Source organism: Brevundimonas sp. BAL450, from assembly GCF_015767455.1.
Lineage (GTDB): Bacteria > Pseudomonadota > Alphaproteobacteria > Caulobacterales > Caulobacteraceae > Brevundimonas > Brevundimonas abyssalis.
On sequence record NZ_JADWOW010000056.1, the window covers coordinates 42501 to 96631 of the forward strand.

The window sequence follows — 54131 nt, forward strand, 5'->3', positions numbered from 1 at the left end:
CAAGAATCTGACGGACTCCCGTTTTCTACGACCCGAACTGACGCACCCTGCCCTCATGCTGCCGCTGCAGCACAGGGAGACCCCTCATGACACCAGACACCGGACACCGCATGCGCTCACCCGAAACCTGGGATGCAGCCCGCCAGGCTTATCTCGAGGGCGGCGGCGCCCAGGACATCTGCGACCGCTACGGCCTGACCCTCTCCACCTTCCGCGCCCGCGCCCGGCGCGAGGGCTGGCGGCGCGCCGACATGCCCGACCCCGAGCCCGGGCCCGAGCTGGACGATGTCGACGACGACTCACCGCTCCCCTCTCTTCAGGATATGTCCGCCACGGTCTGGCGGCGGGCGGTTCGAGCACTCAACCTGGGCCGCCCAGGCGAAACCCAGCGGTGGCTGGCCATCCACGCCCGCCTCGAGCAGCAGATTCGCGCCAATGAAGAGGCGCACCTCATCGCCCGCGCCATGGCTGTCGCCGACAGGCGCCGCGAGGCCGTCTAGCCGACCCGGCAATTGCACCAATTGCACCAATTGCACCGTGCATCCGACGACCCGGCGCCGCCTCGAAAAGCTCCGACGAAAGCGATGACGGCAGGTTCCAGGGTCCAGTGACCAGGTTTTAGGGAGATCCAGCGTCCTCGCAGCGGGGCGCACGACCCCGCACGCCCCCTCCCTTCGACCCTGGAACCTGGAACCTGAGCCCTACCCGGCCACGATATAGTTCTTCAGGCTCTCGGCTTCGCGGGTGGCGTCCTCGATCTGGCACTTCACCACATCCCCGATGGAGATCACGCCGCACAGGCGCTCGTCCTTCATGACGGGCAGATGCCGGATTCGCCGGTCGGTCATGCGGCCCATCAGGGCGCTGACGCCCTCCCCGGGCTCGGCGAACACCACCTCGGCCGTCATATGGTCGCGAACCGGCTGCCCCAGGGCGGCGGCGCCTTCCCGCGCCAGGGCCCGCACCACGTCCCGCTCGGAAAGGACGCCCGCAACCCGATCGTTCTCGCAGACGATCAGGGCGCCCACCTGCCGCTCAACCAGCTGTGAGGCGGCGCCCGCGAGGGTCTCGTCCGGGCTGATGGTGAAGACGGCGTCGCCCTTGGTTTTCAGTATTTCCGCGACAAGCAACTTCGGCGCTCCTCTTTATTAGAGAGCGGCCGAACCGGGGCCGTCAGGCTCCCCAGGGGCCGCCACGGCGATCAAGGTCGCTCATATGGCCCGGCGAATCAAACGCGGACTGACGAACCGTCGGCGGGCGGCCGAACAGTTTCGCCCAGGGTCCGATCAGAAGGAGCCCGGCGATCAGGCCGATCACATGGGCCTCCCAAGCGATTCGGGCGCCTTCCATGCCGGGCGTCACGCCCGCGCTGCCGATCACCCCGATCAGCACGTTCACGCCGATCCAGGCGGCGGCGGACGTCAGCACCCGTCGGTCGGTCAGCGGCAGGACACGCCCCTGCCCGCCCAGCATCCGCGTCGCCGCCCCGATCAGGCCGAACACCGCTCCCGACGCCCCCACCAGGGGCGCGGTCCCGTCCAGGTGCAGCAGGGCGTAGCCTCCGCCCGCGATCACGCCGCACGCTATATATAGAGAGAAGAACCCGATCAGCCCCTTCAGTCCGCCCATCAGGCGGGCGACCGGCGCGGCGAAGGCCAGGGCGCCCACCCCGTTCATGATGGCGTGCATCCAGCCGCCGTGGACCAGCATGTGCGTAACCAGCCCGGCATAGTCTCCCTCCGCCATGCGCGCGGGAATCAGGCCGTAGCGATAGCTGATCTCCATCTCGTCGGGTCCGCTCTGCAGGGCGTACAGACCCACGATCGAGGTCGCCAGCAACAGCGCCAGCACCGGCGCATTGAACACCGGCTCGCGGCCTGGCGGCGATTCGGGTGTCGGCGGCGTGGCGGGGCGTTCGGAATCCATGGGGATCAAATGCGCGTCCTGCCCCCGGTCATCAAGCGCTTCTTAACGACCCTGCCCCACTTTGGCACGCGGGTTGCTTTCCAGCCCGTTCACTCTGTTCGCGCGGGAGCGTCGAAATGGCAGGCGGCAAGATTATCGCGGTGACGGCCCTGGCCGTGGCCCTGGCGGCGCCGGAACTGGCGGCCGCCCAGTCGGCCGGGTCCTCCGGCGCGGCTCCGTTCCAGGCGGGCTATCAGGGGTCGCGCTACACCACCGCGCGCGCCGCCACCGGCTCGACCCGTGACGCCAACGGCAACCGCCTGATCGTCAACGGCATCATCCAGTCCGGGGCCAGCGCCTATTCGCAGAGCTCGGGCGGCGTGGCCTCCGCCTATTCGGGGGCCGGCAACGGCTCCACCGGCATCGCCGGCGCCACGGCCATCGGCAACAGCCTGAACGTGGTGATCCAGGGCAGCCGGAACACCGTCATCATCAATTCGCGCCAGACCAACACGGGCGACATCACCGCCGGAACCGCGCTGAACGGCACGCTGAACCTGGATGGCGATGATGAGTGAGACCAGACGCCGCTTCCGGCCTCTGATCGCCGCCACGGCGGCGGCCGCCCTCATGGCCGGCTGCGTCAGCACCTCGGCCGGACCTGACGGCCTTTACGCCAGGCCCATCGGCAATGCGCCGGTGACGGCCAACCCGACCCCCTATTCCACGGCCCTGTACTGCCTGGCCGACTACGCCCGCCGCTACGACCTGCCCTCGCCGCGCATCGCGGTGGGCCGGATCAGCGACTACACCGGCACGGTCTCGACGGACGGCGGCCGCCAGATCACCCAGGGCGCGTCCCTGATGGCCTTCTCGGCCCTGGCCAAGTCCGGCGCCCGCATGGTCGAGCGCTACGACACCTCGGTGTCCGAACTGGAGCTGCGCTACGCCAACAACCGCCTGATCGGCGAGGAAGGCGGCGCGGACAATCCCGAGGCCCCGCCCTTCCGCCAGATCCTGGCCGGACAGGTGCCCGGCTCCGACTTCTACATTGTCGGCGGCATCACCGAGGTGAACTACAACATCCGCTCGGCCGGCTTCGACATCGCCGGCGGCGAGGTGGACACCGACACCGGGGGCTCCGGCATTATCAACGGCCGGGTCTTCGTCATGAACGTCGCCCTGGACCTGCGCATGGTCCAGACCACGTCCATGGAGATCGTGGACGTCATCTCCTATCAGAAGCAGATCGTCGGCCGCGAAATCTCGGCGGGCGTGTTCGACTTCCTGAACGGCAACGTCTTCGACATCTCGGCCGGTCAGGGCGGCATGGAGCCGGTCCAGCTGGCCGTGCGCACCCTGGTGGAGCGCGCTGTGCTCGAGATGATGGCCAACCTCTACGGCGCGCCGGGCCCGGAAGTCTGCCTGAACGCCGCCAACGATCCCCTGGGCGGCTCGACCGTCGGCCCGACCGGCGGCTATTACCCCGCTTATCAGAACACGGATGCGAACAATGCCCAGACTCGCGCCGACCCGTCTCGCTGGCACGATCGCCGCGACGACACTGTGCGTCGCGGCCGCTACTGAGGCCGCAGCGCAGGATCCCGGACTGGTCCTGAACGGCCAGATCAACAACGCCGACGTCTTCGCGGGTCAGACCCTGAACGTGGTCGATTCCGAGGATCAGATCACCGCCTCCACCTATGCGGTGGGCAACCGCGCCTCGGCGTCGGGCGATGACGGCGTGGGCTTTCAGGTCCAGTCGGACCAGACCATGACCGGTAACGGCCGCTCGACCATCGAGCTGAACCTGTCGGGCGAGGCCGAGGGGCCCGTCACCCTCACCTCCCAGGTCGAGGGCAACCGGCTGGAGGCCCAGGCCTACGGCGCCGATCTCGATGTTCAGGCCACCCAGACCATGGGCGCCGCCGACCTGATCGCCGACGTCGCCGTCAACGGCGCGCCCGGGCGCATGCTCGGCGGCGGCCGGGTCCAGTCCTCGGCCAGCGGCAATGTCACGGCCATGGCCGGTTCGGCCGGCGTCGTCACCGCCGACATCGACCAGACCAGCGCCGCCTTCACCCAGGCCTACACCTTCGCCAATCCCCAGTATGTCCCGGCCGAGGCCGAGTTCACCGCCGAGGCCATCGGCAACACCGTCGCCTCCACCGTCACCCAGGGCGACCAGGATCTGACCATCCGCCAGCGCCAGACCGGCGCCGCCGTCTGGGCCACCACCAGCGCCAACGCCGGCAACGCCTGGGACCTGGCCGGCCGCGCCCGCGCCACCGCCAACCATGTGGCCGTCGCCAACCAGGGCGGCTCGGTCATCTCCCGCACCGACCAGGGCAACGTCGCGGACGTGCGCGCCAACGCCATCGTCACGGCCTACGACTTCGGCGAGGTCACCAGCCATGCGGGCGCCACCGCAAACTCGGTCCATGTGGGCAACGCCGACATCTATGTGCGCATCGACAACACCCAGGTGAACTCCGGGGGCGTCCAGGCCGACGCCTCGTTCCAGGGCAACGGCGGCTATGACGCCTATGTGGGCGCCGACGCCGCGGGCAACACCATCACCGCCTATTCCTGCTCGGACTGCCCCGGCTATCTGGAGGCGGCCAACACCCAGGTGAACAGCGGCGCCGTCACCGCCACCGCGAACACCCGCGTCGACAGCCATGGCCGGGCCGTGATCACCGGCGTCAACGCCGTCGGCAACTCGGCCACCTTCTACGTCACCCGGCCCGGCGGGGACTGATCGTCATCCCGGCTTGCCCCTGACGGGCATGCCCACTACGGTTGCGCCAGGCCGCCGCAAGGGGCGCGCGGTCGCCTGCTCGCCGGGAATTCGCGCTTTGCGCCGCCCGCTGCGACCGACCGGAGTTTACCATGCGTTCTCGTCTTTCCCGCCTGCTCATGGGCGCGTCCGCCGCCGTGCTGCTGACGTCCACGGGCCTGCCCGCCCATGCTTGGCAGGCTGCGCCGGCGTCGGCCGAGGCCGCACAGTCCGCCGCGCCCGGCTGGCCCCAGGCGACCAGCGACATCCCCGCCGACGCCAATGTGCGCTTCGGCCAGCTGCCCAACGGCATGCGCTACGCCATCATGCGCAACGCCACCCCGCCCCAGCAGGCCGCCCTTCGCCTGAACATCGACGCGGGCTCCCTGGCGGAGAACGAGGATCAGCTGGGCCTGGCCCACTTCCTCGAGCACATGGCCTTCAACGGCTCCACCAACATTCCCGAAGGCGAGATGACCCGGCGGCTGGAGCGGCTGGGCCTGTCCTTCGGCGGCGACACCAACGCCTTCACCAGCTTTGACCAGACCGCCTATCTGCTGAACCTGCCCAACACCTCCGACGAGGTGGTGGACACCAGCCTGATGGTCATGCGCGAAACCGCCAGCGAGCTGCTGTTCGATCCCGAAGCCGTGGACCGTGAGCGCGGCGTCATCGTCGGCGAGGAGCGCACCCGCAACACGCCCCAGCTGCGCGCCACCCGGGCCCTGCTTCAGTTCGTGGCCCCCGGCCAGCGCCTGTCCAACCGCCTGCCCATCGGCGACCTGGACATCATCCGCACCGCGCCCCGCGAGCGTTTCGTCGACTTCTACCGCGCCTACTACCGTCCCGAGCGCGCCACCCTGATCGCGGTCGGCGATTTCGACGTGGACGTGATGGAAGCCAAGATCCGCGACACCTTCGCGGACTGGACCAATGAGTATCCGGCCGGGCCTGATCCGGTCATCGGCGAACTGCAGCCGCGCGAGGCCGAGACCTACATCCATATCGAGCCCGGCGCCCAGTCCAGCGCCCAGCTGATCTGGACCCAGGAGCCCGACCAGCGTCCCGACAGCCTTGAGACGCGCCGCGAAGGCGTCCTGCGCAACCTGGGCCTGGCGGTCCTGAACCGGCGCATGAGCGAACTGTCGCGATCCTCCAACCCGCCCTTCCTCGGCGGCGGCGGCGGTCATCAGGAACTGTTCGGCGCCATGGACATCGGCCTGGTGGTCGCCAATTTCGAGACCGGCGCCTGGCAGCCGGCCATCGAGGCCGCTGAACAGGAGCAGCGCCGTCTGGTGCAGCACGGCGTCAGCGAGGCCGAGCTGCAGCGCGAGGTCACCGAGATCCGCACCGCGCTGGAGAACGCCGCCGCCGGCGCCGCCACGCGCCAGACCCCGGCCCTGGCCGGCGGCCTGCTCAACGCGGTCAACAACGAGGACGTCTTCACAAACCCGGCCACCAATCTGGCCATCTTCAACGCCGTGGTCGAAAGCATGACCGTGGCGGACGTCAACGCCATCCTGCGCGCCACCTTCGACGGCAACGGCCCCCTGGCCCTGATCACCACCCCCCAGCCCATCGAGGGCGGAGCGGCTGTAGTCACCGCGGCCCTGGAAGCGTCCCAGCAGGTTCCGGTGGAGGCCCCCGCCGCCACCGAGGCCATGGAATGGCCCTACACGGACTTCGGAACGGCCGCCGCGCCCTCAGACCAGTCCGTGATCGAGGATATGGGCACCACCCTGGTCACCTTCCCCAACGGCGTCCGCCTGACGGTCAAGCCGACCGACTTCAGCGATGAGCAGATCCTGGTGTCCGTGCGCGCGGGCGGCGGCGATCTGGACCTGCCTTCCGACCGCATGACCCCCCTGTGGGCCATCGATCCGGTGCTCAGCGAAGGCGGCCTCGGCCAGCTGACCCGCACCCAGATCGAACAGGTCCTCGCCGCCGACGTGGTCAGCGTCAGCGCGGGTGCGGGCCAGGACGCCTTCACCCTCTCCGGCGCCACGCGGCCCGAGGACTTCCAGACCCAGATGCAGCTTCTGGCGGCCTATTTCACCGACGCCGCCTGGCGCCCGGAGCCGTTCCAGCGGATGCAGGGCCTGATGGGCCAGTATCTGGACCAGTTGCGCGCCACCCCCGGCGGCGCCTTCGCGCTCGAGGGCTCGGGTCTCGTGGCCAACGGCGACAAGCGCTTCAGCTTCCCCACCGCCGAAGAGATCGCGGGCGGCTCCATCGATGAGATGCGTCAGCTGTTCACCCAGTCCACCGGCGCCGGTCCGGTCGAAATCCTGGTGGTGGGCGATGTGACGGTCGAGGACGCCGTCGCCGCGGTCGGCGCCACCTTCGGCGCCCTGCCCACCCGTTCGGCAGCGCCCGAGCGCCCGGCGTCGGCCCTCAACGTGGCCTTCCCGGCCCCGGTGTCCGAACCGGTCCGCCTGACCCACACGGGCCAGGCCGGACAGGCCCTGGGCTATGTGGCCTGGCCGACCACGGACTCCATCGGCGATCGCCGCGACGCCCGCATCGCCAGCCTGATGGCCGAGGTGCTGCAGCTGCGCGTCACCGACGAACTGCGTGAAAACCAGGGCGTGGCCTATTCGCCGCGCGCCGGGGCCAGCTCCTCGACGGTGTTCCCGGACTACGGCTACGCCTTCATCCAGATCGAGACGCCGCCCGAGGCCCTGGACGGCTTCTTCGAGACGGCCGACCAGATCGCGGCCGGCCTGCGCGACGCTCCGGTCGACGAGGATGAACTGAACCGCGCCCGCCTGTCGGTGGTCGAGTCCATCCGGCGGGCTCGCAACACCAACCCCTACTGGCTGAACGCCCTGGACGGCTTCCACGACGATCCGACCAAGATCGAAGCGGTCCGCAACATCCTGACCGAGCTGGAATCCATCACGCCCGAGGAAATCCAGCAGGCGGCCCAGGCCTACCTCCAGCCTGACCGCGCCTGGCGCGCCACGGTCACGGCCGAGGCGGCGGCCGAATAGAACCTGATCGGTTGAGGTGGGATCGCTTTCGCGATTCCACCGATGCCGGGAATCAGGCTCTCGCTTAAGCTTGCTGACGAAAAACGGCCCCGGTCGGTGACCGGGGCCGTCAAGTCGCACTCAGGAAGGCGTCGATCAGATCGACCGGCCCATCGTGGCCCGCCGCGCATGACGCGGCGCTGAACGGCGGGTTCAGAACACCCGGCCGCCCACGCCCCCGTCCAGGGTGATGGCCGAGTTGATCACTTCACCATAGGACTCCTCGATCACCTCTTCGCGCCAGGCCGTGTAGGTCTCTTCGCGATACAGGGTCAGGATCTTGATGCCCGCGCCGTAGCGGCGCAGCAGCGACCGCTCGTTGCAGTCCCGCTCGGGACGCTGCGGGCGGCATTCGACGATCCCGCGCGAATGCCACAGGGACTCGCCCGCACGGCATTGCAGCGTCTCGCCGCCGTCGAAATTCACCTCGTCCAGATATTCGGCCAGGGTCACCTGCAGGCGCGTGCCCGCCAGGCAGCGGTACAGTTCGCCCTCATAGCTTTCCAGCACGTCGCGGCCGGGGCGCACCTGGGCGGCGGGATGGGGCACGGACCGCGTGTCGATGCACACGGCCTGGATCACCACGCGGCGCATCGAGCGGCGCGTCTCGGTATAGGGCACCCGCACCATCCGGCTCATGGCCATGCCGCCCACGTTCAGGCCCTGGATCGTGGTGGGATAGGGCTGGTCCACCTGGAAATAGGCGCCGCCCCCACCGCCGACCACGATGGTCGAGCCCGCACGCGCCGAGGCGCCAGCGCGGGCCGAGGCGTTGACGTTGGTGTTCACATTGACGTTGACGTTCACATTGCCTCCACCGCCGCAGCACGGCGGCGGCGGCGGCGGACAGGTGGTCGGCCCGCATTGGGCCGCCGCCTCGTCGGCCAGGCCGACCACGAACAGGCCCGCAAGGGCCGGCATCCAGTGTCTGATCCGCAACCGCATGGGTCGGGCTCCCGCATTCAAAACCTTGCCCGGCCCTGCAAGACGCAGGCCGGTTCAGATTGCCATACAGACAGCAAACCCTTGCGTTTCCGTTGCCATGACCCCGGCGCCGGGCGGCCCGACCCTTGCGAAGGCGCCGCCGATGACAGATTCGGTGTTTCATTCCGGCATTCAGCGGCTTGTGGACGCGTGGACGGCCTTGCCCGGCGCGTCGCGCATTCCCGATCGCGCCGCCTTCGACCCCAATGCCCTGGGCCGCCTTCTGCCGCAGGTGTTCCTCGCCGAGCGTCGGGATGAGGGCCTGGTGTTCCGCCTGGCCGGCGGCTGGATCGAGCGCGCTCATGGCCGCCCGCTCAAGGGTGCCTATGTGCTGGAGGTCTGGCGCCGCGAAAGCCGGCTGATGGTCCACCGGGGGCTGGCCCAGGCGTTCCGCGAGGGCCGCCCCATGATCTTCAGCGCCGACATGGAGATGGAGGACGGCGCCCTGCTGCCCGCCGAGATCGTGGCCGCCCCCCTGCGCGGCCCCACCGGCCTGCCCGACCGGCTGCTCGGTCTTTATCAGCCCCTGGGGGCCGATGGCGACGAGGCGAAGGATGTCCAGGGCCTGATCGTGCGCGCCATGACCCCCGCCGCCACGCCGCCCGTGCGCCGCGCCGCCCTGACCCTCGCGGCCGTCGACGGCCGCCGCATCGCCTAATCGAGTTTGGTCAGGCCCCGCGCATACCGCTTCCAGTTCTGCACATAGTGCTCGGCCGACATCCTCAGCATCTCGATCTGGGGCGGCTCCAGGGTGCGGATCACCTTGCCCGGCGCCCCCACAACCAGTGAGTTGTCGGGGATCTCCTTGCCTTCGGTGATGATCGCCCCCGCCCCGATGATGCAGTTGCGGCCGATCCTGGCCCGGTTCAGCACCACGGCGTTGATGCCGATCAGGCTGTTGTCGCCGATGTCGCAGCCGTGGAGCATCACCTTGTGCCCCACCGTCACCCCGCGGCCGATGGTCAGCGGCACGCCCACGTCATTATGCAGCACCGAACCGTCCTGGATGTTGCTGTCCGGCCCGATGGTGATGGGCTCGTTGTCGCCACGCACCACCGCGTTCCACCAGATGCTGGCGCCCGGGTGAAGAATCACGTCTCCTATCACCGTCGCATTCGGCGCGATCCAGTATTCGCCCTCTGGCGGAAGCTGCGGTTGCTTTGCGTCAAGACTGTAAACAGTCATCCGAACTCCTCGTAACTTTTATCTTTTTCAGCGCTTTAAGCGTTTGGAAACCACGTTAGCATCAAACTTGTTCAGCGATTCGAGATCGCGCCAGCGACTTCGGATCCGTAGCCGGATCACGCCCGGTCCGGCCAGACACGAGGACGCTTGCGTGTCGCGTTTCGTTCGGCGGCGGGTTTTCCCGCCGGGAGCCCTGCCCCCGACCGGTTGCGACGGCGCCCTGCGTCTTTTCTCCTCCCCAACGCTCTCGTTCGAGGCGGGTCCCTTCCGGGTCTCGCCTTTTTTCATGCCTCGGAGGCTACCATGACCAAGCGTTCCGCCCTCAAGCGCCAATCCCGTGAAATGGCCAGGGAGGGCGTGTTCGATACACGCCAGTTTTCCGAGGACGCCAAGGTCCGGCGGCTTCCAACCCAGCAGGGCTGGTCGCCCTATCCGTCCAATGACGACCGCGACCAGTCCTACATGAAGACCCTCAAGCCCAAGTCGGACGGTCAGGCCGAACTGATGGAGGCCATCGACACCCACAATCTGGCCCTGGCCCTCGGGCCGGCAGGCACCGGCAAGACCTATCTGGCCGTGGCCAAGGCGGTCGAGGCGCTGGAAGCGGGCAAGGTCGGCCGCATCGTTCTGTCTCGTCCGGCGGTCGAGGCCGGCGAGTCCATCGGCTACCTGCCGGGCGACATGGAGGACAAGCTGGCCCCATATCTGCGGCCCCTCTACGACGCCCTGTCGGACCGCCTCTCCATGAAGCGGGTCAAGGCCCTGATGGCCGAAGGCCTGATCGAGATCGCGCCGGTGGGATACATGCGCGGCCGCACCCTGAACAACGCCTTCATCGTGGTGGACGAGGCCCAGAACTGCACCTACGTCCAGCTCAAGATGTTGCTGACCCGGCTGGGCTGGCACTCCACCATGGTGGTCACCGGCGACCCCCAGCAGTCCGACCTGCTGCCCTCCTTGTCCGGCCTGTCCGACATCGCCGAACGCCTGGAGGCCGTGTCCGGCATCGCCGTGGTCCGCCTGGCCGAACAGGACATCGTCCGCCACCCTCTGGTGGCCAGCATGATCGGGGTGCTCTGACCACGATCCTCCCCCATCGGGGGAGGGGGACCGCGAAGCGGTGGAGGGGGCTGCCCGCTCCACCGACTTCCGGTCAGACCATCGCCGCTGAACCGCCCCCTCCACCATGCTGCGCATGGTCCCCCTCCCCCGATGAGGGAGGATTTTTGCGCGCATCCAGCCAGTCCGCCAGCCTGAACATGAACGGATTGATGGCGATGGAGATCAGGGCCCCGGCCAGGATCAGGTCCTGGGTCTCGCGGCTCATTGCGCCCAGATAGACGCTCAGCGACGCCAGGATGAAGGTGAACTCGCCCACCTGGGCCAGGCTGGCGGCGACCGTGAAGCTGACGTGGCGGTTGACCCGGAACAGGCTGGTGATGGCCAGCGCCGCCATGGACTTGCCCACCAGCACGATCATCAGCACGCCGAACACCGCCAGGGGCTCGCGGATCACGATGGTCGGGTCGAACAGCATCCCCACCGAGACGAAGAACAGCACCGCGAAGGCGTCGCGCAGGGGCAGCGCCCGCTCCGCCGCATTGTGCCCCAGCGGCGTGCCGTTCAGCACCACTCCCGCGACGAACGCCCCCAGGGCGAACGAGGCGCCGAACACCGCATAGGCCAGCCAGGCGATACCCAGGGCGATGGCCAGCACGCCAAGGGTGAACAGCTCACGCGACTTGGTGTGGGCGATGCGCACCAGAACCCAGGGCAGCACCCGCCCGCCGACCACGAACATCAGTCCCACGAAGACAGCCACCTTCAGCAGGGTCCAGCCGATGGACAGACCCAGGGTCGCGGGGTCCGCTGCCTGCCCGCCCGGCAGCACCAGCAGGGGCAGCATGACCAGGGCGATGACGATGACCAGATCCTCGACGATCAGCCAGCCGATGGCCACGCGCCCGACCTCGGTCTTGATCTGCTGGCGCTCCTCCAGCGCCCGCAAGAGCACCACGGTGGAGGCCACCGACAGGGAGAAGCCCAGCAACAGGGCCTCGCCGTCGCCCATGCCCAGCAATCGTCCCAGCGCCCAGCCCAGCAGCGTAGCCGCCGAAATCTGGGCCAGGGCGCCCGGCACGGCGACCTTGCGCACCTTCATCAGGTCGCGGGGCGAGAAATGCAGCCCCACCCCGAACATCAGCAGGATGACCCCGATCTCGGCCAGTTGCGGCGCCAGCTCCATGTCCGCCACATAGCCCGGGGTGAACGGCCCGATCAGAACCCCCGCCAGCAGATAGCCCACCAGCGGCGACAGCCTCAGCCGGTTGGCGATCATGCCGAACACGAACGCCAGCACGAAACCGCCCACAAGGGTGATGATCAGGCTGTCGGCGTGCGGCATCCTCGCTCCGGTTCAGGTGGGTGTCCCACCTAACTGGAGCGAGGCGCGGAAAAGGGCAAGCAAGGCACGATCATCTCCCTTTCGCGGGAGAGGCCCTCACCAGTTTCCGTAGACGGGGATGAACCGGCTGCGCAGGCGGCTGACCTCGCGGTCCGCGTCCGTCACGTCATAGGACAGGGCGTTAGCCTGGTCGTTTGCCGTGTCGCGGTCACGACGCAGGCGGCGGATGCGCTCGCGGATCGTGCGGCGGTTCTCGTCGGTCAGCCCTTCCTCGTTGGCGAGGCGGTATTCCTCGTCGCGGATGTCCTGCTCGTATTCGGCGGCCTGGGCGCGGAGCTCATCGGCGCGCGCGCGCAGGGTGTCGGCGCGCTGCATGGCGTCCCAGATCAGTCTGCCATCGGCATAGGCGTATAGAAAATCCTGCTCCAGATCGGCAGGACAGAATCCGTTGGCATACCCGCCGCCCGACACCGCGACCCGGAAGGCGCGGCCCGGCACGCAATACTGGCGCACGCCCTGCTCATGACCCCGGTAATAGGCGCTCGGGTCCGGCGTCACCCCGTGCCGGGCGCAGGCCTCGGCGTGGTCAGACAGCCGCCCGGCGCCGTAGCCCGCCACGCCGTCTGCGCGGCCCTGGCCGACCCAGTCACCCGCAAGACACTGGTCCTCGCTCATGGTGGCGCAGCTGCCCAAGCCCATCAGGACCGCCCCCGCCGCCAGCGTCAGAACAATGCGCATGATCCTGCTCCCCGTTAACCTCTTCGCCCGGCGGCTAGATGCCTCAAGGAACCCGGTTTGGCCAGAGCTTGACGGTTCCACCGCTGGATTTCCGGTCCAGTTCACCCCACACAGGCTGAATGGATGCTGACGAAGATGTTGAGGAAACCGGCGGGGCCGCCCGGACCGTGCGCCTGACCGAATCCCACGCCGGCCAGCGGCTGGACAAGGCTCTGGCCGACGAGATGCCCGACCTGTCCCGCGCCCGGCTCCAGGCCCTGATCGAACAGGGCCGCGTCACCCTGGACGGCGCGCCCGTATCCCGCGCGGGCAAGGCCGCGCCGGGGCTCTACGACATCCTGATCCCGGCGCTCGCCCCGGCGGATCCGGCTCCGGAGGCCCTGCCCCTGCCAGTGCTGTTCGAGGACGCCCACCTGATCGTGGTGGACAAGCCCGCGGGCATGGCTGCCCATCCGGCGCCCGGCAACGAGACCGGCACCCTGGTCAACGCCCTGCTGCATCACTGCGCGGGCTCGCTGTCAGGCGTCGGCGGGGTGGCCCGGCCCGGCATCGTCCACCGGCTGGACAAGGACACCTCCGGCGTCATGGTCGCCGCCAAGTCCGATGCGGCCCACGCGGGCCTGTCGGCCCTGTTCGCGACCCACGACATCGAGCGCACCTACATCGCCCTGACGCGGGGCGGACCCGACCCGGCGCGGGGCCGCATCGAGACGCAGATCGGCCGCTCCAACGCCGACCGCAAGAAGATGGCGGTGCTGAAATCCGGCGGACGGCTGGCCATCACCGACTACCGGGTCCAGCAGGTGTTCGGCGCACCGAAAAAGCCCGGCGGCGCCCCCATGGCCGCCCGCGTCGCCTGCACCCTGCACACCGGCCGCACGCACCAGATCCGCGTGCACCTGGCGTCGAAAGGGGCGCCGATCCTGGGCGATCCCACTTATGGCTCCGGCAGCCCGGTCCAGCCGGTGAAGGACGCCATCGCCGCCGCCAGCCTGAAGCGCCAGGCCCTGCACGCCGCCGTCCTGGGCTTCGTCCACCCGATCACCGGCGAAGCCCTGCGCTTCGAAACCGATCCCCCGGAAGACATGCGGATGCTGGAGATCCTGCTGGCCGACCTCTAGACTCGCCGCACCCTCACCGCCATCCACGGGCGTCCCGGCAGGCTGACCGTGAGCCTCGCCGGATCGTGGAAGAAGTAGCGGTCCTTGCGCGCCATGGTGAAGACGCCCGGCAGGGTGTCGATGGTCATGGCCCAGGTGTCGATGACGTCCACCTCGAACCGCTCGCCGCCCTCCAGCTCGTCTCGCGGAAGATCGACGGTCCATTCGGTGGGCGCGTCCTCGCCGAAGTAGCGCAGATAGAGCCGGCCCAGCTTGCCGCCCAGATGCTGCTCCCACCACTTGTCGATGGGTTCGTAGCCGGGGGCCGGCGCCGCATCCATCACGCCCTTGAAGAAGGCCAGCCGCGCCGGGCTTTCGCCCACCAGCGTGCCGCCGATGCCGAGCCAGAAGCCCGCGTCGGAATTCGGCGTGGTTTCGCTGTGGCCCACGTAGGTTCCGGCGATCAGCCCCTCCCAGAAGGCGCGGGTCATCTCCTGACCGGTCAGATTGCCCCAGCGGTCCTCCATGGTCCCCTCGTAGCGGACCTCGTCGAACACCACCGGCTTGTACCAAACGTCGCGGTAGATCACCGCCCGCGCGTCATCCACCACGGCCGAGCCGTTCTGGATCGAGGCGTGGGTCACCCATGGGTGCGAGTTGTCATAGATGCGCCGCCAGTTGTGGATCGACCGCAACCGCCCGTGTGGGTCCACATCGCGCACCAGCTGGAACATGCGGTCCCAGTCGGCGTCTGTCTTGTGCTCCAGAATGTCGAACTCGTTGGCCATGGACCACCAGACATTCCGGTAGGCCGACAGCCGCGCGACCACATGGCGGATGACCCGGTCATCCACCTCGGCCGGCATGCGGTCAAAGCCCCAGCGATCCTCGTCATAGGGGTGGAACAGGATCACATCGGCCTGCACGCCCAGCGCCATCAGGGCGGCCACCTGCTGGTCCAGCCGCTGGAAATAGGCCGGATTGAACCGGGTGAAATCCCAGTCCGCCTCGCCCGGCCCGCTTTTCTCGAACGGGAACAGCGGTTCATGCGGAATGGAGCCGTTTGGGAAGACCAGCATGCGGATCTTGTTGAACGGCGAAGCGGCGAGGGTCTCCAACGTCCGCAACCGTTGCGCCTCGCCCTGGTGAGTCCAGCCGTAGCTGGTGGTGCCCAGCGGACGATAGGGCGTGCCGTCCGCATGGGCGAAGTGGAAGGTGTCGGCCACGGCGACCGGCCCATGATTGCCTTGCCCCGGCGCCGTCGCGCGTAAGGCGCCGCTACGGCCGTCCAGGTCCGCCAGGTCGCTCCGGATCGTCCATGTCCAGGAGCCCTCTTCAGGTGGGCTGAACCGCACGCGCCAGACGCCCTCGCCGTCATAGAACCCGGGCGCTTCGATTGTTCGACCGCCGTGGGTGAACACGCCCGTCACGGTGACATCGAACGGGTTGCCCGGCGCCCGCCCGCTCAGGGCCGCCTCGAAGAGGCCCCAGCGTTCCACGCTATCCGGCGCCCCCTGGGCCCGGGCCGGGCCGGCCGTCAGCGCGGCGGCGGCCGCCGCCAGCCCCAATCCCATCACATCCCGCCTGTGAAACCCCTGCATTACGTTTCCCCGTTGCTTATGGAGAAACCATGCCGTGGAAACCGGTTACCGCAAAGTCCGCTTGCCCGGTTTTCCACGCCCGCTAGGCTCCGGTGAATACGACAGGGAAAACTGACATGACGGAACAGGGCGCCTTCACCGACAACACCGAGGCCAAACGGTATGAACTGGCCGTCGACGGCGGGATCATCGTCGCCACCTACAATCTGGTGGACGGCGGCGTGATGATCACCGAAACGATCACCCCAGTTCCACTTGAAGGCAAAGGCCACGCCAGCGCCCTGGCCCGTCACGTCCTGGCGGACATCGAGGCGCGAGGGCTCAAGATCCTGCCCGTCTGCCCCTTCTTCGCCGGCTGGCTGAAACGGCATCCCGAACACGCCGAAACGGTCCACCCCACCTATCGCCAGATCATCGGCATCTGACTCTGTCAGCTTCCGTGTGCAGCATGGCCCTCGCCATGGGGGCACGATTCGGTCCGCCCTCCAGACAGGAGACGGACCATGACGCTGCGCTTGCTTGCAATCCTTGTCGCCGCCGCCCTTGCCGCACCCGGCCAGGCACGACAGCCGGAACCCGGGTCACCGGCCGCCCATGAGGCTCTGGCGCAGGACATCGCCAGCTTCATGGCTGTCACCCGCTGGGACTGGAGCCTGAGATGGGACGCCTTCGGGACCCGCTCACGCAACACGCGCTGGCATCTGGCGCCGCCCAATCCCTGGTCCACGCACGATCTGGAGCACGGGGTCACCCGCCGCACAGGCTGGATCGAGTCCGGCGGCCGTCAGATCGCCGTGGCGGTTTGCGGCGATGATCAGCGCGTCCTGAAGCTGGCGGCCCACGTCGACGGCGGGTACGGCGGCGAAGGCATGCCTGACCTGATCGCCGCTTTCGCACATACGGAGGCCAGGACGACCCCGCTGGCCGCGCGGGACGAAACCCGTTTCTGGCGTCTCGATCGACCGGAACGTGATCCGGCCACCCTGGCCCTGACCGCAGCCTGCACGCCGGAAGGCTCGGCCGCCGCGCGCAGGTGCTGGACCGTGGCCGAAGTCTTCTTCCGCCCGGACTATGATCCCGACTCTCCCGCCGCCGCCCTGCCCGCCGAGCGGTGCCGTTTGCCGGGCCGAGACTAGTCCGTCTTGAAAAAGGACTGACTTCCTGCTATACTGTTTGTGCCGGATGGCGATGCGTAAAGAACACAATTGTTCACGTCTGCGTCGATTCACCCCTGACAAAGGACGAAACCCATTCCTATCTGGCTGGTTGAGGGGCGAAAGGTCCGGTGCACATCCGGTGGTCGGACCGAGCAACGCCTGCTCTTGATGCGTTGGAGGGTAGCCATATGGCTTTGAAATCACTTGCGGTCATGTCGCCTGAACAGGGACTGTCCCGCTATCTGACGGAAATCCGCAAGTTTCCGATGCTGACCAAGGACGAGGAATTCATGCTCGCCAAGCGCTGGTCCGAGCACGAAGATCCCGAAGCGGCGCACCGCCTTGTGACCTCACACCTGCGCCTGGTGGCCAAGATCGCCATGGGCTATCGCGGCTATGGCCTGCCCATCGGCGAAGTGATCTCCGAGGGCAATGTCGGCCTGATGCAGGCGGTCAAGAAATTCGATCCCGACAAGGGCTTCCGCCTGGCCACCTACGCCATGTGGTGGATCCGCGCCTCGATCCAGGAATACATCCTGCGCTCCTGGTCGCTGGTGAAGATGGGCACCACCGCCGCCCAGAAGAAGCTGTTCTTCAACCTGCGCAAGGCCAAGAGCCAGATCTCCGCCTTCGAGGAAGGCGACCTGCGTCCCGAGCACGTCACCAAGATCGCCACCGATCTCGGCGTGCCCGAAGAAGACGTGATCAACATGAACCGGCGCCTGACGGGCGATGCGTCCCTGAACTCGCCCCTGCGCTCCGACAGCGAAAGCGAGTGGCAGGACTGGCTGACCGACGACACCCAGGTGTCCCAGGAAACCCGCCTGGCCGACACCGAGGAGCACTCCCTGCGCATGGGTCTGCTTCAGGAGGCCATGGAGGAGCTGACGGATCGCGAGAAGCACATCCTGACCGAACGCCGACTCAAGGATGACCCCGTCACCCTCGAGGAGCTCGCCGGCCAGTACGGCGTCAGCCGCGAGCGCGTGCGCCAGATCGAGGTGCGCGCCTTCGAAAAGCTGCAGAAAGCCATGCGCGCTGCGGCTACAGAGCGAAATCTGGAAGCCGTCTAGAGCGCAACGCGCAAATAATATCGAGGCGCTGGCTCCAGCGCCTCGATAGCGGCTCGCCTCGAAGGCGGAAACCTAGAACTTGAAGATCGTCTCCAGCCGCACGCGCGGCAGCGAACGGCGATCCGTCTCCACCGGACGGGCCGGATCGGTCTGGGGATCGGACAGGGAGGCGGCGGCGCCGACCCGAAGACGCGGGTTCAGGCGGTAATAGGCGCCCGCCTGCACGTCGCTCCAGTCCGCCTCGCGGCCGACCGGCTGGCTGAGGTTCAGGTCGAGGCCCCAGCGGCCGTCCTCGTTCCAGCGCAGGCCGCGCCGGGGCGCTTCCTGTCCGGAAACCAGATCATTGCGGACGGTGGGGGAAGCCTGAACGGCGGCGCGGGCGGACTCGCGAGTCTGCGCCGAGGCGGTGGACGCCGTCGTCGCCAGGGCTGCAACAGCAGCCATCGCAAGAATGAGTCCCTGGACCCGCATCACTCGTTTCCGCCTTCAACCCAGCCTGGACCGTTGTTCGTCCTTCGCCGACCGGTCGGTGTGACCGATACCGGCAGCATCGATTAGACATGGTCTCACAGCCCGGTCAACGCAATGCGATGGCTTGGACAAGGTTCCGTGACGGGTTCCCCGCGGCCTGTGGCTCGCGCAACACGGGAGTTCCCGCATCAGAATGCGCAGGGCCGCTTGTCAGCGCGGCGGTTCGCCATGCTATAGACGGTTTGGCGGTCCGTGGGGGCGCGGCGCCGGTCGTCCGGTCGTGCGCGCCCGGGCGGGACGGCAATCATTTGACGGAGTTTCCCATGGCCATCACTCGTGGCGCGTCGATCGCCCTGATCGCCTGCAGCGTCGCCCTGGCGAGCTGCGGCAGCCTGAACCCCCTTTCGCGCGGCGACAACGCGGCCTCGGCAGGGACGGAACAGGGCATCGGGGTGAACAGCTTCCTCTGGCGCGCCTCACTGGACACCCTGTCCTTCATGCCGCTGATCACCGCCGACCCGTGGGGCGGTGTGATCAACTATGACTGGCACACCCCGGCCGCATCGCCGAACGAGCGCTTCAAGGCCACGGTGTTCATCCTGGACACGCGCCTGCGCGCCGACGCCCTGAACGTCACCGTGACCCGCGAGATTCGCAACGAGGCAGGCCAGTGGATCGCCCAGCCGGTGAATCCCCAGACCGAAACGGACCTGGAGAACGCCATCCTGACGCGGGCGCGACAGCTGAACCTCGCCTACGCCGGCTGATCGCCGGAGTCAGACTGACCCCATGACGCGATACGATCCCCGGACGGCCGAACCCCGCCAGCGTGCGCGCTGGGAGGCGGCGAAAGCCTTTGTAACCCCGACCGGCGAGACCGGGCGGCCGAAATACTACGTGCTGGAGATGTTCCCCTACCCCAGCGGGAACATCCACATGGGCCACGCCCGTAACTATGTGATGGGCGACGTGGTGGCCCGTCACAAGCGGGCCCAGGGGTTCGACGTGCTGCACCCCATGGGCTGGGACGCCTTCGGCATGCCGGCCGAGAACGCGGCTATGGAGCGCGGCGTGCATCCGGGCGACTGGACGTGGTCCAACATCGCCGCCATGCGCGACCAGCTGAAGCTGCTGGGCCTGTCGCTGGACTGGAGCCGCGAGTTCGCCACCTGCGACCCGGCCTATTACGGCAAGCAGCAGGCGTGGTTCATCGAGCTGCTGAAGCGCGGCCTGGTCTATCGCAAGGAAGGCGTCGTCAACTGGGATCCGGTGGACAACACCGTGCTGGCCAACGAGCAGGTGATCGACGGCCGCGGCTGGCGTTCTGGCGCCGAGGTCGAGAAGAAGAAGCTGACCCAGTGGTTCCTGCGGATCACCGACTACGCCGATGATCTGGTGGAAGGGCTCGCCTCGCTGGACCGCTGGCCCGAGAAGGTCAGGCTGATGCAGGCCAACTGGATCGGCCGCTCCACCGGCGCCCGGGTGACCTGGCCCCTGAAGGGCGATGTCCCGTCCGGCTTCGAGAGCGTCGAGGTGTTCACCACCCGGCCCGACACCCTGTACGGCGCGTCCTTCGTGGGCCTGGCCCCCGATCATCCGCTGTCGGCCGCCATAGCCCAGCGTAGCTCCGAGGCCGCCGCCTTCATCGCCGAGTGCAAGAAGGGCGGCGCCAGCCAGGCCGAGATCGATCAGGCCGAGAAGATCGGCTTCGACACCGGCCTGACCGCCATCCATCCGCTGGATCCCACGCGCACGGTCCCGGTGTGGATCGCCAATTTCATCCTGTCGGAGTACGGCACCGGCGCCATTTTCGCCTGCCCGGCCCACGACCAGCGGGATCTGGATTTCGCCCGCAAATACGATCTGCCGGTCATCCCGGTGGTGCGCCCCGACGGCGCCGGCGAGGACTTCGCCGTGGCGGACGAGGCCTATGTGGGCCCGGGCCGCATCTTCAACTCGGCCGATCTGGACGGGCTGGACGTGGAGGCCGCCAAAAAGGCGGCGGTGGCGCGCATCGAGGCGGCCGGGCTGGGCGAAGGCGCCACGGTCTACCGCCTGCGGGACTGGGGCGTGTCGCGCCAGCGCTACTGGGGCTGTCCCATCCCCATCATTCACTGCGAGGCGTGTGGACCGGTCCCGGTTCCGGCCGACCAGTTGCCGGTCGAGCTGCCGAAGGACGTGACCTTCGACGTGCCGGGCAATCCGCTGGATCGCCACCCCACGTGGAAGCACGTCAAATGCCCCTCGTGCGGCGCGGACGCCCGGCGCGAGACAGACACCCTGGACACCTTCGTGGACAGCTCGTGGTATTTCGCGCGCTTCACCGATCCCACGGCCGACGCGCCCATCGACAAGGCGGCGGCGAATCGCTGGCTGCCGGTGGACCAGTACATCGGCGGGGTCGAGCACGCGATCCTGCACCTGCTGTACGCCCGCTTCATCACCCGGGCCCTGTCGGATGCAGGCCTGATGGAGGTGAAGGAGCCGTTCGCCGGACTGTTCACCCAGGGCATGGTGGTCCACGAGACCTACAAGGCGGCCGACGGCAAGTGGGTCGAACCCACCGACGTGGAGATCGTCGCCGATGGCGACCGACGCACCGCCACCCGCCGCTCCACCGGCGAAACCCTGACCATCGGCGACATCGAGAAGATGTCCAAGTCCAAGAAGAACGTGGTCGCCCCCGAGGAGATTCTGGAGGCCTACGGCGTGGATGCCGGGCGTCTGTTCGTGCTGTCCGACAGCCCGCCCGAGCGCGACGTTCAGTGGACCACCGGCGGCGTCGAGGGCGCCAGCCGCTTCGTGCAGCGGGTCTGGACCGAGTTTGACGGCTTCGACCCCGCGAAGACGGGCGACGCCAGGCTGGACGAGGCCCTGCGCCGCGAGACCCACAAGGCCATCAAGGCGGTCAGCGAGGGGGTCGAGGGCTTCCGCTTCAACGCCGCCATCGCCAAGCTGTACGCCTTCGTGGCCGTCATCCGCGCCCATGCGGAGGCGGGCGGCGAGGCCCGGCGCGAGGCCCTGTCGGCGCTCGCACGGCTGATCGCGCCCTTCACCCCGCACCTGGCCGAGGAATGCTGGGCCCGTCTGGGTCAGGACGGCATGGTTCTGGACGCGCCCTGGCCGGACTACGATCCGGCGCTGGTTACGGACGACGAACTGACCCTGCCCATCCAGATCAACGGCAAGCGTCGCGGCGAAGTGGTCATGCCCCGCGGCGCGCCCGAGGATCAGGTGCGCGAGGCGGCTCTGGCGAACCCGGCGGTTCAGGCCTACCTTGTCTCGGTCAGCCAGTCCGTCCGAAAGGTCATCGTTGTGCCCGACCGCATCATCAATCTGGTGGCCGGATGATTCGTCTGGCCCGCATCGGCGCCGCCGTCGGCGCCCTGATGATGCTGGCCGCCTGCGGCTTCACGCCCCTGTATGCCGAGCCCGGCGTATCGCCGACCTTGTCGCGCATCTCGGTCTCGGTTCCCGACACCCGGGCGGGCTACGAACTGCGTCAGGCGCTGGAGGACGAACTGGCCTGGGATCGCGGCCAGACGCCCCTGTGGCGGCTGCAGACCGACGTGGAGCAGCGCCGCGGCGCCCTGGGCCGCCGGGTGGACGACACGGTCTCGCGTTATGAACTGGTTATGGTCGTGCGTTACCAGCTGACCCCTGTCTCCGGCGGAGAAGTCATCACCGACGCGGTGACGGCAACCGTCACCTACGCCGCCGCCGATCAGGCCTACGCCGCCATCGCCGCCCAGCGCGACGGCGAACAACGCGCCGTGGCCGAGGCCGCGCGCCTGATCCGGCTGGATCTGTCACGCGCCCTGGCCGAACTGAACCGGCCTTAGGAGGCCGCTCCACCGTCCGAGGAGGAAGAGCTCCATGTCTCTGAACCGACGCACCCTGCTGGCCGCCGCCGTTCTGCTGGCGCCCGGCGCCGCCCTGGCCCGAACACGGACCATCACCGTCTACAAGACGCCGACGTGCGGTTGTTGCGACGGCTGGGTTGAACACCTTCGGCGCGCGGGCTTTGAAACCACCGTCGAGACCCTGGATGACCTGTCCCCCGTCCGCCGCCGTCACGGCCTGCCGGACCGGCTGATGTCGTGCCATTCGGGTGTGGCGGACGGCTATATTTTCGAGGGTCATATCCCGGCGGCCGACGTCATCCGTCTGCTGGCCGAGCGTCCCCGCGCGGTGGGACTGGCCGTTCCCGGCATGCCCCTGGGCTCTCCGGGCATGGAGGTTCCCGGCCGGCCGGGGCAACCCTATGAAACTCTGCTGGTGCTGAACGGGGGCGCCACGCGGGTCTTTGCTCGTCACAACCAGGGCTGAAGACCTATGGAGCCGGGCACGGCGGGACTGATGCTGGTTCTGCCGCTCACAGGGGCCGGACTGGCGGCGGGCCTCGGCGCGGCTGTTCTGACCGCCCGCCTGGACGAAACCGGACCGGGGCGCGCTTCGCCCATCCTCATGACCGGCCTCGCGGTTCTCGGCGCGGCGGTCGGCGTGTGGTCCCTCCTTGGCCCGGCCCCCATCGTCGTCACCGCCCTGCTGGGCTGGAGCCTGCTGCTGATCGCGGCCGTGGATGCGCGGCATTTCTGGCTGCCGGACTGGCTGACCCTGCCGCTGCTGGCGGGCGGTCTGGCGGCGACGGCGCTGTTCGACCGGCCCGCCCTGATCGACCACCTGATCGGCGCGGCGGCCGGCTTCGCCGTGCTGTGGGGGATTGCGGCGCTGTACCGCCGGACGCGAGGGCGGGAGGGACTGGGCGGCGGCGATTTCCGCCTGCTGGCGGCGGCGGGGGCCTGGACCGGATGGATGGGCCTGCCCAGCGTGCTGCTGTGGGCGTCCGTGGCCGGCCTCAGTCTGGTTCTGGCGCGTCTGGTGCTGAAACAGCCGGTGTCGGCCGAGGACCGCCTGCCCTTCGGCGTCTTCCTGGCGCTGGGGATCTGGATGACCTGGCTCTACGGGCCGCTGGGCCTGTAGGCGGCGAAGCCGTCCAGCGGGATGCGCTCGCCCGAGGCGTCGCGCACCGTCACCGCGCGCAGCCGCGCCGCGTCGTCGCCCGCCAGCATCAGGGCGAGCGGATTGACCGAAACGCTCAGGTCCCCCAGCGGCATGACGCCCGCCCGCGCCCCGATCACCCGGCCGGCCCAGAACGGCCCCTCGACCCGCTCGGCGGACAGGCCCAGATCGTCTGCCCCCGCCGTGCCCAGCACCAGACGCAGCGGCGTCAGCACCGCCAGCATGAGCGCCAGCGACACGGCGAAGACGAGGATCAGGGTCAGCCGGCTCACGGCGCGACCGTCCCCTGCGCCTGCAGGGTGGCGTCAGCGTTTTCCAGCACGCTGAGACTGGCGATGGTCAGCCCGGCCCGCTCCAGAGCGGCGACCCAGCCGAACAGGCGGGCGGTCTCGGCGGACTCCACGGCGAAGCTGACGCCCCCGCCCTCGGCGGTCACCTGAACCGCGACGCCAGCATCGGCCGCGCTATTGGTCAGCAGGGCTTCGATGTCCGCGGGAATCCGCGCGACGGCGCCGGATGGATCGATCCCCGCCGCCGCCGAGGCCAGGGCGTGGGTCTGAACGGCGGTGTCCAGCCGGTCAGCGGCGCCCGCCTTCCAGGCCAGCAGGGGCGCCAGGATCAGGAACCACGCCAGCACCAGCACCAGCACGCCGCCCAGAACGCCCAGCATCACATGCTCGCGGGCGGTGCGACCGTCCCACCAGGCCCGGGCGGCTTTCACATGGTCGTTGAAGGCGGTCATGCGGCGGCTCCGATGATCACGTCGCTGACCATGCGGCCGTCCTCCTCAAGGGTGGTCTCGTCTGTCAGGCCGAGACCCGAGGCGGCGAGGGCGGCGTCCAGCGCCTCCAGATCGCCATAGGCGCCGTAGGAGACGGTGGCCCGCACCTGGCCGTCGTCATAGACCGACAGGGCGTCCAGCTCGGTCCCCTGGACCTGCTCAACGGCGGCGAACAGGGCGGCGGTCACGCCCGAGACGCCGCCGGACGCGGCCGTAGCGTTCAGCCGCCGTTGCGCCTCCGCCGCCGGATCGGCGTCCGGCGCCATGTCGGGGAAAGCCGCGCGCAGCATGGCCGTGCTCTCGCTGTTCAGCGCCCACGCCGCCAGATCGTCCCGCGCCGCCGCCACGCCCAGCAGCAGCAGGGGCGAGAGGACCAGCAGGCCAGCCATCACCGCCGCGCGGCGCCAGGCGCCAGGGCCCTCGGCGGCGGTGCGGGTGCGGCCGATCAGATTGACCGGCGGGTTCAGGGCGGCCTGAACCAGCATGGCCTCCACGTCCTCGGCCCGCTCCACCGGGATCACGAGGCGGTCGCCCGCGATCAGGGGCGCCAGATCCGGCTCCACCGTCACCGACAGGTCGATGCCCCGCAGGGCGGTCATGGGACCGAAGCCCACGGAGGTCAGGTTCTCGCCCTGCTGCGGCGGCGCGACGGTCAGGTGATCCGGCACGATCACGTCCGGGGTCACGCCCAGCGACTCGGCATAGGCGATCCAGGCGTCCACCAGCGCAGCATTGGCCACGGCCACGAGACGCTTTCCGTCCGTCTCGCGCCGCGGGCCCAGCGACACGCGCAGCCGGTCCGGCGGGGCGGCCAGATCGTCGCGCAGGGCCCACAGGGCGGCGGCCCGGCCCTGCGCCTCGTTGCGTCCGGGCAGCTCAAGCCAGCGCACCATGACATCGGCGCCGGGCGCCACCACCACGGTGCGCATGGCGGGAGGCGGAGCGCCGGCGCGGTCGGGGGTCAGCAGACCCCGCTGCAGCACGCGGCCGTCGCGGTCCACCGCCAGCCAGGGCGAGGGCTGGTCCGCCGAGGGCGCCAGCAGAAGAAGTCGGGTCAGGGTCATTCGTCGGTTGTCCATCGGCGCGCCACGGTGCGGACCGCCCCGCCGGGGACGGCCTCGATCAGGGCGCTCATGACCGCCTCGGCGCCGCCGTGGGCGACCCGGGCGTCGAGGGCGAAGAAGCGGGTGAAGACGCCGGCCTGATCATAGGCGGCGTTGGAGGGAGTGAGTCCGGCCAGGGCCGGCTGGTCCCAGAAGGCGGCGGTGTCGCTCCAGCCGCCGGGGGGGCGCGCCGCGATCACGCGCCGGGCGGCGCAGTCCGAAAGCCGCCCGTCGGTCATCATGACCAGCAGCACGGCCTGATCCGGCGTCAGGGTGTTCACATTGATGGCGGTGACGCCCGTCACCGGCAGGGCGCACAGATGGGGGCGGAGGCGGGCGTAGTCCTCCGCCGACACCCCCCGCACGGCGCGCAGTTCGCTGACTTCGGACAGCAAGGTCCCGCCGGTGCGGTAGGGGGTCGCCTGACCGGCGTAGGCGCCGTCCTCGCCGCCCAGCGGCTCGGACCGGCTGTCGGTGTCGATCCAGTCCACCAGCCCGTCGGCCATGGCCCGCGCCCGCGCCTCGGCCACGCCGACCGCGCGGGACAGAGCCAGGAACTGGCGGACGCCGTCGTCATTGCGGGCCAGCGCCTCGTCCTGACCGGTCACGACGCTGTTCAGGTTGAAGCACGCCTGCCCGTCACGCACGGTCACACGGATCGCCCCGCCCTCATCGACCGGGAAGTCGAAGGTGCGGCCGTTCCATTCGGGCTCCAGCGGCGTGCGGCTGCTGTTCTGGTCCATCAGCCGCCGCACCTGGCTCCGCGCCAGGGTTTCGGCGCCCAGGCCGTACCACTGGGCCTGATCCATGGCCGACGCGTTGGTGGCGCGGCGCACGGAGAAGCGGATGTCGTCCAGCATGACCACGGACAAGGCCGCCATCACCGCCACCAGCAGCAGGACGGTCAGAAGGGCCATGCCCTCGCGCTCGCGACGGGAGGGCTTCATGCATCCGCCCCCGCCACCAGAAACAGCTGGCTGACCGGTCCGTAGCCGTCCAGTGTGAGGTCGATGCGCACCGCGTCCGGCAGGGGTCGGTTCCGGGTCGGACGCCAATCGGCGATGGGGTCGCCGTCGAGGATGGCCGTGACCTGGGCGGTCTCCACATTCTCCAGCAGCACCTGCGGCTCGGCCGGCCGGGCGCCGTCCAGCCGCTCGCGCACCCGGCGCTCGAGCCGTCCGTCGATCAGCCGGTAGTCCACCCGCTGCATGGAGGCTCGCTGCGCCTCGCCGGGATTGATCCAGCCGCGGCGGGTGACGGCGAACAAGGCCTCACCGCCCAGCTCGAACGCCGCCTGGGGCGCCCCGTCAGCGCCGCGCACCCGCCGGGGCGCCGCCTGACCCAGGTCGGCCCGCATCAGGGCGCGGGTGCGCTGGAAGGCGGCGGTGCGCTCGCTGGCGTCCCGCACGGCCAGACGGTTGTCGATGGCGAAGGACAGCAGTCCCACCCCCGCCGAGGCGATCATGGCGAAGATGGCCAGGGCGACCAGAACCTCGACCAGGGTGAAGCCCGCGCGTCGGGTCATTGCACGCTCCGGAACACGGCCAGGTCGGCGGCGTGCTCGCCGCCATCGGTGACCGACACGTCGATGCGCAGGATGCCGGGGTCCTGGGTGGCGGTGACGGTGCGGGTCCAGCGCCAGTCGCGCCCGGCCAGCTGCACCTGCCCGTCCTGCATTCCCTGCGACGGCGGATCACGGGCGATCACGGCCTCCACCGCCACGTTCTCGGCCACCACGGCGCCGAAGGTGCGGGTCTCGGCGCGCACGGCCGAGCGCACGCCCTCGCCCATGAGGTTCAGCAAGGCCAGGGCCGCCAGGCTGAACACGCCCAGGGCCACCACCATCTCGATCAGGCTGAACCCCGGCCGCTCAGTCATTCACGCGCACCTCGCCGGATCCGTCGACGGTCACGCTCACAGCGCCTTCGCCGCGCGACAGGGCGACGGTCAGGGGGTCGGCCATGCCGGTAGGGTCGAAGGCCGTGCGGGCCGTCTCACGCGGCAGGGTGACATGCACGTCCTCGCCCCAGTCGGCGCGGCGGAACAGACCGTCTTCCAGCGGCCCCCATTCTCCGCCCGCGAACATCTCGAAGGCGTAGCCGCGCGCGTCGGCCGTCACTGCCACCGGGCGGCCGGTCAGGATCGCCTCTTCCCGCGCCCGCACCAGACGGGCGGCGAAGACCTCGGCCTGCTGGCCCACCGGCGGGCGGGGATCGGGCAGGGTCATGACCACGGCCCCTGCAGCCAGGCCGATCAGGGCCGTGACCACCATCACCTCGACCAGGGTGAAGCCCGGTCGGCGGTCCCGGTCAGCGCCAGTTGGAGATGTCGGCGTCATTGCCCTCGCCCCCTTCCTGGCCATCGGCGCCCAGGGAGATGATCTCGAAGGGCCGGTTGTCGCGGCCCGGCTGGCGATATTGATAGGGATTGCCCCACGGATCGTCGGGCAGGCGGCGCACATAGCCGCCTTGGCGATAGCGCTCGGGACGGGTCAGGCTGGCGGGCGGTGCGACCAGGGCCTGAAGGCCGTCCTCGGTGCGGGGGAAGGTCAGGTTGTCCAGGCGATAGGTCTCCACCGCCTGCTCCAGCACGGCGATGTCGGCCCCGGCCTTCTCGACCAGGGCGCGGTCCTGGGCGGGCAGGACGTTGATGACCACCACCGTGGCCAGCAGGCCGATGATGACCACAACCACCATGACCTCGACCAGGGTGAAGCCGGCGCGCTTGCGGCGACGGGCGGTTTGGGCTTGTTCGGGCTTGGACATGATACGCTCGCTTATCCGAGGGCCAGGGTGTTGATCTGAAGAATGGGCAGCAGGATCGACAGCACGATCACGGCGACGATCCCGCCCATGACCACGATGATGGCCGGCTCCAGCAGGCTCAGCATCACGGCGGTGAAGGTGGCGAACTCGCGCTCAAGGTAATCAGCGGCGCGTTCCAGCATGGGCTCCAGCCGCCCGCTGCTTTCGCCCGAGGCGGTCATGTAGACGAGGATGGGCGGAAAGACCTCGGCCCGGCGCATGGCGGCCGACAGCCCGCCGCCCTCGCGCACGGACTCGGCCATGGACTCGGTGGCGGCGCGCAGCACACGGTTGGAGACGGTGCGCGCGGTGATGGTCAGGCCCTCCAGAACCGGCAGGCCGGCCGCGATCATGGTGGACAGGGTCCGGGCCATGCGCGCCCCGTGCAGGTCGCGCATCAGCCGCCCGATCACCGGCAGCTTCAGCATCAGCCCGTCCACCTTCAGGCGGAAGGCGGGCTGGCGCAGGCCCGCCGCGAACAGCACGCCTCCCGCCACCAGAAGGATCAGCACCAGCCAGCCCCAGTCGGTGATCAGGCTGGAGATCGCGATCACCACCCGCGTCAGCAGGGGCAGGGTCTGGTTCATGCTGGTGAACTGCTCCACCACCCGGGGCACCACGAAGGCCATCAGGGCGGCGATGACGCCGATGGCCACCACCGCCAGCACGATGGGATAGACCAGGGCGGTGATGACCTTGCCGCGCACCTGTTGTTCGCGCTCCAGCAGATCGGCCATGCGTTCGAGGATCGGACCCAGGGCGCCCGAGCTTTCGCCCGCCGACACCATGGCCCGGTACAGGGGCGGGAAGGCCGGGCCCTGACGCTGCATGGCCTCGGACAGGCGGAAGCCTTCCAGCACCCCGGTGTGCACGCCCATCAGCACCCGGCGCACGGCGGGCCGCTCGCTCTGCAGGGCGATGGTGCGCACCGCCTCCTCCACCGGCGAGACGGCGACCAAGGTCGCCAGCTGGCGGGTGGTCAGGGCCAGGGTCTTGGAGCCCAGACGACCCCCGCCCGCTTTGGTTTCACGGTTGGGCCGGGCCGATGAAACAGACAGCTCCAGCGGCATCAGGCGGCGGCGATCCAGCACATTGCGCGCGGCCGCCTCGTCCGGCGCGCTGACCACGCCCTTCAGGGTCCGGCCTTTCGGGTCTACCGCCACATAGTCAAACGCGGCCATCAGTCGGGGTCCTCGACCGACTGGCGGGTGACGCGGACCGATTCCTCCACCGTGGTCACGCCCTCGAGCACCAGGGTCCGAGCGCGGCCCGAGAGGCTGGACTTCTTGCCGAGGGCTGCGGTGGTGATGGCCTCCTCACCCGCTTCCTCGGCGATCAGGCGGCGCACGGCGTCGGTGACGCGGATGGTCTCATAGATGCCGACGCGGCCCTGATAGCCGGTCTGGTTGCAGTGGGCGCAGCCGGCGGCGCGCCAGATGGTCTTGCCTTCCTTGATCCCCGCCAATTTGGCGGTGGCCTTGTCGGCCGGCTCGGGGCGGCGGCAGTCGGGGCACAGGCGGCGCACCAGCCGCTGGGCCACGATCAGGCGCAGTGTGGAAGCCAGCAGGAACGGCTCGATGCCCATGTCGCGCAGGCGGGTCACGGCGCCCGCCGCATCGTTGGTGTGGACGGTGGACAGCACCAGGTGCCCGGTCAGGGCGGCCTGCACCGCGATCTGGGCGGTCTCCACGTCGCGGATTTCGCCGACCATGACCACGTCCGGGTCCTGACGCAGGATGGCGCGCAGGCCCGCCGCGAAGGTCATGCCGACCTTGGTGTTGACCTGGGTCTGTCCGACGCCGTCGATGGCGTATTCCACCGGGTCCTCGACGGTGAGGATGTTGCGGCTGGCGTCGTTCAGCACCGACAGCCCAGCGTACAGGCTGGTGGTCTTGCCCGAACCGGTTGGGCCGGTGACCAGAATCACGCCGTTGGGCTCGGCCAGGGCCTGGCTGAAGGCCTCCAGCGTGTGCTCATCCATGCCGAGCTCGATCAGACTCAGCCCCGCCTGATCCTTGTCCAGGATGCGCAGCACCACCCGTTCGCCGGCCCGCGACGGCAGGGTCGAGACCCGCACGTCAAGCGTCTTGCCGCCCAGGGCCAGGGGGATCCGCCCGTCCTGGGGCACGCGCTTTTCGGCGATGTCCAGCCGCGCCATGACCTTGATGCGCGACACCAGCAGCGGGGTGATGCGGCTGTTCAGGCGCAGGGCCTCATGCAGCACCCCGTCCACCCGCATGCGGATCAGCAGGGCCTGCTCATAGGGCTCGATGTGGATGTCCGAGGCCCCGGAGCGCACGGCCTCGGCGATCACGCCGTTGATCAGGCGGATCACCGGGGCGTCGTCGGTGACGTCCAGCAGGTCGGCGGCGGCGGGCATGTCGTCGATCAGCCCGTCCAGCCCCGAGGGCATGTCGAACTCGCCCGGCTCGCCGCCCGAGAACGGGTCGTCGGCGTAGATTTCCGACAGGCGGCGGTCAAAGCCCGAGGCGGTCAGCCGCTCGATGCGCAGGGGCCGGCCCAGCGCGCGGCGCGCCTCCACAAGCGCCAGCGGATCGGCGCCGTCCCGCACCCCGACCAGCGCCGTCTCGCCCGCATCCAGCAGCACCACCCCATGCCGCTTGGCGAAGGCGTAGGGCAGGGTCGGATTGATCAGGGTGATCATGGATCAACCCTCGGGCGGCGGCAGGGGCGCGCCTTCAACCGGGCCGGGAGCCATGCCGGCGGGCGAGATCACCTCGCCGCCCGCAACCGGTGCGGCGGGGCGATAGCCGCCCATGTAGTCGCGGATCAGCATGTCCAGCGACGGCTCCACGGTCGGATCGCGGTCGATCTGGCGCCCCCGCATGTAGTCCCAGCGCTCGGCGCCCACGCGGGCGGCGTCGCCGGGGCTGCGGATGATGGTGGGCCGGATGAAGACCATCAGATTCGTCTGGCCGCGCTCGCGGGCCGTGGAGCGGAACAGGGCGCCGATCACCGGAATGTCGCCCAGGCCCGGCACGCTCTGGACCGACAGCCGCTCGTTCTGGTCCAGCAGGCCGCCCAGCACGGCGATCTGGCCGTCGTCCACCAGCACGGTGGTCTCGATCTCGCGCTTGTTCAGAACAAGATCGCTGGCCCCGGCGGTCAGCACCCCGTTGATGCTGGACACCTCCTGACGCAGGAACAGGGTGATGGCGCCGCCCGCATTGATCTGGGGCCGCACCTCCAGCTTGACGCCGATGTCCTGACGCTGGGTCGTGCGGAACGGATTGGTGTTGTTGGAGCCCAGCACTTCTCCGACCACCACCGGGACTTCCTGACCCACCAGGATGGTGGCTTCCTCGTTGTCGAGAGTCATCAGCGACGGGGTCGACAGCAGGTTCGAGCCCTCGTCGCTGCGCACGGCGTTGATGATGGCGCCGAACAACCCGTCCGAGCCGATGGTCCCGCCGCCCATGCCGATGACGCCGTTGGCGCCCAGCAGGGAGTTCAGCGCCGCCCCGCGCAGGTCCTCCAGCAGCGGATCGTCCTCGTCCAGTTCGCGCTCGCCGGCGATGCCGCCCAGAATGGGAAGGATGTTGGGTGAGGTGTTGGAGTAGTTGGTGGCGAGCAGGGGGTTGCCGTCCCGGCCGGCCAGCGCCCATTGCACGCCCAGCGCCCGGGCGGCGTCATCGGAGACCTCCACCACGATGGCTTCCACCAGCACCTGCTGACGACGGGTGTCCAACTGACGGATCACCTCGGACAGCATGCGCTGGGTTTCCGGCGCGGCGGCGATGACCAGGGCGTTGGCCCCGGGGAAGCGGGCGATGTTGGCGCGGGCGCCGGGCGTGGCGGCTGAGGCCGGAGCGGCGTTGTCGCCCTCGGCAGGCGCGCTGGCCGCCCCGTCCAGAGGCCGCGAGATCTGGCCGGTCATCTGTTGCAGGACGGGAAGGAGCTGTTCCGCGTCGGCGTGCTCCAGGAACACCACCCGCACGTCGTCGGCGGACTCGGCGCGGCGGTCCAGATCATCCACCAGCGGGCGGATGCGGGCCACGGCCGCCGGGTCGCCGCGCAGCACGATGGAGTTGGAGCTCTCCACCGGGACGACGCTGACCATGCCGGGCGAACCGCCGCCGGGGGGCGTCAGCACCTCGTTCACCACCCGGGCGATCTCGCGGGCCGAGGAGTTCCTCAGGGTGACCACCTCATAGGCGGAGCGGTCCACGTCGATCTGGCTGATCAAGCTGCGGATGCGGCGCAGGTTGTCGACGAAGTCCGCCACCACCAGGGTGTTGCCGCGCGGATTGGTCAGCACCTGGCCCTGCGCGCCCACCAGCGGACGCACCACCTCGGCGGCCGAGGCCGCGTCGATGTTGGCGATCTGGAACACCTCCGTGGCGAAGCGTTCGGAGCCCACGGTGGATGGCCCCTGTGCGGCGCCCTCGGCCGGGGACACGCGATAGGCTCCCGACCCGGTGGGCGACACCACCAGACCGTTGGCCCGCAGGGTGGACAGGAAGACCTCGAACAGTTCGGAGCGGCTCAGCGCCCGGTCGCTGGTCACCGTCACGGTCCCGGTCACGCGGGGATCGACGATGAAGGTGTGCCCGGTGGTGCGGGCGATGTCCTGGATAAAGGCGCGGATGTCCGCGCCCTGAACGTTCAGGGTCTGGCGCGGGCTGGATTGCGCGAGTGCGGGCGCGACGGCGCCCAGCGGGCCCGAGGCGCCGATCACGGCGGCGGCCACCATGGCCAGGATGCGGTTGGCGCCAGCGGTCATTGAGCGATCCTCAGGGTGGCGGCGCGGACTTCGCCGCCGCGTTCGTAGCGGATGTGGAGAGACTCGGCCCCCGCCAGCCCGGCGGCGATGCGCGGCAGGCTGGAAACGCTGTCCAGCGCCTGGCCGTTGACGGCCTGGATGACGTCGCCGGGTAGCAGGCCCGCCTCGGCGGCCGGTCCGGCGCCCGCCGGGGTGACGACGAAGCCGGTGATGCGCTCGTCCACCACATGGGGGGCGAGGACGCCGGAACTCAGGAGCTGCATGGGGTCGCCAGACGCGGCCGGGGTCGTCGGCGCGATGACCTGCTGACTCGAAGGCGGCGGCGGCGGCGGCGCAGCGCCGGCCGGGGCCTCGCTGAAGGCCAGGCGGGTGCGCGAGGCGCCGCGCGCCACCACGGCATGGTCGGACGCAACGCTCTCCAGCCTGAGACCCGGCTCGATCTCCTCGCCCACGGCGACCGAGACCTGACGGCCGTCGGACAGGCCGATGATGGCCGAGCCGCCCCCTGCCCCGCCCGCGCGCACGCCGAACAGGCGCAGCGAGCCGCTGTTGGCCGCCGTGGCCTCGGCCAGGCTGGACGGGGCGCCGGTGCGGAAGAAGCCGTCGATGCGGGCCAGGACGGAGACGTCCGGCGTGGCGGACGCGCGGGAAGGCGCGGCGCCGAATGGGCCGGCGGGGGTGACCACCATCCACAGAAGGGCGGCGGCCGGAAGAGCCAGCAGGCCCGCCAGCACGGCCTCGGTCAGACCCCGGGCGCCGCCCGGAACTGCGAACGCGGCCCCCGTGGGGAGCCGCGCCGCGTTGAGTCTGTCAATCAGTTGGAACACGGACGGTCGCCCCCGGGTCGCTTCGGCCGCTTGATTAGCGCGGCGAAGGGGCGCGAAGCCCGCTCGGGACGATGACGCAATGGCGACAATCGTGTGACGATCGCCGGGTTCACGGACGATCCAGCGGGGCGGCGAACCACCCCGCCGGCCTTCATCAGAAACTGGTGCTCAGGCTGATCGAGCCGGAGGCGCCCAGGTCGTAACGGTTGATGTCCACGCGCTGGCCCAGTTCCTGGTACTCCTGGAACTCGGTGTTCAATAGATTGCGCAGTTCCAGTCCAAAGCTGAAATCCCGTCCGAACGCCCCGAAGTCGCGGCGATAGACGAAGTCCAGCATGACGCCCGGCTCCTGGATCAGGTCCGGCTCGCCGGGGCGGCCGCGTGCGGACGACCGTTCCGAGGCGTAGTTGACCAGGATGGTCGCCTGGGAGCCGACGATGTCGTCCTCCCAACCGAACTGCAGGTTGGCCAGGTGCTCGGACTGACCCTGCAGACGCGCCCCGTCAGTGAAGAAGTTCGTCGCCGGTTGAGACGTGCCGTTGCCGGACAGGGGGAAGACCTCGTCATCCGCCCCGACCCGCAGTTCGGACTGGACATAGGTGTAGTTGGCCTGGACCAGCCAGCGCTTGCCGTCCCAGAAGGCGCCGGTCATGGGGCTGTCGAAGTACTTCTTCACGTCCAGCTCGATGCCCCAGAGCTCGGCGCCGGGAGCGTTCAGATAGGTCTGCTGGGTCACGGAACCGGTGTCGTTGATGACCGATTCCACCGGACGGTCGATGTCCTTGTAGAACAGGCCGGCGGTCACATACTGGTCGCGCTGGAAGTACCATTCATAGCGAAGGTCCAGGTTCAGCAGCTCGCTGTCTGTCAGGAACGGGTTGCCGATGAACAGGCGATCGCTGTCCGGGTCCAGGTACTGCTGCGGCGCCAGCTCACGGAACTGGGGCCGGCCGATGGTCTGGGAGGCGCCGAAACGGAACTGCATGTCCTCGGCGAAGTTCCAGGTGAGAGTCGCGGCCGGCAGCCAGTATTCGTTCTCCAGCACGGTCGGCTGGAACGGCGTGACGCCGCCGAACAGGTCGCGCGAGACGACGGTCTGCTCGGCTTCCTCGTAGCGCACGCCCACCGAGCCGCTGACCAGCGGCAGGATGTCCGCCTCGACCTGGGCGTAGGCCGCGTTGACGGTCAGCTCGGCGTCATAGGCCGCCGCGCCGCCGCCGCCGGTGGTCTCCACGAGCCGGATCAAGCCGGGGCCCTGGTTGAAGTCGGCGAAGAAGAAATCGACCCGCTGGCGCTGGAACTCGGGCGACAGGCCCGAGCCCTGGAACGAGAAGATGCGCTGCTCCGCCTCGCGGGTGTTCTCGTAGGTTTCCGCACCGACCGTAAAGGTCATGTCGCGCAAGTTGGACAGGGCCACATCGTAGCTCAGATCGATGCCGCCGCTGACCACGTCGTCGGTCAATTCGCTGAAGGACGTCGAGTTGCGCTGGCCTTCGTGGAAGGCCACGCCGTCATCACCGATGGAGTAACGGATGGTCTTCTCGTAGGGCGCATCCCGGGTCGAACGGGCCCAGGCGCCGCGCCAGTTCACGCCCAGGTCGCCGAAGGTGTGCTCACCGGCCAGCTGGGTGTTCAGCAGGGTGCGCACGTACCAGGCGGTGTAGTCATCGCGAACCAGATTGTTGCCCGGCGCGTCGAAGTCGAAGCCCTCGCGCGAGCGGGTCTCCTTGGTGGTGCGGCGCACATACAGGTTCGTCCACTGGATCAGGTGATCCGCGGTCTCGAAGCTGAGCCCCAGCAGGCCGTCCCAGCCGATGTTGTTGTCGGTGGACATGAAGTCGTACTGGCGGGTGGCCGACAAGGTGTCGACGTCCACGCGGCCTTCGCCCTGAACGCCGTTCTGGGTGCGCCACTCGTTGCTGTAGCCCAGCACGCCGATGACGCCGAAGCGGGCGCCGGAGTCCATGTCGAAGGAGCGGCCGGCCGAGACGTCGAAGCCGAAGTCCGGCTGGATGTTGTCTTCCATCTGCAGCAGGTTCAGCGGCGCGTTGACGAAATCCCAGCCGATGCGCTGGATCTCTTCGGCCGTGAAATTGGCGCCCTGGACCACCCGGTTGCCCGTGGCCATGGCGGCGCGAAGACGGCCCGGCAGGTCGCGGGTGCCGTCGTCGAAGCCGGTGAAGTCGCTGCGCGAACCGTAATAGATCAGGCCGTCCTGGAGGGTGGTCTCGGTGTTGCCGCCCATGCTGACGCCGAAGTTGAAGAACGGCACGTCAGGGGTGGCGACGGTGTACAGGTCGATGATGCCGCCGCCGAACTCGCCGGGATAGTTGGGCGAATAGGTTTTCTGCACGGCGACGCTGCGCAGGATAGAGGCCGGAAACAGATCCAGCGGCACGACCCGCTGCAGCGGCTCGGGGCTGGGCAGGGGCGAGCCGTTCAGGCGCGCCGCCGAATAGCGCTCGCCCAGGCCGCGGACGTAGACGAAGCGGTTTTCGGCCACGGTCAGGCCAGCGACGCGAACCAGGGCGTCGGCGGCGTTGGAGTCACCCGTGCGCTCCAGATCCTCGGCCGTGACGAAGGCCGAGATTTCGGAGGTCGCCCTCATGGGCTCGGGGATATAGCGGCCCAGCACGACGATCTCCTCGACCGAGGTGACTTCGGGCTGTTCGGTTTCGGCGACCTGGGCCAGCGCGACATGCGGCGCGGCCAGGGCCGTTGTGGCGAGCAGAAGCCCGCTCAGGGTGTGGATGATGCGGGTCATGGTCTTCTTGCGCCTTTGAGATGTCGACGAAACGGGAATGAGCGGCGGCCCGCGAAAGGCCGCCGCTCGTCTCCTTGGGCTCGGATCAGCAGGTCGAGCCGCTCTCCAGGCCGCAGGTCCAGCCCCGCCACCAGTTGTCGTTGCTGTCGCGGACGGCGCCGATGTAATCGACGTTCTGCAGGAAGGCGCTGACCGAGTTGACCGGCGTGGCGGTCACGGCGTTCTCGTTCGTGCCGTTGACGAAACCGTTCAGGGTCGAGGTTCCGTTGGCGGTGTTGTTCGACCCGGCGTTGAAGATGGCCGCGGCCTCGGCGGCCGTGACGTTGGTGTCGTCGCGGAAGGCGATCGGGCAGCTGAAGTGGATCGAGTTGAAAGTCGGGCCATTGGCCACCGTGGCGGCGTCGTCGATGTCCAGGCAGGCGGCCGACCCGGTCAGGACCGAGTTGTACATCTGCATGGAATGGCCGCTGTTCAGGATGATCGCGTCGCCGCCATTGGGGCGGCCGATGGCGGTCACGTTCGAGATGCGCGGACGGGTGAACAGGGCCTGGTTGCCGGCCGAGGACGATTCGAACATGCGGTCGCCGCCCGAAGCCCGCTGGCGGATGATCATGAACTGGGCCGAACCGCGATAGCCGGTGTCGGTGTCGAAGCTGTCATCGTCGTTGCCGGTCAGGACGACGTAGCGCAGGTTCACCGTGCCGCCGAACGGCTCGATGCCGTCGTCGGACGAGTTGTGGACCTGGATGTACTCCATCACGGTGCCGTTGCCGACGCCGGCCAGGGTGATGCCGTTCAGCTCGTTGCCGGGCAGCACTTCGAAGCCCGGGAACTGGACGCGCACATAGCGCAGGCGGCCCGAGTTGTCGGCCACGGTGTTGCCGCCGTAGAAGGCGCTGGTGCCTTCCACTTGGGCTTCACAGGCCAGGTTCGGCGGGGTCACGCCCCCGGGACAGGCGGCGATGGGCGCGCGGCCCAGGATGACCAGGCCGCCCCACTGTCCGATGGAGTCCGGACCGGAGGTGCCTTCGATGTTCTGGCGGCTGGTGAAGATGATCGGCGCCGTGGCGGTGCCTTCGGCGAAGATCTGCGAGCCGCGATTAACGACGATGAAGTCAGCGCCGCTGGAGCCGAAGATCGTCACGCCCGCCTCGATGGTCAGGGTGCCGTCCTGGGCGCCGGCGATCGGGGCGGCGGGGTTGGCGCCCTGGTCGTCGCCCACGTCCGTACGGCCGCCCAGCGAATAGATGGTGCCGGCGCGCAGCGGCACCACCAGGTTCCCGACGACCTTCGCGGGCAGCTGGCAGTTGCGCAGATTGTTGATGACGCCGACGTTGTCGAAGCCGGTCGGGCAGTCCGCCGCGGCTCCGGTTCCGCCGCCACCGCCACCGCCGCCGCCGCCGCCGCCGCCGGTTCCACCGCCGCCGAAGCCGCCCTCACCGGGCGAGGCCACCTCGGCCGAGCCGCAGGACGCCAGGGCGAGCGCAGCGGCGCCGGCCATAAGGATCTTGTAGGTACGTGACATGGGAGTCCCCTCGTTGCGCGTGAAAGCAGGCCCGCCGCGCACCATGCCGACGCCCCCGCAACTCGGAGCATGGGATTAGTGAAGGTTTGCAATGATCAGATGACAGTAATTTCGCCATATCTTGTCATGATCAGAACCCGGATCATTATTTATATTTCTGCTGTACTTATTCCGGCGTGTATCGAATTGAAAACACCGAGCCATTCCGTCGGTATTCAAGATCGACCGCGTGTCCGGCGGCGATGTCCGCCGCCAGCTCCTCCAGCCGTTCGGAACGATCAAAGGGCGTGCCGTTGATGCGCAGGATCACATCACCCGGTCTCAGCCGCGCGGCCGCCAGAACGCCGCCGTCGGTTCCCGGCCTCCACACATAGCCGTCGGCGCCGTTGGCGGAGACCGGCCGCAGGGCCGTGGCGTAGGTGGCGGGATCGGCAGCGCCCGGACCCGCTGTGGCCTGGCCCGCCGCGGCCTGACCCGTCGCGGCCATGACGGGTTGCGCCGGGCCGGGGTTCGCTGCGGGCGGCGCCGCCGGGAAGTCGAGCCGTGTCCGGGTCCGGCCATGGCCCAGCACCACATGATCCGTGGCCACGGCGGCCAGTACGACGCCCTCGCTGACCGTCTCGCCGACGCGGACGGCCTTCTGCACGCCGTCCGGCCCGGCAATGATCGCGCCGGCCCGTGCGCCCGCGCGCACGGCGTAGAGAGTGTGCGGCGTCAGGGGGGCGGCATCGCCCACAGTTCCGAAGAAGGGGTCGTCCCCGGGGTGCGCATGCGCCGCAGGCGCCGGCCCGATCGTCAGGGCCGCCGCCTCCGTCTGCCCTCGCCCTGCTCCGCCGAGCGTCCAGGCCCAGAGCACCGGCTGCAACGCCAGAAGCACGGCCAGAACGACCTCGGTCGCGGCTTGAGCCCGGCTGACGGGTCGACGAAACAGGGGCAGGGCGAACATGGCCGGAACCTAGTCCGGGATCATGACAGTCATGCGTGCACGGACGGGCCCAGGCTCCGCTTCGGCGGTCATCATATCAAAAGTTTTGGTCGCGATGCTGGGGTCCTGGAACTTGCCGGCCTGTCATGTCACTGCATCTCCGCCCCTTCACGCCCGCCGACGCCCCCGTCGTCGACGCCCTGCACAGCGCGGTGGACTGGCCCGCGCGCTCTGCCGAGGGCTGGCGCTGGCTGGCCGCCAACCCGGCGCGCCCTGCCGACTTTCCCATCGGCTGGCTGGCGGAGGACGAGGCGGGACGCGCCGCCTTCGTGGGCCAGTTTCCACAGCGGTTCTGGATCGGCGACCAGCCGGTCCTGGGCGTCTCCGGCTATTCCATCATCGTGCCGCCGGAACTGAAGGGCGTGGCGGGACGTCTCATCCGCAGGATCATGAACCGGACGGACGTGGCGCTGTTCTACACCCTGAACGCCAACGCCCTGTCGGCGCCGCTCTACCGTCGGCATGGTCTGTCCCCCTGGCCGGAGGGCGCCCATGCGTTGAAGCTGACATGGATGATCGATCCGATGGCCGCCGCCGGCGCCGGGGTCATCCGCAGGCTGGCGCCGGATCTCAGCGGCAGGCCCGGTCCCGAACGTCTGATGAACCGCCGTCTCGGCCGAAACCCGGCGCTGAGATTGCCCCCGCAGGTGACCCCCCTGGACGGGTTCGATGACGACTGGAGTCTGTTCTGGTCCCGACTCAGATCCGAAGGCCGCGTGCTCGCCGACCGCAGCGCCGAAACCCTGCGCTGGAGATTGGGCGAGCCGGACGGAACCCTGCCGCCCATCCTGCTGGCCTACCGCCGGGACGGCGCTGTCACCGGCTGGCTGTTGGCGCAGATGGCCAAGATGAGCCGCCTGGAGCCGCCGGTCCTGGACATCATCGACCTTGTCACCCTGAAGGACGAGCCTGATGCGGCCGGCGTCCTGACCGGCGCACTGATCGCCAATGCGCGGCGTCTGGGCGCGGCCAAGGTGCGGCTCCAGGTGGTCTCGCCGGACATGCTGGAGGCCCTCGGGCCGTTGGCGCGCCGCGCCCGTCGCGAGGGCGGCTGGGGCCATGGCCACGCCCGCTTCGCCCCCGAACATGCCGCGCGGATGCGGGCGGGCTGGTCGCCGACTCCCTTCGACGGCGACTACAGCTTCTGCCTGCGCCCGGTCCCTGCGGCCTGAATCCGGATCAGACTCTGGGCCGCGCCTTCAGTTCGTCGCGAATCTCGGCCAGCAGCGCCTCGGTGGGCGTGGGCGCCGGGGGCGTCTCGGGCGTCGGCTCGGCCGCCTGCTTGCGCCGCATGCCGTTGATCCCCTTCACCAGCAGGAAGACCGCGAAGGCCACGATCACGAACTGAACCACGGTGTTGACGAAGGCCCCGTACTGGATCGCCACCTCCTCCACCGCCTCGGTGGCCGGGTTCTCCGGGACCAGCACCCACTTCAACTCGGCGAAATCGACGCCGCCGAACAGAAGGCCGACCGGCGGCATGATCACCCCGTTGACCAGGGCCTGGACGATGCCACTGAAGGCCGCCCCGATGATGATGCCGACGGCCAGATCCACCACATTGCCGCGAACGGCGAACTCGCGGAATTCCTTGATGAGGCCCATGCCTTGCTCCTGCTTGCGACGCCTCAGCCGGGCGTCAGGTCGAGATGGAGAAACTGGTTGAAATCGGTCGCTTCATAGTCGCCGAAGGCCGGTCCGTTCCTGAACCCGCGCCGGCGGTACAGGTTCAGCGCCGGTTCGAACGCCTCGCCCGATCCGGTTTCCAGGCTCACGCACCTGCATTCCAGCTGCGCGGCCTCGGCGATCAGATGCTCCAGCATGGCGCGCCCGGCGCCGCGCCCGAGATGATCCGGATGGGTGCGCATGGACTTGATCTCGCCGACGCCGTCACGGCTGGTCTTGAGCGCGCCCATGGCCAGCAGGGTCTCGCCCTCCCACAGGGCGAACAGGGTGACCCCCGGCGCCTGGAGCCCCGACAGGTCCAGCGCATGCACGCTGTCAGGCGGCGACCACCGCCGCATGGCCTCCAGGTGAAGCCGCAGCAGATCCAGCAGGCGGAGATCTTCGAAATCGGCCGGGGCGATGCGCCAGCGGCTGTCCATGACGTATTCAGGCGTCGCCCGAGGCGTTGAGCCGCTCGCGAAGCTCCTTGCCGCTCTTGAAGAAGGGCACAGACTTGGCCGGCACCTCCACCGCCTCGCCCGTGCGCGGGTTGCGGCCCGCCCGGGCCGGCCGCGAACGCACCGAAAAAGCGCCGAAACCGCGCAGCTCAACCCGGCCTCCGCCGCTCATGGCGTCGATCATCCGGTCCAGCACGATGTTCACCACCCGCTCAACCTCCGCCTGGGTGAGGTGGGTGTTTTCCGCGGCCAGCTTTTCGATGAGCTGCGACTTGATCATCGGTGATCGGCCCCCGCCATGTGATGTTCCCGGCCCCCGGCGCGCGTCCGGGCGACATCTAAGCCCCGACCTTAGCCATCCTTGGCCCTGCGAATAAAGCCCCACACGCGATTCAGACGCGAATTCGTCCTTAATCTTCAATGGATGTGAAAAAGGCGGCCGGGTCGCCCCGGCCGCCTGATCCGTCTTCGATGGGGCGAAGGCCTACTCCTTGGAGCCGGCCTTCTCGCGCAGGGCCGCGCCCAGGATGTCACCCAGCGACGCGCCGGAGTCCGAGGACCCGAACTGATCGATGGCTTCCTTCTCGTCCTTCATCTCCAGCGCCTTGATCGACACCGAGACGCGGCGGGTGGCCTTGTCCACGGAGGTGATCATGGCGTCGGCGCGGTCACCCACGGCGTAGCGCTCGGGGCGCTGCTCGGCGCGGTCGCGCGACAGGTCGGACTTCCGGATGAAGGCCGAAACCGGGGTGTCATCCTCGCCGAACTTGACCTCGATGCCGCCGCTCTCGATCGCCGTCACGGTGACGGTGATCTGCTGACCCTTGCGGTAGGTGTCGCCTTCCATGGGGTCGCCGCCCAGTTGCTTGACGCCCAGGGAGACGCGCTCCTTCTCGATGTCCACGTCCAGCACCTTGGCCTTGATGGTCTCGCCCTTGTGGTAGCGCTGGATGGCTTCCTCGCCGGAGACGTTCCAGTCCAGATCGGACAGGTGCACCATGCCGTCGATGTCGTTGTCCAGGCCCACGAACAGGCCGAACTCGGTGGCGTTCTTGACTTCGCCCTCGACGGTCGAGCCGATCGGGTGGGCTTCGACGAAGGCTTCCCACGGGTTGTTCTGGGCCTGCTTCAGGCCCAGCGAGATGCGGCGCTTGGCGCTGTCCACGTCCAGGACGACCACATCCACTTCCTGCGAGGTGGAGACGATCTTGCCCGGATGGACGTTCTTCTTGGTCCAGGACATTTCCGAGACGTGCACCAGGCCCTCGACGCCGGCCTCCAGCTCCACGAAGGCTCCGTAGTCGGTGATGTTGGTGATGCGGCCCGTCATCTTGGCGCCGGCCGGGTACTTGGCCTCGACGCCTTCCCACGGGTCGGCCTGCAGCTGCTTCATGCCGAGGCTGATGCGCTGGGTGTCCGGGTTGATCTTGATGATCTGCACCTTGACCGTGTCGCCCACGGCCAGGACCTGCGACGGGTGGGACACGCGCTTCCAGCTCATGTCGGTGACGTGCAGCAGGCCGTCGATGCCGCCCAGATCCACGAACGCGCCGTAGTCGGTGATGTTCTTGACCACGCCGTCGCGGACTTCGCCCTCGGCCAGCTGGCCGACCAGCTCGGTGCGCTGCTCGGCGCGGGCTTCTTCCAGGATGGCGCGACGCGAGACGACGATGTTGCCGCGCGGACGGTCCATCTTCAGGATCGCGAAGGGCTGCTCCTTGCCCATCAGCGGGCCGACGTCGCGCACGGGACGGATGTCCACCTGCGAACCGGGCAGGAACGCCGAGGCGCCGCCCAGATCGACGGTGAAGCCGCCCTTCACGCGGCCGACGATGGCGCCCATGACCGGCTGCTCATCGGCGAACACGCCTTCCAGACGGGTCCAGGCTTCCTCGCGGCGGGCCTTGTCGCGGCTGATGACCGCTTCGCCCAGCGCGTTCTCGACGCGCTCCAGATAGACCTCGACGTTGTCGCCCACCTTGGGCAGGTCGGCGCCGTCGCCCTGGCCGAACTCGCGCATGGCGATGCGGCCTTCGGTCTTCAGGCCGACATCGACGATGACGATGTCCTTTTCGATGCCGACGACGCGGCCATGGACGACCTGGCCTTCGCCGAGATCACGGCCGGAAAGCTGTTCGTCCAGAAGGGCGGCGAAATCGTCGCGGGTGGGGGTGAGTGTGTCGGTCATGAGGTTGGTGTTGTTTCTGAAAAAGAGTTTGGCGCGCGAACGGAATCCGCGCGGCGGTTGAAAGGAGATGTCAGGCAGTGGCGATGCGGGCGGCATGAAAAACCGGCCTGAACGCCCGCGGCTCGTCGAGGGACCGGTGCGTTGGATTTGTCCGCGGGGTTCTAGAACCCGTGCCGGACGCGCGCCGCCTCGACGACGCGGCGGGCCGCATCGAAGGCGGCCTCTATATCCATTTCGGTGGTGTCCAGCAAGACCGCGTCGTCGGCCATGACCATGGGGGCCGCGCCGCGTCCGGCGTCGCGCTCGTCCCGCCGGATGATGTCGGCCAGCATGTCGTCGAAGGCGATGGCCTCGCCCCGCCCCGTCAGCTGCAGCCAGCGGCGGTGCGCCCGCGTCTCGGGTCTGGCCGTCACGAACAGCTTCACCGGCGCGTCCGGCGCGATCACCGTGCCAATGTCGCGTCCGTCCAGAACCGCCCCGCCCGCCTGCCTGGCGAAATCCTGCTGCAGCTTCAGCAGCGCCGCACGCACCCCGGGGTGGGACGCCACGCGGCTGGCCGCCTCGCCCGCCCCCCGGCTGGTCAGGGCCGCTTCGTCGATCAGGTCGCCCGGCGTGACGCTCCCGGCCGCCCGCGTCGCGGCCTCGGCGTCGCCCAGATCATCCCCCGCCGCCAGGACCTTCAGCCCGGTGGCGCGGTATAGCAGCCCTGTATCCAGGTGCGGCAGGCCGTAATGGGCCGCCAGGCGCGAGGCGATGGAGCCCTTGCCCGAGGCGGCCGGGCCGTCGACGGCGATGATGAGGGAGGGGGTCATCGGGGCTCGATAGAGGCCCCCAGTCCCTGCATCAACTCCACGAACCCCGGAAAGCTGGTGGCGATCATGCCGGGATCATCCACCGCGACCGGCTCTTCGCTGTTCAGCCCCAGCACCAGATGGCTCATGGCGATGCGGTGGTCGTGGGCCGTGCGCACGGTGGCGCCGCCCTGCACGCACGGACTGCCGGTGACGATGAAGCCCTCCGGCTCTTCCTCAACCTTGACCCCGCACGCGGCCAATCCGGCGGCCATGAGCGAAATCCGGTCGCTTTCCTTGACCCGCATCTCGCCGATGCCACGCATCACGGTCGCGCCTTCCGCATAGGCCGCCGTGGCCGACAGGATCGGATATTCGTCGATCATGGAGGCCGCCCGCTCGGTCGGGACCGTGATCCCCTTCAAAGCCGAATGCCGCGCGGTGACGTCGCCGACCTCCTCGCCGCCCGCCATGCGCCGGTTGGCGATGGTCAGATCCGCGCCCATCTCGATCCAGGTCTGGAACAGGCCGGTGCGCAGGGGATTCAGCATCACCCCCTCGACCGTCACCACCGAGCCCGGAACGATCAGCCCCGCCGCCAGCGGAAAGGCGGCCGAGGACGGATCGCCCGGCACCGCCACATGGGTCCCCGTCAGTCGCTGCCCACCCTGCAGTCGCGCCACGCGCCCCTCCCCGGTCTCGGACACGTAAACCACCGCTCCAAAGGCCCGCAGCATGCGCTCGGTGTGGTCGCGGCTGGGCTCCGGCTCGATCACCGCCGTCTCACCCGCCGCATTCAGCCCCGCCAGCAGGATGGCCGACTTCACCTGGGCCGAGGCCACGGTCTGGCGATAGACCATGCCCTTCAGACCGCCGCCGTGCAGCGTCAGGGGCAGCCGGTCCTCCGCCCCGCCCCAGTCAAAACGAGCGCCCATGTCCGACAGCGGGCCGGTGACCCGCTTCATGGGCCGCTTTCTCAGCGAGGCGTCGCCATCGAAGGTGACGGACAGATCGAACCCGGCCGCCACGCCCATCAACAGGCGCACCCCGGTTCCGGCGTTGCCGCAGTCGATGACGCCGGACGGCGTCTGGTAGCCGCCCCGCCCTTCGACCCGCCAGGCGCCGTCGCCGGTTCGCTGCACAAGTGCGCCGAACGCTTCGACCGCCCGGGCAGTGGCCAGGATGTCGTCGCCTTCCAGCAGGCCCTCGATGGTGGTGTCGCCCATCGCCAGGCCGCCCAGCATCAGGGCCCTGTGGGACATGGACTTGTCGCCCGGCGCACGCACGGCGCCGGTCAGCGCGCGCGAGCGGCGCGCGGTCAGAATTTCAGAGAATGTCACCCGCGATTCCGTGGGTCGAATTGCAATCAGATGCGCCTGGCGCGGAATCCGCTTTTGACAGCGGCCTCCGGTGGTGGCAAGGGAGCCGCCCGAATTCAAATCGACCAACCGTAAGGCTCGAACCTTGGCCAATCCCGAACTGGGCGCGAAGCAACTCTGCCCGAACTGCCAGGCGAAGTTCTACGACCTGAACCGCCGCCCGGCCCACTGTCCCAAATGCGACACCGAGTTCGACCCGGAGGAAGCCGTCAAGGCTCGACGCGGCAAGGGCCGTGCGCCCTTCGCCGACGAGACCGAAGAGGATCAGGTCAAGGCCAAGCCCGCCGACGCCGATGAGGACGAGGAGGAGGAAGTCACCGCCCCCGAGATCGACCAGGGCGGCGACGAGCCCATCCTGACGCCGGACGACGATGACGACGACACCAGCGACGACGCCGGCCTCAAGGTCAGTGACGGCGACGACGATGACGACATCTCCGACGACGACGATGATTCCGTGCCCTTCATCGAGGACGAGGACGACGATTCCATCGACGAGGAAATCACGAAAAGCGCCAAGAAGGACGACGACTGAATCGGGATGAAAAAATAGGCGGCTGAAGGGCTTGATCGCCCTATCGGCCTGACATAGGTTCCGCCGCCTTCACCGACCCCATCCCGATGGCGGCGGCGAGGACCGACCCGAAAGTTTCGGGGCTATAGCTCAGTTGGTAGAGCGCTTGAATGGCATTCAAGAGGTCAGCGGTTCGACTCCGCTTAGCTCCACCATAAACCCCTCGCCGAAACCCGGCGGGGGGTTTTCCATTTCCGGGATGATGCTGGAGCGAAAGGCCGCTACGGCCGCACGGACAGCGCCTGCGGGCGCGTCACGGCGTCCAGGTCAGGCGGCCAGTTCGGCGCGCGTCTCGGGCGCCGCCAGGGCGACCACCGCCTGAACCGGCTCGGCCAGGAGCTCCCGGGTCGGCTGGCTCGCCGCCAGCGCCCGCTCCAGGCCCGATGTCGCGATCACCAGCGGCGTATCCGACGCCTTCATGGCGATGGCCTTCAGGATCGAGGCCTGTTCGCGGATGGCGCGCAGGGCCTGCATGGGGTCGCTGTCGAACTGTTTGTGGGCCGACGCCAGAATCCGCATGGCCTGGTCCTTGGCCGCCGCCTCGGCTCCGGCGCCCTTCGGCGCGTCCGCCTTGCGCTTTCTCGGCCCGGAATATTCGCCCGAGTTGAAGCGCCGACGGTCGGGGCCCACATAGCCCACCGCCTCGATCCAGTTGCGCGGCTTCAGGGACACCACCTCGACCCGCTTGGTCAGGTCGCCGGAGGTGAAGGGCTTTCTCAGGAACTCGTGCACGCCGGAGTCCCGCGCGCCCAGAATGCTGGCGGCCGTGGCCTCGGCCGTGATCATGATGATCGGAACCTTGCGGCAGACCAGATTGGAGCGCCGCACCGCCTTGGCGAAGGCCTCCCCGTCCAGATTCGGGCCCTTGTACTCGGTGAAGATCAGGGTGGGCTCGAATTCGCGGCACACATCCAGGGCCGCCCGGCCCTCGCCCCGGTGCACCACCACGCCCACGCCCAGCCCCTTCAGACTCTCGACCAGCAGCTTCGCCGCCGTCGCATTGGGATCGACGATCAGCACACGTTTCAGCGTGGGGGCCATCCTGGCCAGGCTTTTTGCGTCAGTGGTGAACACGGGCGACTCCGGCGAACGATCTTGGTTACCCACTTTGGGTAAAGATCGCCTTGACGCTGAAGCGAGGTGTTAGGTTCCAGGGGCCAGGGCTTAGGGAGGACGGCATCATGCAGGTGCGATCCTATCGCGACCTCATCGTCTGGCAAAAGGGCATGGAGTTGGCGGCCGACGTCTATCGTCTGACACGTCTGCTGCCGAAACAGGAAGAGTATCGGATCACCGCCCAATTGATCCGCGCTGCGACATCCGTCCCGGCCAACATCGCCGAAGGTCACGGACGCGGCACGCGTAAGGACTACGCTCACTTCATCAGTATCGCGAAAGGCTCGCTGGCCGAGTTGGAGACCTTCTTGCTCCTGGCCCGCAACCTGGACCTCGCGCCTCGTGACAAGTGCGAAGCCGTGCTGAACAGCGCTGAGGAAGTTGGCCGAATGCTCACCGCCCTCCGCAGCAAGCTCGCCCCTAAAACCTAGCGCCTAGCACCTGGCGCCTGGCGCCTGGAACCTAACCCTCGAACGGGTCCCGCATCAAAATCGTGTCGTCCCGCTCGGGGCTGGTGGACAGCAGGGCCACCGGCGCCTCGATCAGCTCTTCGATCCGGCGCACATATTTGATCGCCGCGGCGGGCAGGTCCTTCCACGACCGGGCGCCCTGGGTGCTCTCGCTCCAGCCTTCCAGCGTCTCGTAGACCGGCTGCACGCCCGCCTGATCCTTCATGCCGGCCGGCAGGTAATCCAGCTCCCGGTCGCCGATCCGGTAGCCGGTGCAGATCTTCAGCTCATCAAATCCGTCCAGAACATCCAATTTGGTGAGGGCGATGCCGTGGATGCCGTTCACGGCGATGGACTGCCGCACCAGCACCGCGTCGAACCAGCCGCAGCGCCGCGCCCGGCCCGTCACCGTGCCGAACTCACGGCCCCGGTCGGCGATGCGCTCGCCCACCGGGTCGAACAGCTCGGTCGGGAACGGCCCCTCGCCCACCCGGGTGGTGTAGGCCTTCACGATGCCCAGCACATAGCCCACCGAACGCGGCCCCAGGCCCGAGCCCGCCGCCGCCTGTCCCGCCACCGTGTTCGACGAGGTCACATAGGGATAGGTGCCGTGATCCACGTCCAGCAGGGTGCCCTGGGCGCCCTCGAACAGGATGCGTTTGCCCTCGCGGTAGAACCGATCCAGCGTCCGCCACACCGGCTGCCCCGCATAGATCAGCACCTTGGGCGCCACCTCCAGCAGGGCGGCCTTCAGCCCGGCCACGTCCACTTCCGGCAGGTCCAGCCCTTTCCTCAGGGCGTTATGGTGGGCCAGCAAACGCTCGATCTTGGCGTCCAGCGCCTCGGGGTCCGACAGGTCCCCCACGCGGATCGCGCGCCGCCCGGCCTTGTCCTCATAGGCCGGGCCGATGCCCCGCCCGGTGGTGCCGATCTTGGTCTTGCCCGCCTGCGCCTCGCGCGCCTGGTCCAGGTCCTTGTGCAGCGGCAGGATCAGGCAGGCGTTGTCCGCCAGGCTCAGGATCTCCGGGGTGATCGACACCCCCTGCGCCTCGATGCGGCCGATCTCGTCCAGCAGGGCCCAGGGGTCCACCACCACGCCGTTGCCGATCACCGACGGCTTCTGCTGCACCACGCCCGAGGGCAGCAGGCTCAGCTTGTAGACCTTGTCGCCCACCACCAGCGTATGGCCGGCGTTGTGACCGCCCTGGAACCGCACCACCACATCGGCCCGGTTCGACAGCCAGTCGACGATCTTGCCCTTGCCCTCGTCACCCCACTGGGCGCCGACCACCGCGACGTTCGCCAAGACATTACACTCCGCTGGAATTGCGGGAGCACGCTATACCGGGGGAATCGCTCCGTGTCCCCCTCTCCTGCCCATTTCGTGGCAGGCAGCCGAACCCTCGACGCAGGCTCAGCGCAGCGCTTCCCCGAACGCCCAATCCAGCCACGGCGTCGCGGCTTCCACGTCAGCCCTCTCCACCGTGCACCCGCACCACAGCCTCAGCCCCGGCGGCGCATTGCGGTGCGGCTCCATGTCGAACACCGCGCCCTCGTCTTCCAGCAGGTCCTTGAACCGCTTCACGAAGGCGCGCTGGTCCTCCGCCGGCAGGCCCGTCACCCGCGGGTCCGTGAACTTCAGACACACAGACGTCGTCGACCGGATTTCCGGCCGCACGGCCAGGAAGTCGATCCAGTCGGTCCGCTCCACCCAGTCGCTCAGCGCCGCGAAATTCGCGTCCGTCCGTGCGATCAGCGTCTCCAGCCCGCCGATGCCCTGCGCCCACTCCAGGGCGTCGATCCAGTCCTCGATGGTCATCACCGAGAAGGTGTTGATCATGGTCCCGGTCGCCAGCGCCCGGTCGAACCCCTTGCCGTCCTGCAGCCTCAGCACCTTGGGGATGGGCCAGGGCGCCCGGTAAGTGTCCAGCCGCGCCACGGCCCGCGGCGACAGCACCGCCACCCCGATCCCGGCCTCGCCGCCCAGCGCCTTCTGGAACGAGAAGGTCGTCACATCCAGCTTCGGCCAGTCCAGCGGCATGGCGAACGCCGCCGAGGTGGCGTCGCAGATGCTCAGCCCCTCGCGCTCATTGCTGATGAAGTCGGCATTGGGAACCCGCACGCCCGAGGTGGTCCCGTTCCACGGAAACACCACATCCTTCGCCGGATCGACCCGCGACAGGTCCGGCAGCTCGCCCCACGGCGCCTCGATGACCTCCGGGTCCAGCTTCAGGTGGTCGCGCACGTCCGCGGCCCACGTCAGGCCGAAATTCTCAAAGGCCACCACCTGCACCGGCCGCTGCCCTAGCATGGCCCACAGCGCCGCCTCCACCGCCCCCGTATCCGACGCCGGCAGGTAACAGGCCACATAGTCATCCGGGACCTGCAGCACCTCGCGCGTCAACCGCAGGGCATAGGCGAACCGCTCCACCACCTCGGGCGCCCGGATGCCCCGGCCCAGCAGATCGGTGGGCAGGCCCGCCAGCGACCAGCCCGGCCGCTTGGCGGTCGGCCCGGCGGAGAACCACGGCCGCGCCGGCTTCACGGAAGGCTTCGATCCCGCCGTCATCATGCCTTGCCCGGCGCATAGGGCCGGTCCGCCCGCCATTTCTCGGCGAATTTCACCAGATTGTGGTCCTGATACTCCGGCAAGGTCACCATCAGCTTCGCCAGCAGGTCGCCGCGCTTGCCGCCCGCGAACGCGCCCTTGCCCTTCAGCCGCAGCACCTGGCCCGAGTTGGACGCCTTGGGAATGGTCATGCTGACCGCCCCGTCCGGCGTCTTCACCGTCACCTTGCCGCCCAGCACGGCGTCGGGCACCGACACCGGCAGGTCCATGTGCAGGTCCGCGCCTTCGCGGCGATAAAGGGGGTGTGGCTGGACCTTCAGCTCGATCAGGGCGTCGCCGGCCTCGCCGCCACGCCCCGGCATGCCCTGTCCGCGCAGGCGGATGGTCTGGCCGTCGCCGGCGCCCTTGGGAATGGTCACGTCCAGGGTGCGCCCGTCCGAGAACTGGATGCGCCGGGTCGCCCCGGTGATCGCGTCTTCAAGACTGATGTCCAGCGTCGCCTTCAGGTCCTGCCCGCGCGCCGCGCCGCGGCCGCCGCCCGGCCGTGCGCCCGCGCCGCCGCCGAACATGCCGAACAGTTCGTCCAGATCGATGCCCTCGAACCCGGCCCTGGCGCCGCCCGCGCCCGGCCCCTGACCAAAGCCCCCCTGCCCGAAGCCGCCGCCCGGACGCGCGCCGCCGCCGCCGCCGAAGCCGCGAAACTGCTCGCGCCCGTCCGCGTCGATCTCGCCCCGGTCAAATTTCTTGCGCTTCTCCTCGTCGCCCAGAATGTCGAAGGCGGCGGTGATGCGCTTGAACCGATCCTCGGCCGCCGTGTCGCCGGGGTTCTTGTCCGGATGGAATTCCTTGGCCAGCTTCCGGAACGCCTTGCGGATATCGTCCTGACTGGCGCCCCGCGCCACGCCCAGTTCCTTGTAGGGATCACCCGCCACGTCCGACCCTGCTCCATAAAGCCAAAGCCGTCAGTTAAGCCATGCGGGCGCAAGCGCAAAGGGGCGGGATGGACTGAGAAGGGTTAAGCACCCGCCTTGAACGCCTCGAACGCCGCCATCAGCTCATGCATCGCCGCCCGCGCCTCGGGCGAGGCGGCGGCCTGTTTGGTCTCTTTCATCATGTCTCCAGTTGAAAACGGGCGGGACAAGCCGCACCCTCGTCACCCGGCTCGCCGCCGGTCCGTTCAGACGCTTTGGGGGCGCCCGTGTCGGATTTTCGAAACTCAGTCTTCCGCCGCTCCGGCGCCGCGCGTGAAGGCGCCTTCAGATGAAAGCCGACGCCCCTTGGGATCGCTTTCTCGATCTGCTTTTCGGAAAGCAAAAGCCCGGCGACCCGGAGCCTCCGCCTCTGCCAGGCCCTTTCCTTTGGGTCCTGCGCACAATGGCCTTCGTCACGGTTGTGGTCGGATTGCTCTGGCTGAGCACATGGTTCGGTTTCGCGGCCAGCGTTCCGGTCATCGGCTCCTGGGGAGCCGCCGTCGGCGCCGAAAGGCTGCTGTTGGCGACCTTGGTCCTGGCGCTCGTCAACGCCATCGTTCGGCTCGGCTACGAGCGCACCCGAAACCGCCGACAAGCTGCTACGGAAACGAGTCCGGAGTGAGCGCTTCGCGCCTTTCCTGCAACCTCACAAGCTGCCCATGCCTAACTTCACCGACCTCGAACTGGCCGTCCTCGACGCCATCGCCGACGAGACGGTCGAGCAGGCGCCCGAGCTGCTGGGCCAGATCGCCGACGCCCGCGTGGTGGACCGCATCCAGACCCGCGCGGGCTTCATCACCCACATCCAGGTCGATCCCGCCCGCACCGCGCCCATAGACTCCGGCCACGCCCGGCTCGGCACCATCCACGCCGACATCGCCGGCCTCGCCGATCCCGTCGGCTTCCGCGCCGTCATCGAGCATGGCCGTCTGACCGCGCTCGAAACCGAGACCTACGGTCAGGACGCCTCCGCCATCGACTTCGCCACCGCCCCCTTCGGCGGCCTGTTCCGCATCACGCCGGAGGGGGAGTCCGTCGCGGTCACGTCCCCTGCGCCCGTCGTGCCGACGCCGAACCCGCTGCATCCCATCCAGCAGCCCGCCGGCCCCTTGCCGACCTCCGATCCGCCGCCGGTCAACCTGCAGGATCTCTTCGCCCTCAAGGGGGGACAGCGCCATTCGCCTGAGCGGGCCGGAGGCCTTCAGAGCGCCCGCCTGCCCTTCCCGCTGAACATCCTGTTCATGGCCCTCGATTTCGCCGTGGTCGGTTTCATCGTCGTCTTTTTCCTCGGCCTGAATGAGCGAATTCCGGGCCTGGCGGGCCTCGGCGTCGATACCGCCTTCGCCATCTTCGTGCCCGCCGTAATCGGCCTCACCGTGCTGCGCTGGCTGCTGCTTCGCCTCACGAAGGCCCACGCCGATGGCTGACGCCCGATCCTACCCCCACGCCTTCGCCCTGACCCGCCTGTTGATCACAATAGCCATCGGCGTCTGGCCGTTCTTCTTCCTGCCCGCCATTCACCCCCGGGCCGACCTGGATTCCTGGGTCCCGGTGGCCGTCATCGTCCTTGTCGCGGCCCTGGTCGGCCTGTGGCTGCTCCGGTTCGTCCTGCGGCGCATCCGCGCCCGGCGTCGGCTGTCCGACAGCCCCCTTCACCGTCTCCACGGCTGGGTCGAATCCGTCGACGAAGTGGATTTCCTCGAGCCGCCCGGTGTTGAGGACTACCCCCTCTGGCGCGGAACCGTCGTCGACCGGCTCATGCGCCTGATCGGGCGCCCGCTCGGAGCACGCGGCGAAGACCGGATCAGCGATGCCTTCCTCCCCTTCGTGCTTCTGGCGTTCGCGATCCTGGCGACCGCGACCTTCGCGCCGGCCTTCGCCGAGACCACATGGAACGCCGCCTTCGCCGTCACCGGCGTGACCCTCTGGTCGGCCATTCCCGTCCTCGGCGGGGTCTTCGCGGCCCTCCAACTGCGCCAGTGGGCCGCCCGGACGCTCAGACAGATAGAGCGGCCTGAGCCGGAACCCATCCCCCGCCCACCGGTTCAATTCCCGTAACCGGAGGATCAGCATGACCAATCGCGTTCGTTTCGCTTCCATCGCCCTGGCCGCCGGCGCGGCCCTTGCGATCGCCGCCTGCAATGAAGAGCCTGTCCCGGCCGGCCGGGACGTCGCCGAGATGATGCCGGACACCAGCGCCCCGGTCGCCGACGCGGACGGCGTGGCGCCCGACGCCGGCGAAACCGGCGTGGCCGAGCCCACCACCCTGCCGCCCGAGGAAGATCAGGGAACCTGAGACGCGCGGTCACCCCGGCGGCGTCTAGACCCCGTAAAGATCGATGACGGCGACACGGTCCGCCTTGGCCGTGGCGAACTCGACCACCACCGCGAAGGCGGTGCGCGCGTCACCCTTCACAGCCACGCAATTGGCCGCGCCCACCTTGCCGTGGCTGATGGCGTGATGGACGATCAGGACGTCATGGTGATCGCGGAACATGTCCGCCGCCAAGGTCCGGACGGCCTCCGCACCCGTAACGTCCGCGTGGCCGTTGCGGCGCAGAACCACCGTCTCGGCCAGGCTCGCTTCGAGCGTTTCCGCACCCGTCAGAAGCCCGATCGCCACCTCCTGCATGAAGGCGTTCTTGGGCGAATTCCGGCAGTCGCCGCTTCTCGTGATCCTGGTCATGGTCATGGTCTCTCCAATGCCTCGGGGTCCCAGCCGGTTCTACAGCCAAACCGCGCCCCCGGCAGCATCGGGAACGTCACCAGCGACACCTCCCACAGGTCCACTTCGCTGAGCACCCGCAGCCGCCCGTCCTTCCTAGCCCGCACCGCCCGAAACCCGATGGACAGCCCATCCAGCGCCCCGGCCCGGGCCAGGGCCCCGGCGAAGCGCGCCTCGGGCGACCAGTCCAGGATGCGCCCGGCCACGAACAGCCCGCGCGCGTCTTCAAGCAGTTCGTCCCACACCCCCACCAGCGCCCGCG

The 54131-nt window shown here is 68.9% G+C and carries 58 protein-coding genes, 1 tRNA gene and 1 pseudogene (1 of these 60 only partly in view); 24 read left to right on the forward strand and 36 right to left on the reverse strand.

Translation table 11 applies throughout. From position 1 onward, the window contains the following. The first annotated feature begins 110 nt into the window (after positions 1-110). A complete protein-coding gene (locus IWC96_RS11770) occupies positions 111-500 on the forward strand; it encodes a hypothetical protein (RefSeq protein ID WP_021696868.1) in 390 nt (129 codons plus the stop codon). A 201-nt stretch (positions 501-701) separates the two neighbouring features. On the opposite strand, the gene IWC96_RS11775 is transcribed toward IWC96_RS11770, so the two are convergent. Both IWC96_RS11775 and IWC96_RS11780 read right to left on the reverse strand, forming a co-directional pair. After that, entirely contained in the window at positions 702-1130 is a 429-nt protein-coding gene (locus IWC96_RS11775) for a CBS domain-containing protein (protein ID WP_021696867.1), read from the reverse strand. A gap of 43 nt (positions 1131-1173) precedes the next feature. Then, positions 1174-1926: a rhomboid family intramembrane serine protease gene (locus tag IWC96_RS11780; RefSeq protein ID WP_081703428.1), complete on the reverse strand. Its 753-nt coding sequence runs from the start codon at positions 1924-1926 to the stop codon at positions 1174-1176. Between the two features lie 116 nt (positions 1927-2042). Here IWC96_RS11780 and hfaA point away from each other — a divergent pair, with 116 nt between their 5' ends. The 4 genes from hfaA (at position 2043) to IWC96_RS11800 (ending at position 7677) form a co-directional block, all read left to right on the forward strand. Then, a complete protein-coding gene (hfaA, locus tag IWC96_RS11785; protein ID WP_021696865.1) occupies positions 2043-2483 on the forward strand; it encodes a holdfast anchoring protein HfaA in 441 nt (146 codons plus the stop codon). Next, positions 2476-3492 (forward strand): holdfast anchoring protein HfaB, encoded by a 1017-nt coding sequence (gene hfaB / locus IWC96_RS11790; protein WP_370541140.1) that lies wholly within the window; start codon positions 2476-2478, stop codon positions 3490-3492. Before hfaA ends, hfaB begins: the two co-directional genes overlap by 8 nt. After that, complete coding sequence (gene hfaD / locus IWC96_RS11795; protein ID WP_196838991.1) at positions 3419-4666, forward strand: holdfast anchor protein HfaD; 1248 nt, start codon at positions 3419-3421, stop codon at positions 4664-4666. Before hfaB ends, hfaD begins: the two co-directional genes overlap by 74 nt. A gap of 131 nt (positions 4667-4797) precedes the next feature. Beyond that, on the forward strand, positions 4798-7677 hold the full coding sequence (locus IWC96_RS11800; protein ID WP_196838992.1) for a pitrilysin family protein: 2880 nt from the start codon (positions 4798-4800) through the stop codon (positions 7675-7677). Positions 7678-7869: 192 nt separating this feature from the next. Here IWC96_RS11800 and IWC96_RS11805 read toward each other — a convergent pair whose 3' ends face one another. Further along, positions 7870-8661: a hypothetical protein gene (locus IWC96_RS11805; protein ID WP_231379048.1), complete on the reverse strand. Its 792-nt coding sequence runs from the start codon at positions 8659-8661 to the stop codon at positions 7870-7872. 142 nt (positions 8662-8803) lie between these two features. Between IWC96_RS11805 and IWC96_RS11810 the strand changes: the two genes are divergently transcribed. After that, the gene (locus IWC96_RS11810) at positions 8804-9358 is read left to right on the forward strand and encodes a PAS domain-containing protein (protein WP_196838993.1); all 555 of its coding nucleotides are present in this window, start codon (positions 8804-8806) and stop codon (positions 9356-9358) included. Here IWC96_RS11810 and IWC96_RS11815 read toward each other — a convergent pair. Next, positions 9355-9885: a gamma carbonic anhydrase family protein gene (locus IWC96_RS11815; protein WP_021698779.1), complete on the reverse strand. Its 531-nt coding sequence runs from the start codon at positions 9883-9885 to the stop codon at positions 9355-9357. The genes IWC96_RS11810 and IWC96_RS11815 overlap by 4 nt on opposite strands. 303 nt (positions 9886-10188) lie before the next feature. On the opposite strand from IWC96_RS11815, the gene IWC96_RS11820 reads away from it, so the two are divergent. Then, the gene (locus tag IWC96_RS11820; protein WP_196838994.1) at positions 10189-10965 is read left to right on the forward strand and encodes a PhoH family protein; all 777 of its coding nucleotides are present in this window, start codon (positions 10189-10191) and stop codon (positions 10963-10965) included. A 73-nt stretch (positions 10966-11038) separates the two neighbouring features. Here the strand turns inward: IWC96_RS11820 and IWC96_RS11825 are convergent, their stop codons facing one another. Together IWC96_RS11825 and IWC96_RS11830 are read right to left on the reverse strand one after the other, a co-directional pair. Next, on the reverse strand, positions 11039-12289 hold the full coding sequence (locus IWC96_RS11825; protein ID WP_196838995.1) for a cation:proton antiporter: 1251 nt from the start codon (positions 12287-12289) through the stop codon (positions 11039-11041). Between the two features lie 96 nt (positions 12290-12385). Continuing rightward, complete coding sequence (locus tag IWC96_RS11830; protein WP_021697212.1) at positions 12386-13027, reverse strand: DUF2799 domain-containing protein; 642 nt, start codon at positions 13025-13027, stop codon at positions 12386-12388. A 119-nt stretch (positions 13028-13146) separates the two neighbouring features. Here IWC96_RS11830 and IWC96_RS11835 point away from each other — a divergent pair, with 119 nt between their 5' ends. Next, entirely contained in the window at positions 13147-14148 is a 1002-nt protein-coding gene (locus IWC96_RS11835; protein ID WP_021697211.1) for an RluA family pseudouridine synthase, read from the forward strand. Here the strand turns inward: IWC96_RS11835 and IWC96_RS11840 are convergent. Continuing rightward, complete coding sequence (locus IWC96_RS11840) at positions 14145-15701, reverse strand: DUF5605 domain-containing protein (RefSeq protein ID WP_196838996.1); 1557 nt, start codon at positions 15699-15701, stop codon at positions 14145-14147. The genes IWC96_RS11835 and IWC96_RS11840 overlap by 4 nt on opposite strands. A 143-nt stretch (positions 15702-15844) precedes the next feature. Here IWC96_RS11840 and IWC96_RS11845 point away from each other — a divergent pair, with 143 nt between their 5' ends. The 3 genes from IWC96_RS11845 (at position 15845) to rpoH (ending at position 17958) form a co-directional block, all read left to right on the forward strand. Further along, the gene (locus IWC96_RS11845; RefSeq protein WP_196838997.1) at positions 15845-16153 is read left to right on the forward strand and encodes a GNAT family N-acetyltransferase; all 309 of its coding nucleotides are present in this window, start codon (positions 15845-15847) and stop codon (positions 16151-16153) included. A gap of 78 nt (positions 16154-16231) precedes the next feature. Continuing rightward, complete coding sequence (locus tag IWC96_RS11850; RefSeq protein ID WP_021697208.1) at positions 16232-16864, forward strand: hypothetical protein; 633 nt, start codon at positions 16232-16234, stop codon at positions 16862-16864. Between the two features lie 209 nt (positions 16865-17073). Next, positions 17074-17958 (forward strand): RNA polymerase sigma factor RpoH, encoded by an 885-nt coding sequence (gene rpoH / locus IWC96_RS11855; RefSeq protein WP_196838998.1) that lies wholly within the window; start codon positions 17074-17076, stop codon positions 17956-17958. Positions 17959-18030: 72 nt separating this feature from the next. Here the strand turns inward: rpoH and IWC96_RS11860 are convergent, their stop codons facing one another. After that, positions 18031-18402: an NtrZ family periplasmic regulatory protein gene (locus tag IWC96_RS11860; RefSeq protein WP_021697206.1), complete on the reverse strand. Its 372-nt coding sequence runs from the start codon at positions 18400-18402 to the stop codon at positions 18031-18033. Positions 18403-18752: 350 nt separating this feature from the next. On the opposite strand from IWC96_RS11860, the gene IWC96_RS11865 reads away from it, so the two are divergent. The 5 genes from IWC96_RS11865 to IWC96_RS11885 are packed head-to-tail and all read left to right on the forward strand — an operon-like array spanning position 18753 to position 23412. Beyond that, positions 18753-19196 carry a DUF3576 domain-containing protein gene (locus tag IWC96_RS11865; RefSeq protein ID WP_021697205.1) on the forward strand — a complete coding sequence of 148 codons (444 nt, stop codon included), beginning with the start codon at positions 18753-18755 and terminating at the stop codon, positions 19194-19196. 22 nt (positions 19197-19218) lie between these two features. Continuing rightward, positions 19219-21780, forward strand: a complete 2562-nt coding sequence (leuS, locus tag IWC96_RS11870) for a leucine--tRNA ligase (RefSeq protein WP_021697204.1) — start codon at positions 19219-19221, stop codon at positions 21778-21780. Next, positions 21777-22271 (forward strand): LPS assembly lipoprotein LptE, encoded by a 495-nt coding sequence (gene lptE, locus IWC96_RS11875; RefSeq protein WP_196838999.1) that lies wholly within the window; start codon positions 21777-21779, stop codon positions 22269-22271. Before leuS ends, lptE begins: the two co-directional genes overlap by 4 nt. A gap of 34 nt (positions 22272-22305) precedes the next feature. After that, positions 22306-22758 carry a DUF411 domain-containing protein gene (locus IWC96_RS11880; protein WP_021697202.1) on the forward strand — a complete coding sequence of 151 codons (453 nt, stop codon included), beginning with the start codon at positions 22306-22308 and terminating at the stop codon, positions 22756-22758. A 30-nt stretch (positions 22759-22788) separates the two neighbouring features. Continuing rightward, positions 22789-23412: an A24 family peptidase gene (locus tag IWC96_RS11885; protein WP_231379049.1), complete on the forward strand. Its 624-nt coding sequence runs from the start codon at positions 22789-22791 to the stop codon at positions 23410-23412. On the opposite strand, the gene IWC96_RS11890 is transcribed toward IWC96_RS11885, so the two are convergent. From IWC96_RS11890 to IWC96_RS11960, 15 genes are all read right to left on the reverse strand, one after another. Beyond that, entirely contained in the window at positions 23391-23723 is a 333-nt protein-coding gene (locus IWC96_RS11890) for a hypothetical protein (RefSeq protein WP_021697199.1), read from the reverse strand. The genes IWC96_RS11885 and IWC96_RS11890 overlap by 22 nt on opposite strands. Further along, positions 23720-24193, reverse strand: coding sequence for a type II secretion system protein GspM (gspM, locus tag IWC96_RS11895; RefSeq protein WP_021697198.1), 474 nt, complete (start codon positions 24191-24193; stop codon positions 23720-23722). The genes IWC96_RS11890 and gspM overlap by 4 nt, the downstream gene beginning before the upstream one ends. Next, positions 24190-25296, reverse strand: a complete 1107-nt coding sequence (gspL, locus tag IWC96_RS11900) for a type II secretion system protein GspL (RefSeq protein ID WP_021697197.1) — start codon at positions 25294-25296, stop codon at positions 24190-24192. The genes gspM and gspL overlap by 4 nt, the downstream gene beginning before the upstream one ends. Continuing rightward, a complete protein-coding gene (gene gspK / locus IWC96_RS11905; RefSeq protein WP_021697196.1) occupies positions 25293-26282 on the reverse strand; it encodes a type II secretion system minor pseudopilin GspK in 990 nt (329 codons plus the stop codon). The genes gspL and gspK overlap by 4 nt, the downstream gene beginning before the upstream one ends. Beyond that, on the reverse strand, positions 26279-26860 hold the full coding sequence (gspJ, locus tag IWC96_RS11910; protein ID WP_021697195.1) for a type II secretion system minor pseudopilin GspJ: 582 nt from the start codon (positions 26858-26860) through the stop codon (positions 26279-26281). Before gspJ ends, gspK begins: the two co-directional genes overlap by 4 nt. Continuing rightward, entirely contained in the window at positions 26857-27213 is a 357-nt protein-coding gene (gene gspI, locus IWC96_RS11915; RefSeq protein ID WP_021697194.1) for a type II secretion system minor pseudopilin GspI, read from the reverse strand. Before gspI ends, gspJ begins: the two co-directional genes overlap by 4 nt. Then, positions 27206-27673 (reverse strand): GspH/FimT family pseudopilin, encoded by a 468-nt coding sequence (locus IWC96_RS11920; RefSeq protein ID WP_045318981.1) that lies wholly within the window; start codon positions 27671-27673, stop codon positions 27206-27208. The genes gspI and IWC96_RS11920 overlap by 8 nt, the downstream gene beginning before the upstream one ends. Next, positions 27645-28100, reverse strand: a complete 456-nt coding sequence (gene gspG / locus IWC96_RS11925) for a type II secretion system major pseudopilin GspG (RefSeq protein WP_021697192.1) — start codon at positions 28098-28100, stop codon at positions 27645-27647. The genes IWC96_RS11920 and gspG overlap by 29 nt, the downstream gene beginning before the upstream one ends. 11 nt (positions 28101-28111) lie before the next feature. Further along, entirely contained in the window at positions 28112-29320 is a 1209-nt protein-coding gene (gene gspF / locus IWC96_RS11930) for a type II secretion system inner membrane protein GspF (RefSeq protein ID WP_021697191.1), read from the reverse strand. After that, positions 29320-30804 carry a type II secretion system ATPase GspE gene (gspE, locus tag IWC96_RS11935; RefSeq protein ID WP_021697190.1) on the reverse strand — a complete coding sequence of 495 codons (1485 nt, stop codon included), beginning with the start codon at positions 30802-30804 and terminating at the stop codon, positions 29320-29322. The genes gspF and gspE overlap by 1 nt, the downstream gene beginning before the upstream one ends. Positions 30805-30807: 3 nt before the next feature. Continuing rightward, a complete protein-coding gene (gene gspD, locus IWC96_RS11940) occupies positions 30808-32883 on the reverse strand; it encodes a type II secretion system secretin GspD (RefSeq protein ID WP_196839001.1) in 2076 nt (691 codons plus the stop codon). Further along, entirely contained in the window at positions 32880-33710 is an 831-nt protein-coding gene (locus IWC96_RS11945) for a type II secretion system protein N (RefSeq protein ID WP_052516759.1), read from the reverse strand. The genes gspD and IWC96_RS11945 overlap by 4 nt, the downstream gene beginning before the upstream one ends. A gap of 154 nt (positions 33711-33864) precedes the next feature. Beyond that, a complete protein-coding gene (locus IWC96_RS11950) occupies positions 33865-36474 on the reverse strand; it encodes a TonB-dependent receptor domain-containing protein (RefSeq protein WP_196839002.1) in 2610 nt (869 codons plus the stop codon). 85 nt (positions 36475-36559) lie between these two features. Continuing rightward, positions 36560-37999 carry a hypothetical protein gene (locus IWC96_RS11955; protein ID WP_196839003.1) on the reverse strand — a complete coding sequence of 480 codons (1440 nt, stop codon included), beginning with the start codon at positions 37997-37999 and terminating at the stop codon, positions 36560-36562. 166 nt (positions 38000-38165) lie between these two features. Beyond that, positions 38166-38945, reverse strand: coding sequence for a type II secretion system protein N (locus IWC96_RS11960; protein ID WP_021697184.1), 780 nt, complete (start codon positions 38943-38945; stop codon positions 38166-38168). A gap of 125 nt (positions 38946-39070) precedes the next feature. On the opposite strand from IWC96_RS11960, the gene IWC96_RS11965 reads away from it, so the two are divergent. Next, positions 39071-40156, forward strand: a complete 1086-nt coding sequence (locus tag IWC96_RS11965) for a GNAT family N-acetyltransferase (protein ID WP_021697183.1) — start codon at positions 39071-39073, stop codon at positions 40154-40156. Positions 40157-40163: 7 nt separating this feature from the next. Here the strand turns inward: IWC96_RS11965 and mscL are convergent, their stop codons facing one another. The 6 genes from mscL to aroA all read right to left on the reverse strand — a co-directional run bounded on the left by mscL (position 40164) and on the right by aroA (position 45408). Beyond that, the gene (gene mscL, locus IWC96_RS11970; RefSeq protein ID WP_021697182.1) at positions 40164-40589 is read right to left on the reverse strand and encodes a large-conductance mechanosensitive channel protein MscL; all 426 of its coding nucleotides are present in this window, start codon (positions 40587-40589) and stop codon (positions 40164-40166) included. 23 nt (positions 40590-40612) lie between these two features. Next, positions 40613-41089: a GNAT family N-acetyltransferase gene (locus IWC96_RS11975; RefSeq protein WP_021697181.1), complete on the reverse strand. Its 477-nt coding sequence runs from the start codon at positions 41087-41089 to the stop codon at positions 40613-40615. A gap of 7 nt (positions 41090-41096) precedes the next feature. Then, on the reverse strand, positions 41097-41387 hold the full coding sequence (locus IWC96_RS11980; protein ID WP_021697180.1) for an integration host factor subunit beta: 291 nt from the start codon (positions 41385-41387) through the stop codon (positions 41097-41099). 204 nt (positions 41388-41591) lie between these two features. Further along, positions 41592-43295, reverse strand: coding sequence for a 30S ribosomal protein S1 (gene rpsA, locus IWC96_RS11985; RefSeq protein ID WP_045318979.1), 1704 nt, complete (start codon positions 43293-43295; stop codon positions 41592-41594). A 161-nt stretch (positions 43296-43456) separates the two neighbouring features. Then, positions 43457-44107 (reverse strand): (d)CMP kinase, encoded by a 651-nt coding sequence (cmk, locus tag IWC96_RS11990; protein WP_196839004.1) that lies wholly within the window; start codon positions 44105-44107, stop codon positions 43457-43459. Continuing rightward, positions 44104-45408 carry a 3-phosphoshikimate 1-carboxyvinyltransferase gene (gene aroA / locus IWC96_RS11995; protein ID WP_162471532.1) on the reverse strand — a complete coding sequence of 435 codons (1305 nt, stop codon included), beginning with the start codon at positions 45406-45408 and terminating at the stop codon, positions 44104-44106. Before aroA ends, cmk begins: the two co-directional genes overlap by 4 nt. 142 nt (positions 45409-45550) lie before the next feature. On the opposite strand from aroA, the gene IWC96_RS12000 reads away from it, so the two are divergent. Together IWC96_RS12000 and IWC96_RS12005 are read left to right on the forward strand one after the other, a co-directional pair. Next, a complete protein-coding gene (locus IWC96_RS12000) occupies positions 45551-46000 on the forward strand; it encodes a TIGR02300 family protein (protein ID WP_021697176.1) in 450 nt (149 codons plus the stop codon). A gap of 118 nt (positions 46001-46118) precedes the next feature. Further along, positions 46119-46194, forward strand: a tRNA-Ala gene (locus IWC96_RS12005). A 112-nt stretch (positions 46195-46306) separates the two neighbouring features. On the opposite strand, the gene IWC96_RS12010 is transcribed toward IWC96_RS12005, so the two are convergent. Then, positions 46307-47113: a response regulator gene (locus IWC96_RS12010; RefSeq protein ID WP_021697175.1), complete on the reverse strand. Its 807-nt coding sequence runs from the start codon at positions 47111-47113 to the stop codon at positions 46307-46309. 107 nt (positions 47114-47220) lie between these two features. Between IWC96_RS12010 and IWC96_RS12015 the strand changes: the two genes are divergently transcribed. Continuing rightward, complete coding sequence (locus IWC96_RS12015; RefSeq protein WP_021697174.1) at positions 47221-47586, forward strand: four helix bundle protein; 366 nt, start codon at positions 47221-47223, stop codon at positions 47584-47586. 31 nt (positions 47587-47617) lie between these two features. Here IWC96_RS12015 and IWC96_RS12020 read toward each other — a convergent pair whose 3' ends face one another. From IWC96_RS12020 to IWC96_RS16245, 4 genes and pseudogenes are all read right to left on the reverse strand, one after another. Next, positions 47618-48910, reverse strand: a complete 1293-nt coding sequence (locus IWC96_RS12020) for an adenylosuccinate synthase (RefSeq protein ID WP_196839005.1) — start codon at positions 48908-48910, stop codon at positions 47618-47620. Positions 48911-49018: 108 nt separating this feature from the next. Continuing rightward, the gene (locus tag IWC96_RS12025; RefSeq protein WP_045318985.1) at positions 49019-50176 is read right to left on the reverse strand and encodes a phosphoserine transaminase; all 1158 of its coding nucleotides are present in this window, start codon (positions 50174-50176) and stop codon (positions 49019-49021) included. Continuing rightward, a complete protein-coding gene (locus tag IWC96_RS12030; protein ID WP_021697171.1) occupies positions 50173-51105 on the reverse strand; it encodes a DnaJ C-terminal domain-containing protein in 933 nt (310 codons plus the stop codon). Before IWC96_RS12030 ends, IWC96_RS12025 begins: the two co-directional genes overlap by 4 nt. Positions 51106-51197: 92 nt before the next feature. Next, positions 51198-51284, reverse strand: a pseudogene (locus IWC96_RS16245) (hypothetical protein); the annotation flags it as partial. Positions 51285-51433: 149 nt separating this feature from the next. Between IWC96_RS16245 and IWC96_RS12035 the strand changes: the two are divergent. Genes IWC96_RS12035 through IWC96_RS12050 form a run of 4 tightly spaced genes read left to right on the forward strand, consistent with a single transcriptional unit; the run spans position 51434 to position 53440 of the window. Then, positions 51434-51766 (forward strand): hypothetical protein, encoded by a 333-nt coding sequence (locus tag IWC96_RS12035; RefSeq protein WP_148291457.1) that lies wholly within the window; start codon positions 51434-51436, stop codon positions 51764-51766. A 37-nt stretch (positions 51767-51803) separates the two neighbouring features. Continuing rightward, entirely contained in the window at positions 51804-52571 is a 768-nt protein-coding gene (locus IWC96_RS12040; protein ID WP_196839006.1) for a hypothetical protein, read from the forward strand. Further along, positions 52564-53202, forward strand: coding sequence for a hypothetical protein (locus IWC96_RS12045; protein ID WP_196839007.1), 639 nt, complete (start codon positions 52564-52566; stop codon positions 53200-53202). Before IWC96_RS12040 ends, IWC96_RS12045 begins: the two co-directional genes overlap by 8 nt. A gap of 13 nt (positions 53203-53215) precedes the next feature. Then, positions 53216-53440 (forward strand): hypothetical protein, encoded by a 225-nt coding sequence (locus tag IWC96_RS12050; protein WP_021697165.1) that lies wholly within the window; start codon positions 53216-53218, stop codon positions 53438-53440. Between the two features lie 24 nt (positions 53441-53464). Here the strand turns inward: IWC96_RS12050 and IWC96_RS12055 are convergent, their stop codons facing one another. Together IWC96_RS12055 and IWC96_RS12060 are read right to left on the reverse strand one after the other, a co-directional pair. Beyond that, complete coding sequence (locus IWC96_RS12055; protein ID WP_021697164.1) at positions 53465-53836, reverse strand: hypothetical protein; 372 nt, start codon at positions 53834-53836, stop codon at positions 53465-53467. After that, positions 53833-54131, reverse strand: the 3' portion of a protein-coding gene (locus tag IWC96_RS12060; RefSeq protein WP_196839018.1) for an HK97 family phage prohead protease. It continues 187 nt past the right edge of the window; only the last 299 of its 486 coding nucleotides appear in the window; its start codon lies beyond the right edge, outside the window — the gene reads right to left on this strand; it ends in the stop codon at positions 53833-53835. The genes IWC96_RS12055 and IWC96_RS12060 overlap by 4 nt, the downstream gene beginning before the upstream one ends.

What these genes read in the sequence shown, in the direction of transcription:
- IWC96_RS11770 (WP_021696868.1), top strand. Translation starts at nt 111, where the DNA reads ATGCGCTCACCCGAAACCTGGGATGCAGCCCGCCAGGCTTATCTCGAG.
- IWC96_RS11780 (WP_081703428.1), bottom strand. Translation starts at nt 1,926, where the DNA reads ATGGATTCCGAACGCCCCGCCACGCCGCCGACACCCGAATCGCCGCCA.
- hfaA (WP_021696865.1), top strand. Translation starts at nt 2,043, where the DNA reads ATGGCAGGCGGCAAGATTATCGCGGTGACGGCCCTGGCCGTGGCCCTG.
- hfaB (WP_370541140.1), top strand. Translation starts at nt 2,476, where the DNA reads ATGAGTGAGACCAGACGCCGCTTCCGGCCTCTGATCGCCGCCACGGCG.
- hfaD (WP_196838991.1), top strand. Translation starts at nt 3,419, where the DNA reads ATGCCCAGACTCGCGCCGACCCGTCTCGCTGGCACGATCGCCGCGACG.
- IWC96_RS11800 (WP_196838992.1), top strand. Translation starts at nt 4,798, where the DNA reads ATGCGTTCTCGTCTTTCCCGCCTGCTCATGGGCGCGTCCGCCGCCGTG.
- IWC96_RS11805 (WP_231379048.1), bottom strand. Translation starts at nt 8,661, where the DNA reads ATGCGGTTGCGGATCAGACACTGGATGCCGGCCCTTGCGGGCCTGTTC.
- IWC96_RS11810 (WP_196838993.1), top strand. Translation starts at nt 8,804, where the DNA reads ATGACAGATTCGGTGTTTCATTCCGGCATTCAGCGGCTTGTGGACGCG.
- IWC96_RS11815 (WP_021698779.1), bottom strand. Translation starts at nt 9,885, where the DNA reads ATGACTGTTTACAGTCTTGACGCAAAGCAACCGCAGCTTCCGCCAGAG.
- IWC96_RS11820 (WP_196838994.1), top strand. Translation starts at nt 10,189, where the DNA reads ATGACCAAGCGTTCCGCCCTCAAGCGCCAATCCCGTGAAATGGCCAGG.
- IWC96_RS11825 (WP_196838995.1), bottom strand. Translation starts at nt 12,289, where the DNA reads ATGCCGCACGCCGACAGCCTGATCATCACCCTTGTGGGCGGTTTCGTG.
- IWC96_RS11830 (WP_021697212.1), bottom strand. Translation starts at nt 13,027, where the DNA reads ATGCGCATTGTTCTGACGCTGGCGGCGGGGGCGGTCCTGATGGGCTTG.
- IWC96_RS11835 (WP_021697211.1), top strand. Translation starts at nt 13,147, where the DNA reads ATGGATGCTGACGAAGATGTTGAGGAAACCGGCGGGGCCGCCCGGACC.
- IWC96_RS11840 (WP_196838996.1), bottom strand. Translation starts at nt 15,701, where the DNA reads ATGGGATTGGGGCTGGCGGCGGCCGCCGCCGCGCTGACGGCCGGCCCG.
- IWC96_RS11845 (WP_196838997.1), top strand. Translation starts at nt 15,845, where the DNA reads ATGACGGAACAGGGCGCCTTCACCGACAACACCGAGGCCAAACGGTAT.
- IWC96_RS11850 (WP_021697208.1), top strand. Translation starts at nt 16,232, where the DNA reads ATGACGCTGCGCTTGCTTGCAATCCTTGTCGCCGCCGCCCTTGCCGCA.
- rpoH (WP_196838998.1), top strand. Translation starts at nt 17,074, where the DNA reads ATGGCTTTGAAATCACTTGCGGTCATGTCGCCTGAACAGGGACTGTCC.
- IWC96_RS11860 (WP_021697206.1), bottom strand. Translation starts at nt 18,402, where the DNA reads ATGGCTGCTGTTGCAGCCCTGGCGACGACGGCGTCCACCGCCTCGGCG.
- IWC96_RS11865 (WP_021697205.1), top strand. Translation starts at nt 18,753, where the DNA reads ATGGCCATCACTCGTGGCGCGTCGATCGCCCTGATCGCCTGCAGCGTC.
- leuS (WP_021697204.1), top strand. Translation starts at nt 19,219, where the DNA reads ATGACGCGATACGATCCCCGGACGGCCGAACCCCGCCAGCGTGCGCGC.
- lptE (WP_196838999.1), top strand. Translation starts at nt 21,777, where the DNA reads ATGATTCGTCTGGCCCGCATCGGCGCCGCCGTCGGCGCCCTGATGATG.
- IWC96_RS11880 (WP_021697202.1), top strand. Translation starts at nt 22,306, where the DNA reads ATGTCTCTGAACCGACGCACCCTGCTGGCCGCCGCCGTTCTGCTGGCG.
- IWC96_RS11885 (WP_231379049.1), top strand. Translation starts at nt 22,789, where the DNA reads ATGCTGGTTCTGCCGCTCACAGGGGCCGGACTGGCGGCGGGCCTCGGC.
- gspM (WP_021697198.1), bottom strand. Translation starts at nt 24,193, where the DNA reads ATGACCGCCTTCAACGACCATGTGAAAGCCGCCCGGGCCTGGTGGGAC.
- gspL (WP_021697197.1), bottom strand. Translation starts at nt 25,296, where the DNA reads ATGACCCTGACCCGACTTCTTCTGCTGGCGCCCTCGGCGGACCAGCCC.
- gspK (WP_021697196.1), bottom strand. Translation starts at nt 26,282, where the DNA reads ATGAAGCCCTCCCGTCGCGAGCGCGAGGGCATGGCCCTTCTGACCGTC.
- gspJ (WP_021697195.1), bottom strand. Translation starts at nt 26,860, where the DNA reads ATGACCCGACGCGCGGGCTTCACCCTGGTCGAGGTTCTGGTCGCCCTG.
- gspI (WP_021697194.1), bottom strand. Translation starts at nt 27,213, where the DNA reads ATGACTGAGCGGCCGGGGTTCAGCCTGATCGAGATGGTGGTGGCCCTG.
- IWC96_RS11920 (WP_045318981.1), bottom strand. Translation starts at nt 27,673, where the DNA reads ATGACGCCGACATCTCCAACTGGCGCTGACCGGGACCGCCGACCGGGC.
- gspG (WP_021697192.1), bottom strand. Translation starts at nt 28,100, where the DNA reads ATGTCCAAGCCCGAACAAGCCCAAACCGCCCGTCGCCGCAAGCGCGCC.
- gspF (WP_021697191.1), bottom strand. Translation starts at nt 29,320, where the DNA reads ATGGCCGCGTTTGACTATGTGGCGGTAGACCCGAAAGGCCGGACCCTG.
- gspE (WP_021697190.1), bottom strand. Translation starts at nt 30,804, where the DNA reads ATGATCACCCTGATCAATCCGACCCTGCCCTACGCCTTCGCCAAGCGG.
- gspD (WP_196839001.1), bottom strand. Translation starts at nt 32,883, where the DNA reads ATGACCGCTGGCGCCAACCGCATCCTGGCCATGGTGGCCGCCGCCGTG.
- IWC96_RS11950 (WP_196839002.1), bottom strand. Translation starts at nt 36,474, where the DNA reads ATGACCCGCATCATCCACACCCTGAGCGGGCTTCTGCTCGCCACAACG.
- IWC96_RS11955 (WP_196839003.1), bottom strand. Translation starts at nt 37,999, where the DNA reads ATGTCACGTACCTACAAGATCCTTATGGCCGGCGCCGCTGCGCTCGCC.
- IWC96_RS11960 (WP_021697184.1), bottom strand. Translation starts at nt 38,945, where the DNA reads ATGTTCGCCCTGCCCCTGTTTCGTCGACCCGTCAGCCGGGCTCAAGCC.
- IWC96_RS11965 (WP_021697183.1), top strand. Translation starts at nt 39,071, where the DNA reads ATGTCACTGCATCTCCGCCCCTTCACGCCCGCCGACGCCCCCGTCGTC.
- mscL (WP_021697182.1), bottom strand. Translation starts at nt 40,589, where the DNA reads ATGGGCCTCATCAAGGAATTCCGCGAGTTCGCCGTTCGCGGCAATGTG.
- IWC96_RS11975 (WP_021697181.1), bottom strand. Translation starts at nt 41,089, where the DNA reads ATGGACAGCCGCTGGCGCATCGCCCCGGCCGATTTCGAAGATCTCCGC.
- IWC96_RS11980 (WP_021697180.1), bottom strand. Translation starts at nt 41,387, where the DNA reads ATGATCAAGTCGCAGCTCATCGAAAAGCTGGCCGCGGAAAACACCCAC.
- rpsA (WP_045318979.1), bottom strand. Translation starts at nt 43,295, where the DNA reads ATGACCGACACACTCACCCCCACCCGCGACGATTTCGCCGCCCTTCTG.
- cmk (WP_196839004.1), bottom strand. Translation starts at nt 44,107, where the DNA reads ATGACCCCCTCCCTCATCATCGCCGTCGACGGCCCGGCCGCCTCGGGC.
- IWC96_RS12015 (WP_021697174.1), top strand. Translation starts at nt 47,221, where the DNA reads ATGCAGGTGCGATCCTATCGCGACCTCATCGTCTGGCAAAAGGGCATG.
- IWC96_RS12025 (WP_045318985.1), bottom strand. Translation starts at nt 50,176, where the DNA reads ATGATGACGGCGGGATCGAAGCCTTCCGTGAAGCCGGCGCGGCCGTGG.
- IWC96_RS12035 (WP_148291457.1), top strand. Translation starts at nt 51,434, where the DNA reads ATGAAAGCCGACGCCCCTTGGGATCGCTTTCTCGATCTGCTTTTCGGA.
- IWC96_RS12040 (WP_196839006.1), top strand. Translation starts at nt 51,804, where the DNA reads ATGCCTAACTTCACCGACCTCGAACTGGCCGTCCTCGACGCCATCGCC.
- IWC96_RS12045 (WP_196839007.1), top strand. Translation starts at nt 52,564, where the DNA reads ATGGCTGACGCCCGATCCTACCCCCACGCCTTCGCCCTGACCCGCCTG.
- IWC96_RS12050 (WP_021697165.1), top strand. Translation starts at nt 53,216, where the DNA reads ATGACCAATCGCGTTCGTTTCGCTTCCATCGCCCTGGCCGCCGGCGCG.
- IWC96_RS12055 (WP_021697164.1), bottom strand. Translation starts at nt 53,836, where the DNA reads ATGACCATGACCAGGATCACGAGAAGCGGCGACTGCCGGAATTCGCCC.